47 protein-coding genes and 1 tRNA gene are annotated in these 57151 nt (G+C 67.7%); 4 read left to right on the plus strand and 44 right to left on the minus strand.

Annotation, left to right across the window (positions count from 1 at the left end; all coding sequences use genetic code 11):
* Positions 1-36: 36 nt before the first annotated feature.
* The 16 genes from WEA80_13125 to WEA80_13200 all read right to left on the minus strand — a co-directional run bounded on the left by WEA80_13125 (position 37) and on the right by WEA80_13200 (position 17836).
* Positions 37-591: a hypothetical protein gene (locus WEA80_13125; protein MEX1187522.1), complete on the minus strand. Its 555-nt coding sequence runs from the start codon at positions 589-591 to the stop codon at positions 37-39.
* A gap of 194 nt (positions 592-785) precedes the next feature.
* Positions 786-1655, minus strand: coding sequence for a hypothetical protein (locus WEA80_13130; protein ID MEX1187523.1), 870 nt, complete (start codon positions 1653-1655; stop codon positions 786-788).
* 69 nt (positions 1656-1724) lie between these two features.
* Positions 1725-2978 (minus strand): cell division protein FtsA, encoded by a 1254-nt coding sequence (gene ftsA, locus WEA80_13135; protein MEX1187524.1) that lies wholly within the window; start codon positions 2976-2978, stop codon positions 1725-1727.
* The gene (locus WEA80_13140; protein MEX1187525.1) at positions 2975-3676 is read right to left on the minus strand and encodes an FtsQ-type POTRA domain-containing protein; all 702 of its coding nucleotides are present in this window, start codon (positions 3674-3676) and stop codon (positions 2975-2977) included. Before WEA80_13140 ends, ftsA begins: the two co-directional genes overlap by 4 nt.
* On the minus strand, positions 3673-5052 hold the full coding sequence (gene murC / locus WEA80_13145) for a UDP-N-acetylmuramate--L-alanine ligase (protein MEX1187526.1): 1380 nt from the start codon (positions 5050-5052) through the stop codon (positions 3673-3675). Before murC ends, WEA80_13140 begins: the two co-directional genes overlap by 4 nt.
* Positions 5049-6143: a UDP-N-acetylglucosamine--N-acetylmuramyl-(pentapeptide) pyrophosphoryl-undecaprenol N-acetylglucosamine transferase gene (locus WEA80_13150; protein MEX1187527.1), complete on the minus strand. Its 1095-nt coding sequence runs from the start codon at positions 6141-6143 to the stop codon at positions 5049-5051. The genes murC and WEA80_13150 overlap by 4 nt, the downstream gene beginning before the upstream one ends.
* Positions 6140-7312, minus strand: a complete 1173-nt coding sequence (locus WEA80_13155; GenBank protein ID MEX1187528.1) for a putative peptidoglycan glycosyltransferase FtsW — start codon at positions 7310-7312, stop codon at positions 6140-6142. Before WEA80_13155 ends, WEA80_13150 begins: the two co-directional genes overlap by 4 nt.
* Positions 7309-8694, minus strand: a complete 1386-nt coding sequence (gene murD, locus WEA80_13160; protein MEX1187529.1) for a UDP-N-acetylmuramoyl-L-alanine--D-glutamate ligase — start codon at positions 8692-8694, stop codon at positions 7309-7311. The genes WEA80_13155 and murD overlap by 4 nt, the downstream gene beginning before the upstream one ends.
* Positions 8691-9833 carry a phospho-N-acetylmuramoyl-pentapeptide-transferase gene (gene mraY / locus WEA80_13165; GenBank protein ID MEX1187530.1) on the minus strand — a complete coding sequence of 381 codons (1143 nt, stop codon included), beginning with the start codon at positions 9831-9833 and terminating at the stop codon, positions 8691-8693. Before mraY ends, murD begins: the two co-directional genes overlap by 4 nt.
* A complete protein-coding gene (murF, locus tag WEA80_13170; protein MEX1187531.1) occupies positions 9827-11179 on the minus strand; it encodes a UDP-N-acetylmuramoyl-tripeptide--D-alanyl-D-alanine ligase in 1353 nt (450 codons plus the stop codon). The genes mraY and murF overlap by 7 nt, the downstream gene beginning before the upstream one ends.
* On the minus strand, positions 11176-12636 hold the full coding sequence (locus WEA80_13175; GenBank protein ID MEX1187532.1) for a UDP-N-acetylmuramoyl-L-alanyl-D-glutamate--2,6-diaminopimelate ligase: 1461 nt from the start codon (positions 12634-12636) through the stop codon (positions 11176-11178). The genes murF and WEA80_13175 overlap by 4 nt, the downstream gene beginning before the upstream one ends.
* Positions 12633-14597, minus strand: a complete 1965-nt coding sequence (locus WEA80_13180; protein ID MEX1187533.1) for a penicillin-binding transpeptidase domain-containing protein — start codon at positions 14595-14597, stop codon at positions 12633-12635. Before WEA80_13180 ends, WEA80_13175 begins: the two co-directional genes overlap by 4 nt.
* Before the next feature lie 13 nt (positions 14598-14610).
* Positions 14611-14922 (minus strand): hypothetical protein, encoded by a 312-nt coding sequence (locus WEA80_13185; protein MEX1187534.1) that lies wholly within the window; start codon positions 14920-14922, stop codon positions 14611-14613.
* Positions 14904-15872, minus strand: a complete 969-nt coding sequence (gene rsmH / locus WEA80_13190) for a 16S rRNA (cytosine(1402)-N(4))-methyltransferase RsmH (GenBank protein MEX1187535.1) — start codon at positions 15870-15872, stop codon at positions 14904-14906. Before rsmH ends, WEA80_13185 begins: the two co-directional genes overlap by 19 nt.
* A 93-nt stretch (positions 15873-15965) precedes the next feature.
* Positions 15966-17675 carry a hypothetical protein gene (locus tag WEA80_13195; GenBank protein ID MEX1187536.1) on the minus strand — a complete coding sequence of 570 codons (1710 nt, stop codon included), beginning with the start codon at positions 17673-17675 and terminating at the stop codon, positions 15966-15968.
* Between the two features lie 87 nt (positions 17676-17762).
* Positions 17763-17836 (minus strand) — tRNA-Val (locus WEA80_13200).
* Between the two features lie 225 nt (positions 17837-18061).
* Between WEA80_13200 and WEA80_13205 the strand changes: the two genes are divergently transcribed.
* Positions 18062-19060 (plus strand): hypothetical protein, encoded by a 999-nt coding sequence (locus WEA80_13205; protein ID MEX1187537.1) that lies wholly within the window; start codon positions 18062-18064, stop codon positions 19058-19060.
* A gap of 58 nt (positions 19061-19118) precedes the next feature.
* Here the strand turns inward: WEA80_13205 and WEA80_13210 are convergent, their stop codons facing one another.
* From WEA80_13210 to WEA80_13255, 10 genes are all read right to left on the minus strand, one after another.
* The gene (locus tag WEA80_13210; GenBank protein ID MEX1187538.1) at positions 19119-19310 is read right to left on the minus strand and encodes a hypothetical protein; all 192 of its coding nucleotides are present in this window, start codon (positions 19308-19310) and stop codon (positions 19119-19121) included.
* Between the two features lie 71 nt (positions 19311-19381).
* Positions 19382-20692, minus strand: coding sequence for a DUF4388 domain-containing protein (locus WEA80_13215; GenBank protein ID MEX1187539.1), 1311 nt, complete (start codon positions 20690-20692; stop codon positions 19382-19384).
* Complete coding sequence (locus tag WEA80_13220) at positions 20693-20911, minus strand: hypothetical protein (protein MEX1187540.1); 219 nt, start codon at positions 20909-20911, stop codon at positions 20693-20695.
* Positions 20908-21513, minus strand: a complete 606-nt coding sequence (locus tag WEA80_13225) for a GTPase domain-containing protein (GenBank protein MEX1187541.1) — start codon at positions 21511-21513, stop codon at positions 20908-20910. The genes WEA80_13220 and WEA80_13225 overlap by 4 nt, the downstream gene beginning before the upstream one ends.
* 93 nt (positions 21514-21606) lie before the next feature.
* Positions 21607-22563 (minus strand): RluA family pseudouridine synthase, encoded by a 957-nt coding sequence (locus tag WEA80_13230; GenBank protein MEX1187542.1) that lies wholly within the window; start codon positions 22561-22563, stop codon positions 21607-21609.
* A 23-nt stretch (positions 22564-22586) separates the two neighbouring features.
* A complete protein-coding gene (gene lspA / locus WEA80_13235) occupies positions 22587-23120 on the minus strand; it encodes a signal peptidase II (GenBank protein MEX1187543.1) in 534 nt (177 codons plus the stop codon).
* Positions 23101-23529, minus strand: coding sequence for a TraR/DksA C4-type zinc finger protein (locus WEA80_13240; protein ID MEX1187544.1), 429 nt, complete (start codon positions 23527-23529; stop codon positions 23101-23103). Before WEA80_13240 ends, lspA begins: the two co-directional genes overlap by 20 nt.
* Positions 23530-23532: 3 nt before the next feature.
* Entirely contained in the window at positions 23533-26814 is a 3282-nt protein-coding gene (gene ileS, locus WEA80_13245) for an isoleucine--tRNA ligase (GenBank protein ID MEX1187545.1), read from the minus strand.
* Positions 26811-27317: a DivIVA domain-containing protein gene (locus tag WEA80_13250; protein ID MEX1187546.1), complete on the minus strand. Its 507-nt coding sequence runs from the start codon at positions 27315-27317 to the stop codon at positions 26811-26813. Before WEA80_13250 ends, ileS begins: the two co-directional genes overlap by 4 nt.
* On the minus strand, positions 27314-28066 hold the full coding sequence (locus tag WEA80_13255) for a YggS family pyridoxal phosphate-dependent enzyme (GenBank protein ID MEX1187547.1): 753 nt from the start codon (positions 28064-28066) through the stop codon (positions 27314-27316). The genes WEA80_13250 and WEA80_13255 overlap by 4 nt, the downstream gene beginning before the upstream one ends.
* Before the next feature lie 135 nt (positions 28067-28201).
* On the opposite strand from WEA80_13255, the gene WEA80_13260 reads away from it, so the two are divergent.
* Together WEA80_13260 and ahcY are read left to right on the plus strand one after the other, a co-directional pair.
* Positions 28202-29230, plus strand: a complete 1029-nt coding sequence (locus tag WEA80_13260; GenBank protein MEX1187548.1) for a metalloregulator ArsR/SmtB family transcription factor — start codon at positions 28202-28204, stop codon at positions 29228-29230.
* 163 nt (positions 29231-29393) lie between these two features.
* Positions 29394-30827, plus strand: a complete 1434-nt coding sequence (gene ahcY, locus WEA80_13265) for an adenosylhomocysteinase (protein MEX1187549.1) — start codon at positions 29394-29396, stop codon at positions 30825-30827.
* 96 nt (positions 30828-30923) lie between these two features.
* On the opposite strand, the gene WEA80_13270 is transcribed toward ahcY, so the two are convergent.
* The 9 genes from WEA80_13270 to ugpC form a co-directional block, all read right to left on the minus strand.
* On the minus strand, positions 30924-32270 hold the full coding sequence (locus WEA80_13270) for a carboxypeptidase-like regulatory domain-containing protein (protein ID MEX1187550.1): 1347 nt from the start codon (positions 32268-32270) through the stop codon (positions 30924-30926).
* A 55-nt stretch (positions 32271-32325) separates the two neighbouring features.
* Complete coding sequence (locus WEA80_13275; GenBank protein ID MEX1187551.1) at positions 32326-33687, minus strand: carboxypeptidase regulatory-like domain-containing protein; 1362 nt, start codon at positions 33685-33687, stop codon at positions 32326-32328.
* A gap of 73 nt (positions 33688-33760) precedes the next feature.
* On the minus strand, positions 33761-35146 hold the full coding sequence (locus WEA80_13280; GenBank protein MEX1187552.1) for a carboxypeptidase regulatory-like domain-containing protein: 1386 nt from the start codon (positions 35144-35146) through the stop codon (positions 33761-33763).
* A complete protein-coding gene (locus WEA80_13285; protein ID MEX1187553.1) occupies positions 35147-36775 on the minus strand; it encodes a DUF2723 domain-containing protein in 1629 nt (542 codons plus the stop codon).
* A 57-nt stretch (positions 36776-36832) separates the two neighbouring features.
* Positions 36833-37738, minus strand: a complete 906-nt coding sequence (gene folP / locus WEA80_13290) for a dihydropteroate synthase (protein ID MEX1187554.1) — start codon at positions 37736-37738, stop codon at positions 36833-36835.
* On the minus strand, positions 37735-39723 hold the full coding sequence (gene ftsH, locus WEA80_13295) for an ATP-dependent zinc metalloprotease FtsH (GenBank protein MEX1187555.1): 1989 nt from the start codon (positions 39721-39723) through the stop codon (positions 37735-37737). Before ftsH ends, folP begins: the two co-directional genes overlap by 4 nt.
* Before the next feature lie 106 nt (positions 39724-39829).
* Positions 39830-40384 (minus strand): hypoxanthine phosphoribosyltransferase, encoded by a 555-nt coding sequence (gene hpt, locus WEA80_13300; protein ID MEX1187556.1) that lies wholly within the window; start codon positions 40382-40384, stop codon positions 39830-39832.
* Entirely contained in the window at positions 40381-41307 is a 927-nt protein-coding gene (gene tilS / locus WEA80_13305; GenBank protein ID MEX1187557.1) for a tRNA lysidine(34) synthetase TilS, read from the minus strand. The genes hpt and tilS overlap by 4 nt, the downstream gene beginning before the upstream one ends.
* A gap of 42 nt (positions 41308-41349) precedes the next feature.
* Positions 41350-42474 carry a sn-glycerol-3-phosphate ABC transporter ATP-binding protein UgpC gene (gene ugpC / locus WEA80_13310; protein ID MEX1187558.1) on the minus strand — a complete coding sequence of 375 codons (1125 nt, stop codon included), beginning with the start codon at positions 42472-42474 and terminating at the stop codon, positions 41350-41352.
* A gap of 41 nt (positions 42475-42515) precedes the next feature.
* Between ugpC and WEA80_13315 the strand changes: the two genes are divergently transcribed.
* Positions 42516-43877 (plus strand): GH1 family beta-glucosidase, encoded by a 1362-nt coding sequence (locus tag WEA80_13315; GenBank protein ID MEX1187559.1) that lies wholly within the window; start codon positions 42516-42518, stop codon positions 43875-43877.
* 14 nt (positions 43878-43891) lie between these two features.
* On the opposite strand, the gene WEA80_13320 is transcribed toward WEA80_13315, so the two are convergent.
* The 9 genes from WEA80_13320 to WEA80_13360 all read right to left on the minus strand — a co-directional run bounded on the left by WEA80_13320 (position 43892) and on the right by WEA80_13360 (position 57025).
* The gene (locus WEA80_13320) at positions 43892-47086 is read right to left on the minus strand and encodes a discoidin domain-containing protein (GenBank protein MEX1187560.1); all 3195 of its coding nucleotides are present in this window, start codon (positions 47084-47086) and stop codon (positions 43892-43894) included.
* On the minus strand, positions 47083-47916 hold the full coding sequence (locus WEA80_13325; protein ID MEX1187561.1) for a carbohydrate ABC transporter permease: 834 nt from the start codon (positions 47914-47916) through the stop codon (positions 47083-47085). Before WEA80_13325 ends, WEA80_13320 begins: the two co-directional genes overlap by 4 nt.
* A complete protein-coding gene (locus tag WEA80_13330; protein ID MEX1187562.1) occupies positions 47913-48833 on the minus strand; it encodes a sugar ABC transporter permease in 921 nt (306 codons plus the stop codon). The genes WEA80_13325 and WEA80_13330 overlap by 4 nt, the downstream gene beginning before the upstream one ends.
* Positions 48830-50113, minus strand: a complete 1284-nt coding sequence (locus WEA80_13335) for a sugar ABC transporter substrate-binding protein (protein MEX1187563.1) — start codon at positions 50111-50113, stop codon at positions 48830-48832. Before WEA80_13335 ends, WEA80_13330 begins: the two co-directional genes overlap by 4 nt.
* A complete protein-coding gene (locus WEA80_13340; protein MEX1187564.1) occupies positions 50095-51609 on the minus strand; it encodes a glucoamylase family protein in 1515 nt (504 codons plus the stop codon). Before WEA80_13340 ends, WEA80_13335 begins: the two co-directional genes overlap by 19 nt.
* Positions 51610-51785: 176 nt before the next feature.
* Complete coding sequence (locus tag WEA80_13345) at positions 51786-54740, minus strand: carboxypeptidase regulatory-like domain-containing protein (GenBank protein MEX1187565.1); 2955 nt, start codon at positions 54738-54740, stop codon at positions 51786-51788.
* Between the two features lie 73 nt (positions 54741-54813).
* Positions 54814-55845 (minus strand): LacI family DNA-binding transcriptional regulator, encoded by a 1032-nt coding sequence (locus WEA80_13350; protein ID MEX1187566.1) that lies wholly within the window; start codon positions 55843-55845, stop codon positions 54814-54816.
* 189 nt (positions 55846-56034) lie between these two features.
* A complete protein-coding gene (locus WEA80_13355) occupies positions 56035-56829 on the minus strand; it encodes a DUF4097 family beta strand repeat-containing protein (protein ID MEX1187567.1) in 795 nt (264 codons plus the stop codon).
* A gap of 13 nt (positions 56830-56842) precedes the next feature.
* The gene (locus tag WEA80_13360) at positions 56843-57025 is read right to left on the minus strand and encodes a hypothetical protein (GenBank protein ID MEX1187568.1); all 183 of its coding nucleotides are present in this window, start codon (positions 57023-57025) and stop codon (positions 56843-56845) included.
* Positions 57026-57151 lie beyond the last annotated feature (126 nt).

The following is a 57151-nucleotide window of genomic DNA, read 5'->3' on the forward strand; positions in this document are numbered from 1 at the left end:
CGCGGCATCGAGGACTGTCAACTTATTCCTGGACCTCTAAATTGGGCTACCGTCAGCTTGACGCTCCGCCTCTGTCATTCTAAGTTCGCACTTCTCAGCCGCGCGATCCACAATCGTTCCAGCGATTAAATCGAGGCCGCGCCCTGCGTCGATTGCCGCCAACATTGGCTCACGCTTCGGCGATCTCACTACGCTCTGCCAGTCACGAGCGTCCGGGGCCAAGGATAGGACGACTTTCCGCCACAACTTGTCCCCGAACCTCGCCTCTTCTCGCGCAATACCGTCGCGCAGCGGTAGCAGACCTTCCCGGAATCGTTGAGTTGTCCCGGGTCGCGGGTCGTCGACGATCGCGCCGATGATGGTCGAGATACCTTCAGGACGTATTTCTTCCCCACTGATGCGTCGACCAAACAACTGATGGACGATCTGCGCATCGGCCAGCTGCATGAATTCAATATTCGAGCTCGAACCATCCCACCTGCTGCAATGTTGGCCGAGCCGTCGCGTTGCGTGAAGGCAAGCCATGAAGCTTTCATCCGCAGGGTCGGCGAGATGCGAGAGAAGCTCAATGGCAGCGACGTAGCTCGCCATCGGTAGGACGGAGTGCTGCCGCTCATCTAGCCGCAACCGCTCGAAACTGTCACCACCAACCGCGCGGTAAGCATTTGTGTCGAATACGACGGCTAGTCTAGGCAAATGCTTTTGAGATAGACCTGGCGCCTGGTAGCGTCGCTGATGCTACCGCGTCCTGACGCAATCAAACTGCTGCTCGTTACAACTCAACGTCAGGTCACTGATCCCTGAAACTTCATTGCGCTGACCGAAGGCGTCGATGGTGTAATGGCGATGTTTCTGCGTCGGTAAATGACTCCTGAGCGAATCTCATCGGCCGGCATCGATAGCCGATCTAAAGACACCGCGATGACAAAACGCGAGTCCGCAAGTTCGACTCCTCCGAGGATCCCAGCGGCATAGAGCGCTGCTTGAGCCTCCCCAGCGGAGAGCTTGTCCTGAAGCTCCGACGGCTTCCGAACGAGCTTCCATTCCGTTAGCACCAACCCCTCGGCGGCAGATAACGAGTCCTCCGATACTGGTTCGCCGTAGACTAGGTCGGTACGTTCACCGGCTGCAGATGTCTTGAACGCCCAGATGCCATGAAGAAGAAGGTGAACTGCTCCCAATCGCTCACACGCCACCTCGCCAGCGTCGTAAGCCGCGCGCCAGCGCTCCTGAGCAAACAGATCCGCTACGAGTGTTCGCTGCAGATGTGCGATAGCCCTCTCTGTCAGCCGAAGAAGCGCCGCGCTGCGATCGGTTAACTGAAAGCGCAGCTCACTCCTGAATCCACTGAGCGCGGTTACGCATGCCACCATGTGGCCGAAATTATCAAGCTGCGCGCTTTCGATCATGTTCGCATTATCGCTTAGAAATCGATCGATGGCGTTGGCCGCGTTGGTCGGCAGCGATTTGCTGTGAGAGGAGCGAAAGTTTCTGAGTGCGCCAACGATTGAATGAAACGCAGGTCGAAAGACCTTTTTCCTGACGCCGTATGGGTCCTCGGAGCTGACCTTGAGGGAATGGAGATATAAGTCGAGGGACTGCTCAACTCCCTCGATACGGTCGTGGAGTGCTAACCAATCGGTGCGCCAGTCCACAGCGTTTACTTTGTTGGGCTCATAGTCGACCTTACGGCGGCGGAATCCCGACTCCCGCCGAGCAAACCGCTAGAAGAAATCCTGGAACCAGGTCTTGAACCGCCCCGCCACCCGCTCCAGCCCCGCCCCGCCGATCTGCCGGCGCTTGATCATCCCGACGTTCCCACCCGCCGCCTTGTTCCCGCCGTAAATCGCGAGACCGACAACCGTCGCAAACCGCGGCGCCTCCACCGAATCGCTCAACCCGCCGATGTTCTCGCTCGGCACGCCCACGCGCACACCCATCCCGAACACGTCCGCGGCAAGCTCGGCAATTCCAGCAACAGCCGCCGCGCCGCCGGTCATCACCAGCCCGCCGCTCAAACGATTTGCGTACCCGGCGTCGGTGATCTCCTGCTGCACGAGATTGAAGATCTCGTCCATCCGCTGATGGATGATGTGCGACAGCAGCTCCCGCGGTATCTGCCTGTCACCCTGCGCCACAGTGCTCGGCAACGAGATCACGTCCGACGGATCCACCAGCGGCTCGTACGCGCAGCCGTGCCGCTCCTTCAGCTTCTCCGCGTCCGCCTGCGTCACGCCCAGCCCGTGCACGATGTCGCTGGTGACGCTGTTCCCGCCGTAGTTGATGGTCGCGAGATGCCGGATCTTCCCTTCGTGGAAGATCGCGATGTCGGTCGTGCCGGCGCCCAGCTCCACGAGCGACACGCCCAGCTCCCGCTCGTCCTCGGTCAGCACGGCGAGCGCGCTCGCCAGCGGCTCGAGCACCAGCTCGCGCACGCGATACCCGGCCCGCTCCACCGACCGCCGCAGGTTCATCGCCGGCGAGCTGCCGATGGTCACCAGGTACATCTCGGTCTCCAGCCGCGTGCCGATCATCCCGACGGGATCGCGGATCCCCTGATTCTTGTCGACCGTGTACTCCTGCGGGATCGCGTGCAGCAGCTCGCGGTCCTGCGGGATGGGCTGCGCGCGCGCGACTTCGTTGGCGCGGTCCACGTCGGCCCTGGTGATCTCGTCGCCGTTCACCGCGACGATCCCCTTGCTGGTCATGGCCCGGACGTGCTCGCCGGCGATCCCGGCATACACCGAATCCACCTGCGCGCCGGCCATCCGCTCGGCGTCCTGCATGGCCTTCTTGATGGAGCGCGTGGTCTCCTCGATGTCGGAGACGATCCCGCGGCGAAGACCGGTGGTCCGCGCCTGACCGACGCCGAGAATCTTGATCGTCGAGCGGCGGCTCTCCCCCACCGCCTCGCCGATGATGGCGGTCGTCTTGGCGGATCCTATGTCGAGACCGGCGACTATGCGCTCGAGATTCATTGAATTCTTGCGATTACCTGGTCGCGATAGCGAAGGTCGAGCTCGGCGATCGGAAGTCCGCGCCGCGCGAGATCAAATTCTACGGGAAAGATATCGGTCAGTCCATCGGCGGACACCCCTAGCGGAGCGCGCACCCTGAATCCATCGACCCCGAGGACCAGATCGCCCGCGCGGTCCCGCGCCGCCTCACTGATGCGGGCGAAGAAGGCCGGCTGCTCCCGCCGGACGCGGTCCAGCGCCGAGAGCAGTCGAGGATCCGGCGTGAAAATCACCGGCAGCTCCAATCCGGCGCGCGCGGGATCGATCGGCAAGGCCCCGCCGCTTCCCGCGTAGGGACGAAGCCCGCGCCCGTCGGACAGCAGCGCCACGGGCAGATTCTCGATGACGGTCACCACGAGCGTTCCGGGAAGCCGGCGCGTCATGGACACGTCGCGGACCTGCGGATGACCCAGCACTCTCCGGCGAAGAATCGAGAGATCCTGCCAGACGGACTGGAGCGTGTCCAACCGGAGGCGGGCGACGACGACGTCCTCCGAGAGGTAGCGGAGCCCGCGCACGTCCACGGCGCGCACCCGGAAGAACGAAAGACCGGCGATGAGCTGGCTGGTGGCCCGCGCGGTCAGCATGATGAACACCACGAGCAGCACGAAGCCGATGATCTTCCACCCCGGGCGCCGCAGCCGCTCGCGAACGCTCACTCGCCGGCGCTCAGAAGATCCAGCAGCTCGCGCGCGGTCAGCGTGACGTCGCCCGCGCCGACCGTGATCACCACGTCGCCGGGACGCACGGCCGACGCGAGAGCGCCGGCGAGCGAAGTACGCGCGCCCTCCCATGCGGGAGCGCGTCCATTCTCCCGCAGCGGCTCCGCAATGAGCGCGGACGTCACACCCGCTATCGGCTGCTCGCGCGAGGAATAAATGTCCGCGAGGAAGAGCACGTCCGCGCCCGCCAGCGCGTCGGCGAACTGCGGCGCGAAATCACGCGTGCGGGTAAAGAGATGCGGCTGGAACGCGACCACCAGCCGCGCGCCCGGAAAGGACGCGCGCGCCGCCTGGAGCGTGGCGCGGATCTCGGTGGGATGGTGCGCGTAATCGTCCACGACCGTGACGCCGCGCGCTTCCCCCACGCGCTGGAACCGCCGGTCGGCGCCGACGCACTTGGCCAGCCCCGGGCGCATCTGCTCCAAGTTCGCGCCGAGCACCAGTCCGCTCCCGATCGCGGCAAGCGCGTTCAGGACGTTGTGCCGCCCGGGCATGCACAGCTCGACCTCGCCGAGCGGCTCGCCGTCGTACATCACGTAGAAGACGGACCCGGCCGGACTCTCGCGCAGGTCCATCGCAACGAGCCGCGCGTGCGGCGATTCGATCCCGTACCGCACGACCTCGGCCGTCGCCGGCAGCGGAATGGACGACGCGCCTTCGTCGTCGGCGCACACCACGATCGCCCGCGCCCTGCAGGCGAACTGCCCGAACGCGGTACGTATGTCGTCGAGGCCGGAGTACGTGTCGAGATGATCGGCCTCCATGTTCGTGACGACGGCGACCGTGGGCCGAAGCGCGAGGAACGAGCGGTCGAACTCGTCGGCTTCCACGACGAACAGGCGGTCGTCGCCGCTGAGGATGTTCCCTCCCCAGTCGGACACGCGCGCGCCCGCTATTCCGGTCGGCTCCAGGCCCGCGGACGTGAGCGCCTCGGTCGCGAGCACGGTGGTGGACGTCTTGCCGTGCGTGCCGGCGATGGCCACGACGTCGCTGCCGTCCACGGCTTCGGCCAGCGCTTCGGCGCGTCGCACCACGGGGATGCCCAGCTCCTTCGCGCGGAGCAGCTCGGGATGGTCCTTTCTCACGGCCGACGTCACCACCACGGCGCGCGCCCTGGCGACGTGGGCGGGATCGTGCCCGGCCTCGACCGTCATCCCGCCCGCTTGCAGTCGCGCCGCGCCGGCGGCGTCGGAATCGCACCCGGTGATCGCGATGCCGCGCATGACGAACAGCTCCGCGAGCGCGGACATGCCCGCGCCGGCGATCCCCATGAAATGGATGGGACGTGGATCAGTGGTATCGCGCAGCGTCACTCGAGCTCCATCAATTCCAAAATCCTCCCCGCGATCTCGTCGGCCGCGTGCGGTCTGGCACGGGCGAGCACGCTGTCCGACATCCGCTCGATCCGCCCCGGTGATTCGAACACCGCGCGCACTTCCGCGTCGAGCCGCTCCGGAGTGAGATCGCGCTGGACGATCACGGTCGCCGCGCCCGCCGACTCGAGCGCTCGGGCATTGGTCGTCTGGTGGTCGGCGGCCGCGGTCGGTAGCGGCACCAGGATCATCGGGATCCCCCACGCCGCCAGCTCCGCGGTGGACATCGCGCCCGCGCGCGCGAGCGCGACGTCAGCCGCCGCGTACGCGGATTCCATGGGCGCGATGTAATCCCGCACGCGCACGCGCTCGCTCTCGAGCGGCGCGTACCTGTCGAACGAGCCGCGACCCGTCGCCCAGATCACGTGCACGCCATCGGGGACGCCCGCGCGAACCCACGCGGCGACGACCTCGTTGACGGCGAGAGCGCCCTGGCTGCCGCCGAACACGAGCAGGATGCGCGCGTTCCCCGGAAACCCCCATGCCTGCTTCGCCACGTCGCGCGCGGGGCGGATCCCCGGCGGCGGCTGAATGGGGTTTCCGCTTTCGAGCACGATGGCGTCCGCGCGCGGCTTCAGATGCTTGCGCGCCTCGGGAAAGCCGAGGTGGATCTGCCGCGCGAAGCGGCTGAACACGCGCGTCGCGATCCCGGGGTAGCTGTTCTGCTCCTGCAGCACCAGCGGAATCCCGCGCGCCGCGCCGTACGCGAGCGCGATGACGGAGGCGTAACCGCCCGTCCCGACGATCACGCGCGGCCGGTCTTCGCGCGCGAGCCGCCCGATGGCCAGCCACGCTTTCACGCCGCCGACCACGGTGCGCCAGCTCTTCCAGACCTGCGAGCGATACAGCGGGTGCAGGTCCAGCAGGACGAACGGAAACCCGGTCTTCGGCAGCACCTCTCTCTCTACGCCGCGCCGCGCGCCGATGAAGAACGGCCGAACTGCCGGATTCGCCGCGACCAGCGCACGCGCGATCGCGAGCCCCGGATAGAGATGACCGCCGGTGCCGCCGCCTGCTACGAAGACCCTCAAGCCGGAACCGGCGCGAGCGGGTCGGTCGCGGCCGCTCCGATCACGCGCTCGTGCGTGCTCGCGATGTTCACCAGAATCCCGGTCATGAGCATGGTCATTACGAGGTTCGACCGGCCGTACGAGATGAACGGCAGCGTCAGCCCGGTCGTCGGCAGCATGCCGATGGCGACGCCGATGTGCAGGTACGCGGTGATGATGACGGTAGCCGTGATGCCGACCGCCAAGAGCTTCTGGAACTGCGTCCGCGCCAGCCGCGCGATCCGGAAGCCGAGAATCCCGTACAGCATGAACGCAACGATCACGACCAGCAGGCCCACGAAGCCCCACTCCTCGCCGATGTTCCCCGCGATGAAGTCGTCGTAGGCGTACGGCAGAAAGCCGTACTGCTGCCGCCCTTCGCCGAACCCGACGCCGAGCGCGCCGCCGGACCCCACCGCGATGAGCGACTGCGTCTGCTGATATCCAGTTTCGGCGAGCCCCGATCCGGGATCGAAGAAGGACACCATCCTGAGCAGCACGTAGCTCAGCCGCTCGATCTGCTGCCACGCGAGCGGGATGACGAGTATGAGCAAGGCGACGAAATGCCCGATGCGCACGCCGCCGGCGAACAGCACGATTCCCATGATGAGCGTGTACATCAGCGCGACCGAGAGATCGGGCTCGAGCGCGACCAGCAGGTTGAGCGCGGCGAGCACGACGAGAAACGGCAGCAGCCCCTTCGTGAGGCGGCGCATCCTGTCGCCCTTCTTCACGAGCAGCATCGCGGTCCACACGATCACCGCGAGCTTGCCCAGCTCCGACGGCTGAAAAGACCCGCCCACCAGGAAGCGGCGCGAGCCGTTGATCCGCGGCGCGATCGACTCGGTGCCGGGAAGGATCACTATCGTCAGCAGAATCAGCGACAGCGCCAGCAGCGGCCACGCCCAGCCGTACCACCGCTCCGCGTCCACCTTGGCGGCGATCGCGAACACGACGAGCCCGGCGACGACTCCGGTCAGCTGCCGCAGGAGGAAGAACGCGTGGCCGCGGCCCATCTGATCCGCGGTGATCGAGCTGGCGCTGTACACCGTCGCGAGACCGATGGTGAGCAGCACCCACATCAGCACGACGAGCACGCGGCCGTCGACGCCGATGCGCCAGCGATAAGTGGTGTCCACTGCTTCGCTCATCCGCTCCCCGCCAACGCGAGCTGCCGGAACCGGTCGCCACGCTCCTCGAAGCTCGAGAACATGTCGTAGCTCGAGCACGCGGGCGAGAGCAGCACCGCGTCGCCCGGCTGCGCCGTTTCCCGCGCCTCGGCGACGACATCCTCGAATGAATCGCTTGACGCGCGCACATCGGTCACGCCCGCCAGCTCGCCGGCGATCAGGGGCGCCGCCTCCCCGTACGCGATCACGCGCTTCACCGTGCGGCGGATCTCAGCGGCCAGCGGCGCGTACGGCTCGCCCTTGTGCCGGCCCCCGAGCAGCAGGACGGTCGGGCGCTCCATCGCCTGCAGCGCCACCAGCGCGGCGCCCACGTTCGTCGCCTTCGAATCGTTGATCCATTGCACCCCGCGGAACTCTCCCAGCAGCTCGAGACGATGACTCAGCGGCTGGAAGTTACGCAACGCCCGGGCGATCCGTTCGCGTGGGCCGGGTCCGGCGAAGGATGCGTCCGCGACGGTCACCGCCAGCGCAGCCGCGAGCGCGTTGGCGACGTTGTGCTTCCCGAGCAGCGGCAGATCGCCGCGCGGCATTAGCTCTTCGCCCCCGAGACGCAGCACGCCGGCATCGGCATCGAGCCACGCGTCGGCGCGCTTCGACAGCGAGAAGCGAGCGTGCCGGCCCGCCACGCCCGCCGTCATCCGCGCGCTGTCGGCATCGTCGGCGTTGCTCACCCACACCGAGCCGGCGCGCGCGTTGCGAAAGAGCAGCTCCTTGTCCGCGTAGTACTCGGAGACGCCCGCGTACCGGTCGAGATGGTCGGGCGAGAGGTTGGTGAGCACGCCGACCGCCGGCGAGAGCGACGGCGTGTCGTGCAGCTGAAACGACGACAGCTCGAGCGCGACCCAGTCGGGAGCGTCAGTCGGCAGCGCGACCTCGGACAGCGCCCGCCCGATGTTGCCGGCGACGGCGGCGCTGGTCCCGAGCCCGGCCAGCATCGCGCCGATCATCGCCGTCGTCGTGGACTTCCCGTTCGTGCCGGTGACCGCGATGACGCGGGACCGGTCGAGCGCGCGCAGCGCGACTTCGATCTCGCTGAGGATCGGGACACCGCGCTCTCGCGCCGCGGCGAGCGGAGGGGCCGAAGGCGGGATTCCCGGGCTCGCCACCACCGCTGCCGCGCGTCCCACGCGGTCCAGATCGTGACCGCCGGACTCGGCGGCGATCCCCGCCGCGGACAATTCAGTCGCTGCGCGGGCGGCGCCGGCGTCGGACGAGGCATCGGACGCGTACACCTTGTGCCCATGCTTCCCGAGCAGCAACGCAACGGCGCGTCCGCTGCGGGCGAGGCCGAGCACCGCGATCTCCCCATCCGTCGGGATCCCGGCGATCGGGTCCCCGCTCACTGCACCTTGAGCGTGCTCAGGGCGAGGAACGCGAAGAGAATTCCGAGGATCCAGAAGCGCACCACCACCTGGTTCTCGGTCCACCCCCGCTCCTCGAAGTGATGGTGCAGCGGCGCTCGCCGCAGCACCCTGTGACTACTGGCGTATTCGAGCCCGTACCGGCGCTTCCGGTACTTGAAGACGTACCGCTGCACGATCACCGACAGCATCTCCAGCACGAACACGCCGCCGATGATGAGGAGCACGAACTCGGACTTGAGCAGGATCGCGATGGCGCCGAGCGCGCCGCCGAGCGCGAGCGAGCCGGTGTCGCCCATGAACACCTGCGCCGGATTCGTGTTGAACCAGAGGAAGCCGATACACGCCCCCATCACCGCCGCGCAGAAGATCGTCAGCTCTCCAGCGCCGCGGAGATAGAAGATGTGCAGGTACGCGCTCGTGTCGATCCGGCCGATCACGTACGCGAACAGCGCGAACGTCGCCGCCGCGATCGCCGTCAGCCCCGCGGCGAGCCCGTCCAATCCGTCCGTGATGTTCACCGCGTTCGTCGTTCCCGTGAGAACGAAAGTGACGAACGCGACGTACAGCCAGCCGAGCGCCTGCGTCGCGGGGACGATGAGCATGTACTTGTAGAACGGGAGCGTCGTGGAAGCACCCGGCAACGTGGAGATCGGAAACTTCCAGATGAAATAGCCGATCACGAAGCCAAGGACGATCTGTCCGAGCAGCTTCTGCGCCTCCACCATCCCCTTGTTCTCGCGCCCTTCCCGTTTCTGCTTCAGCTTGAGGTAGTCGTCCAGGAAGCCGATGATGCCCATCCAGGTCATCGCGCCGAGCGCAATCAGCACGTAGCGGCTGTTGAGCTTCATCCAGAGGAGCGTCGGCACCATGGTGGCAACGAGGATGATCAGGCCGCCCATCGTCGGCGTCTGGCTCTTGCTGCTGTGCGCGGCCGGCGTTCCCTCGCGCACGACCTGGTGGAGCTTCATGTGCGAGAGCCGCCGCAGGATCCAGGGACCGACGATGAACGCTGTGATGAGCGCGGTCATCGCGGCGCCGGCGGCGCGAAAGCTGATGTAGTTGAAGATCCGCAGGAACCCGTATTCGCTCGAGAGCGGGTACAGCAGCCAGTTCAGCATTTCTCCGCCCACGCAGTGAGATAGGGTAGCAGGCGCTCGAGCCGGACACCGCGCGAGGCCTTCAATAATATGAGCGCATCAGGCCGGAGCAGCGGCTCGAGCCGCGGCCAGAGCGCTTCGACGTCGTCGGCCGTCACGACGCGGGCACTGCCCGGCGGGAGCCCTTCCAGCGCCGGCGCGAACTCTCCGATGCCGGCGACGACGTCCGCGCCGGAATCGACCGCCAGCCGGGCGATCTCCGCGTGGCACCGCGCCGATCCCGCCCCGAGCTCGCGCATCGTGCCGAGCACGACCACGCGCTGCCGCGAGCCGTCCGCCGCGCGAACCAGGTCGATGGCGGCCCGCGCCGATCCGGGATTGGAGTTGTACGCGTCGTTGATCACCGTCGCCTTGCCGAGCTGCTCCCACGCGGTGCGCATCTTCGGCTGCGGCATCGCCGCGATCCCGCGCGCGGCGTCTTCCATCGTGATGCCGCACGATCGCGCCGCGGCGAGCGCGAGCATGGCGTTGCGCAGGTTGTGCGCCCCGCGGAGCGGCGAGCGCACGGTCACGCCGTCGACGTCTATCTCGCCCAATCCGTCGGGCGCGAGCCGCCAGGCGCGGGCGCGAAAATCGCCTTCGTCGAGCCCGGCGCTCACCACCGAGCGCGCGCGGGCGCGCGCCGCATCCACGACCTCCGGCTGCGACGCCGGCGCGATGCCGACCTCCGCGCCGTCGTAGCACGCGGCTTCCTCGCGCAGCACGCCGGCGAGATCTCCCAGCCCCTCGAGGTGCTCCTCCGCGACGCTCGTGACCATGGCGATGTCGGGCCGCGCGATGTCACGGAGAATCGCGACCTCGCCCGGCAGGCTGGTACCGAGCTCGACGACGGCGATATCGGAATCGCGCGGAATCGAGAGCAGCGTGAGCGGCACCCCGATCCTGTTGTTCAGATTTCCCGTGGTCGCGTGCACCGCGAGTCGCGAGCCCAGCGCCGCGCGCAGCAGATCCTTCGTGCTGGTCTTCCCGTTGCTCCCGGCGACCGCGATGAGAGGCTTGCCCCATGCTTTCCTCCAGAACGCGGCCAGCCGGCCGAGCGCGACCAGCGTGTCCGGGACCTGATACACGGGCACTCCGAGCGCCGCGCCGCGCGGCAGGCGCGACACCACGACCGCGACCGCGCCGCGCTCCACCGCCGCGGCGAGGTGATCGTGCCCGTCGAACGTCTCGCCCTTCAGCGCGACGAAGATGTCGCCGTGCGAGAGGGTGCGCGTGTCCGTCGACACGGCGCGCACGGGCGACTGCCCGCCCGGGCCCGTGCCCAGCGCGGCGACGACGCGATCCAGGGTCCAGAACGCGACCGTCATCGGCTGGGCGCGAGGATCTCGCTCACGATCTCCTTCTCGTCGAACGGATAGCGCGTGGCGCCGCGGACCTGGTAAGTCTCGTGGCCCTTGCCGGCGATCACCACGACGTCGCGCGGGTCGGCGAGCTCGATGGCGCGCTCGATGGCGGCCCGCCTGTCCTCGATTCGCTCGTACCCACCCGCGGTCATGCCGGCGACGATGTCGTCGATGATCTTCTCCGGATCTTCAGTTCGAGGATTGTCGCTGGTGACTATGGCGACGTCCGCCTGCGCGGACGCTATCGCCCCCATGAGCGGCCGCTTCCCCCTGTCGCGGTCGCCGCCGCACCCGAAGACGACGAGCAACCGCCCCGCGCACATCGGCTTCAGCGCCTTGAGCAAACGCTCCAGAGCATCCGGCGTGTGCGCGTAGTCACGAATAATAGCCGGGTCTCTGGCGAGTATCTCGAGCCGCCCGGGCACCTGCGGCGCGGCCGACAGCCGCGCCGCCACGAGCCGCAACGGCATGCCGAGCTGCACCGCGGCGGCCGCGGCGGCCGCCGCGTTCTCGACGTTGAACTCGCCGACGAGCGGCAGCTCCACCCGGTGCGAGACGCCTTCGCAGGTGAGATCGAACTCGGCGCCGGCGAGGGAATGCCGGATCACGGGAAAGACGCGCAGGTCGCCGCGCCGGCCGAAGCTGAACACCCTCGGCGCCGGCGGCAGCGCTTCCCACGCCGCCTCGTCCGCGTTGACCACCGCAACTCCGCCTGGCGCGATGTAAGAGATCAGCTTCGCCTTCGCGACGAAGTAGCTCTCCATCGTGCCGTGATAATCGAGATGGTCGCGCGTGAGGTTGGTGAACACCGCCGCTTCGAACTGCAGCCCGGCAACCCGGCGCTGATCGAGGCTGTGGGACGAGACTTCCATCGCCACGGTGCGCACGCCCGCATCGGCCAGCGCGCGCAGCACCCGCTGCAGCTCCACGGGGCCGGGCGTGGTCAGTCCCGCGCCGCCGGGGCTCGGCTCGCCGGCGGCGCCGAGCAGCACGCCCAGAGTGCCGACCGACGCGGCCGGCGCGGACTCCTCGTCGAGCAGCGCGCGCAGCAGCGCGGCCGTCGTCGTCTTCCCGTTCGTGCCGGTGACCGCGACGAGGCGAAGCTCGCGCGCGGGATGGCCGTACGCGACCGCGGCCGCGACGGCCGCCGCGGCGCGCGAATCGTTGACGACGAGCGACGGAAGCGTTGTCCGGGCCTCGTCCTCCACGATCGCGGCCACGGCGCCCGCGGACAGCGCCGCCGGGAGAAAATCATGGCCGTCGCCGGCGGTCCCGCGAACAGCGACGAAAATCGAGCCGCGAGTGACCGCGCGGCTGTCCTCCGTGATCGCGGCAGCCCGCGCCGGCAGAGTGCCGGTGGTCTTCGTGAGCAGCCCGGCGTCGCGCAACGCGTCGGCGATGGCGCCGAGCCGGATCGTCATCGCTGGTGCGTGAGCGTCACGACGCTGCCATGCGCGACGAGCGCCCCCGGGCCCGGATACGACTGCAGCGCCGAGCCGGGCACGAGACGCACGTGCAGGCCCGCGTGATGCAGCGCGCCGATCGCGCCGCGGAGCGTCATGCCCGACACGTCCGGCACCACGCGCTGCGCTTTCCCGTCCTGCTCGCGCTGGGGGGGAGCGTGCGGCAGCCGCACGATCACGCGGCGCGCGGGCGTCTCCTCCAGCGCCGGCCGGGCTGACGGGATCCGCACGACACGCTTGGCCCCTGGCGCGCTGTCCGCGGCCGCCGCCGCGCGCGCGACCCGCGGCGGCGCGTCCGGAAGGCGCGCGGAGACGAGCGCGCCGCGGTCGAGCGCGGCGTCGCGCGCCGCGAGAGCGGCCTGCAGCACGACGCGGCTCACCGGTGCGGCTGCCTCGCCGCCGTAAATCGCTCCCTTCGGGTTGTCGAGCTTCACGACGACCACGTACTGCGGCTGGTCGCCCGGGAAGAGGCCGACGAACGACGCCGTGTAGCTCCCCGGCACGTATCCCCTGCGGCCCTCGGTCCGTCTGGCCGTGCCACTCTTGCCGCCGACGAGGAAGTTCGCGAGGTCCGCTTTCGTCGCCGTTCCGCTGTCCACCACCGCGACCAGCATGCGCTGCATCGTGGCGGCGGTGGACGGAGAGAACACCCGCCGCAGCACGCGCCGCTTGCGCGCGTACAGCACGCGATCCCCGGCGCGCACCTCGCGCACTATCTGCGGCTCGAGCAGCTCGCCGCCGTTCGCGATCGCGGCGTACGCCGTGGCGAGCTGCAGCGGCGTCACCGCAATCTCGTAGCCCATGGCCAGCGAGGCCGCCGACGTCCTCGACCACCGCCGCGGCTCGCGCAGCGTGCCCGATGCTTCGGCCGGCAGCGCGACGCCGGTAGGCGCGCCGAAGCCGAGGTCGCGCATGAGCTCGTACTTGTCGCGCGGCGTGAGCCGATCGGCGAAGCGGACGATTCCGATGTTGCTGGAGAAGCGGATCACGTCGGCGAGAGACAGCGACGGCGCCTTGTGGATGTCGCGGATGACGCGCCCCTCGAGCTGCATCGTGCCGTTGAACGTCTCGATCATCTCGTCCGGTGACGCGAGGCCCCGCTCGAGCAGCGCCGCCGCGATGAACGGCTTCAGGGTGGAGCCCGGCTCGAACGGCTCGGTGATCGCCGTGTTGGCGAACGCGGACGGGTCCGCGCGATTGCTCGCGAGCGCGAGCACCTCGCCGCTGTGCGGATTCAGCACGACGATGTCGCCGCCGCTCGCGTCCAGGCTGTCAACGGCGTGCGCCAGAGCGCGCTCGGCGATGTCCTGCAGGTCGCGGCTGATCGTCAGCGCGACCGTGGCGCCGGCCGCGGAGCCGCCCGACGGATTCGGGATCGCGCGGCCGCTGCGGTCGCGCGCCAGGCGCGAGGTGGAGCTGTCGCCGCGGAGCAGCGTATCCATCGCCAGCTCGATGCCGTCGAGCGCGCCACCGGCCGGGTCCGTGCGTCCGACCAGCTTCCGGATGCCCGCGTAATTCGAGTACACGCGGTCCAGCACCACCGTGGAGTGCACGCCGCGCATCGGTATGAGGGCCGCCACCCGCTCCGGCGGAAACGCGCCGGGGAGCTGAACCCACTTGCGCGTCGTGTCGACGGCGCGAGTCACCCATTCCCGGGGCACGCCGGCCCGCGTGAGCAGCCGCGCGGTCGCTGCTCTGTCCCGCAGCTCACGCGGCGCGATGCTGAGGCGCCGCAGCTCCCGCGTCTCGACCAGCACGTTGCCGGCGGCGTCGAGAATCGCGCCGCGTGTCGCTGGGCGCGACGCGGACACGAAGTGCTGCCGCTCGGCCCGCGCCGCCCACTCGTCGTGCTCGAGCAGCTGCACCTGCGCCGCCCGCGCCACGAGCGCCAGCGCGAAGAGCAGGAGCGCCGTGTGCACGACGCCTGTCCGGCTAGGGAGCCGTATCGCCAACCGACCTCCGCTCGAGAATTATCATCTGATCGTCCGAGGGTACCCGCATGCCGAGCCGTTGCTCCGCGATCGGCACCAGCTTCTCCCTGCTCGACGCCGCGCGGATGTCGCGCGCCAGCCGGGCCCGGTCGCCCTCGAGCTGCAGCCGCGCCTGTCCCAGCTCGCGCAGCTCGCGCGCGCTGGCGATCCCGACGCTGCGCCGCCAGATCACCAGCGACGCGAGCAGCACGAACGCGACGAGCACCAGCGCGACCATGGACCGGCCGCGCAACGCTACGCGGCTTTTCGCCATCCCCGCAACCGGGCGCTCCGCGCGCGCGGATTGCGCGCACTCTCCGCCGCGGACGGCACGATCGCCCGCTTCGTCACCGCTTTCCCGACTGCCCGGCCGCCGCATTCACAACGGGGCAGCAGCGGCGGACAGGTGCACGCCTGGCTCCACTCCCGCATCGCGTGCTTGACGATGCGGTCCTCGCCGGAGTGATAGGCGATGACCGCGAGCACGCCGCCGGGGCTCAGCCGGTCGCGCAGGTCCGGCAGCGCCCGCTCGAGACCCGGGAGCTCGTCGTTCACGGCGATGCGCACCGCCTGGAACAGGCGCGCGAACTCCGGCGCCCCGCTCCGCGGGCCGAGCACCGCGCGAATCGCGCCCACGAAGTCGTCGCTGATCGCGAACGGACGCGTCGTGCGCCGCCGCGTGATCTCGCGCGCGAGCCGGAACGCGCGCGGCTCGTCGCCGTACTCGCGGAAGATCCACGCGAGCTCCCGCTCGTCCAGCGTGTTGAGCAGCGTCGCGGCGTCGGTGACCGCGTCGGCCCCCATCCGCATGTCCAGCGGCGCGCCGTCGCGGAACGAGAAGCCGCGCGACGCCACGTCGATCTGGTGCGACGAGACTCCGAGGTCGAGCAGGATGCCGTCGAAGCGCAGGTCGCGGATCTCGGGACGCGAGGATATCGACGCATAGTTGCCGACGTAGGCCTTGAAGCTCGCCCCCCGCTCGAGCCCGCGGAGGCGCTCGCACGCCGCTTCCACCGCGGCCGGATCGCGGTCGAGCCCCACTACGCTGGCGCCCGACTCGAGGAGAGCCGCGCTGTGTCCCCCGCCGCCCAGCGTGCAGTCGAGGACGAGCCTCGCGCCCGCGAGCGTCTCGAGCACTTCGTCCACCAGCACCGGAGCGTGGTAGGCGGAATCCCAGCGGCCATCAGGCGGGCGGACTTCGGCGGCAGGCGCTGTCGGGGACATCCTCGGGCGGGAGGTGAATCGCTGCGTCAATATAGCAACAGCCCGCCGTCGCTGGGCGACGGCGGGCTGAAGGTCATGCGTGCTGCCGCGGTGTTACCGGCAGAACTGCCTGATCATCTGTGATATCGGCGAGTCGAACTGCGGAATTGCCTCCAGCAGCTGCGCGGTCGGCTCGGGGAATTCTTCCCGGCCCGCGGGCACGTTCGCCCTCGCGGTTGCCAGCGACGACTGAGCCAGGCGGGCAAGCTCGCAGCTCCTGGTCTGCGACGCCTCCGTGGTGGCGGACTGCGCTATGGAGAACGCCGACGCTCCGAGAAGGAACTGCGCCGCGTTGCTCTGCTGCAGCCGGTTGGACAGCTCCAGAAAGCGCACCGCCCGCTGGAAATCAGCGCGGTTGCGGGACGCGTTCCCCGCCCGGTACGCGTTGTTGCCCTGTTGCAGCGCGAGCTGCGCCACCATGGGCGCGGCCGCGCTGGGAGCGCGCAGCAGCACCGAATAGACGCTGTCGGGTTGATTCGCGTCGCTGTAGATCGTGGCGAGAATCACGTACGGCTCCGCGGCGTTCGGGTCCGCGGACAGCGCGCGCCGGGCGGCCTGCACCGCTCCCGCCGTGTTCCCCGACTTGCGCTGCGCCTCGGCGAACGCAACCCAGAGAGTCGCGTCCGTCGGGAACTTCGCGGTGCCGGTGGTCAGCAATTCCACCGCTTCGGCGTTGCGGCTGAGCCCGCTGAGCGCCCCCGCCAGACGAGCGTAGAAGTTCGCCGTCGCCTGCGAGGTGTCCGCGACTATCAGGTCCCGGCCCACCGGGATGGCCGCCTCGAAATCGCGCGCGGCGAGCAGGACCAGCCACGCCGTGCGCAGCATGGACGGATCACCCGCGCTGCGGCTGAGCGCCTCCTTTATGATCGGGGCGGCGAGCGCGGCGCGACCGCTGGCTGCGAGCTCGTTCACGACCTGCTGCTGCAGCGTGAGGTCCGTCGGCGCGGCCGCGAGGAGACTGGTAAGGGTCTCGACGTACTTGTCCTCGTTCCCGGCGGCCTTGTAGCCCAGCGCCGCCAGACGCAGCGCCGTGATGTTCCGCTGATCCGTCGCCAGTACCTGCTCGACCAGCTGGAGCGTGGTCGCCGAGACCACCGACGCGCTGTCCTTCGGCGTGTCGCGGGTCACGTACGCGTTGGCGAGACAGACGCGCACCATGTTGGCATCGGGATGCTGGCGCAGGCCGGTGTTCGCGTACTGAATGGCTTCCTCGACGTTCCCGGCGCGGAGCGCGTTGTAGCAGCGCTCCTCGTGCTCGATCTGCCGGCGCGCCTGCAGGTACGAGCGGGAGATGGCTTGGGCCGCCTGGTCGAGCCGTCCGGCCTCGGCCGGCGGAAGCGCCTGCGCCACGGTGTTATCGCGGGCCAGCACCAGCCGCGCGTCAACCCTGTATCCGGCGGGCGTGCGCGTCACGGTGCCGTCGACGTAGTCCTTCGCGCGAATGAGACTCGCGAGGGCCTTGGCGTCGTTGGGGCTGAGCGCTTCGGTCGTGGAATAGCCCGACGCGCGGAGCGTATTCTCGATGTCCGCCTTCGGGATCACCGTCAGGTCGCGCGCATTCGCGTCACGACCGAGCCGGGCGCGCAGCGCTTCGGCGAACTGCATGCCGACGCCGGGCTCCGAGGCGTGGAACGTGGCGACCATGACGCGCGGCGGCGGCGCTGCATCGCGACGCTGCGCCTGAACGGGCATCGCGGCCAGAACCATCGCAGCTATCGTCAGCGCGGCTCCAGCAGCGTTCGAGAGACCAGGACGTGCCTTCAATGTTTTAACCTCCGATACGGTGAACATCTGTACCCGCGCCCGCCGGCTAGAGTTCCAGCCGGCCACCCGGAAATACAGCTCCGGGAATGGGCGAAGAGGGACTCGAACCCCCGACATCCTGCGTGTAAGGCAGGCGCTCTAACCAACTGAGCTATTCGCCCGGATCCTCCGCGCGCGCGCCGAGGAGCGGGAAAGCTTGCCGGGTGTGAAGCTCATTGCAAGCGGTGCGCCGATACTGCGATTTTCAGCGGGCAGGCTGCGGGGCGCGTATATAAAGTGACAAGAGGCCACAGAGAACCGATAAGAGGCGAGCTTCCAGCAGGTAGCTACCAGCTTCCAGCTGCCGACAATGTTGACTTACCTCGCCACCTTAACTGCGCCTACCGATGAATAGACCCGGACTGCTGCTCACGTTCGCACTCGCTCCCATCTTCGCCAGCCAGGCCCCCGCGCAGGCGCCGGTCACCCTCACGATCACCGAGTGGGAGGTCCCGTGGGCCAACACGCGGCCGCGCGATCCGTACGTCGCGCCCGACGGCAACGTCTGGTTCGTGGGGCAGACCGGCCACTATGTCGCGCGGTTCGACCCGCGAACCGGTGAGTTCAAGCGCGTCGCGCTCGACGACGGCGCCGGCCCGCACAATCTGATCGTGGACCGGTCCGGCACCATCTGGTACGCGGGGAACCGGCAGGCTCACATCGGCAAGGTGAATCCGGCGAGCGGCGCCATTCAGAAGTTCGCGATGGCGGAAGCGGGGCTGCGCGATCCCCATACGCTGGTGTTCGACAAGGCGGGGAATATCTGGTTCACCGCCCAGGGCGGGGGCCACATCGGACGGCTCAATATGCGCTCGGGCGAAGTACGCATGGCGACCGTCCCGACCGAGCGCGCGCGGCCGTACGGGATCGTGATCGACGCGCGCGGCCGCCCGTGGTTCAACGAGATGGGCTCGAACAAGATCGGGGTAGTTGATCCGGCCACGCTCGCGGTTCGCGAGTACACCCTCCCGAACGAGCGCAGCCGCACGCGGCGCATCGCCGCCACCACCGACGGCGGCATCTGGTACGTGGATTACACGCGCGGCTTCATCGGCCGGCTCGATCCGCGATCGGGGAACGTGGAGGAATACGCGGCTCCGTCGGCGGCGACGTCATTGCCCTATGCCCTCACGGTGGACGACCAGGACCGGCTCTGGTTCGTCGAGACCGGCGTCCGCCCGAATCAGTTCGTGGGCTTCGACACGAAGAGCCGCCGGTTCATCGGGACGACTCCGATCAAGAGCGGCGGCGGCGCGGTGCGGCACATGGTGTATCACGCGCCGACGAGGTCGATCTGGTTCGGGACGGATGCGGGGACGATTGGCCGCGCCGTCGTCCCGGAGTGATGCTGGTGACTAGTGACTAGTGACTGCTGTTCACGCAGTTACTGGTCACTGGACACAGTTACTTTAGAATCGCGATGGGGACCAGCACCAGATAGCCAATCACCAGTAGGATGGGCGCTATCGTCTCGCCACCGCGCCATAGATCCGCGAAGCCGAGCAAAATCGCCACGGCGGCAAGCCCCCACCACAGAGTCCGACTTCCGGGGAGGCGGGCTACGCCGGAGGTGGTCGAGATCTCGGGTTTGTTCATGGGCGTAAGGTAGCAGGAAGGAGAAGAAGTGAGGAGCAGTGACTAGTCACTAGTCACTAGTCACCTGCGCGCTAGCGCAGCGCAGACTGCCGCCCCCGCCGATACGCCGCCTGGGCCTCCGCGTGCATCCCGGTGTGCAGCAGGACGTCGCCGAGGTTGGCGTGCAGCTGCGGCAGGCTCGCATTGGCGGCGATTCCCTGCTCCGCCGCGACGCGCGCCTCGTCGTACCGGCCGCGCCGGGTCAGCACCACGGCGAGGTTGTTGTACAGCGCGGCGCCGTACGGATGCGCCTCGATGGCATCTCGCAGTATCCGCTCCGCGCGCAGCAGGTCGCCCTCGAGCGCGGCGGCCAGCGCCGAGTGGTGGTACCACACCGCCGGCGGCTTGGTCCCGCCCCACAGCTGGCGCGCGGCCTCGAGCTCGGAGTTGGCCAGCTTCGCGTTGCGCGCCTGGATCGCCAGCGCGCCGGACCAGGTGAGGATGACCGGCTCGCGCCGCTCCGTGCGCGCGAGAATCTCGTCGCACACGCGTCTGGCCTTGTCCATCTGCCCCAGCTTCGCGAGCGAGTACGACAGGTTGTGCAGCGGGGAGACCGCCTCCGGCGCGTACACGGTGGCCCGCTGAAATGCCGACGCCGCCGTTGCCCAGTCCTGGCGCGAGATGGATATGAGCCCGATGTAGAACGCCGCCGGCGCGTCGTCTTCCTTGAGCTCGAGCACGCGGGTGAACTCGGTGATCGCCTCGTCGTACATCACGGCACGGAAGAACGCCATGCCGAGGTTGCGGTGCTCGTCCAGGTCGGGACCATCCGCCGGCTTCGGCATCGCTCCGGACCGTCCGACCTCGACCACGAAGCCGGCCGTGATGAGACCGTACAGCCCCTTCCCCACCACGAATTCGCCCAGCCCCGATTCCTCGATCAGCGCGTTGACGTCGCGGTGGCCGTCGATGAGCGGCAGCAGTGCCTGCTGATCGGCCGTCAGCTCCAGCTTGGTCCGGAGCAGCTCCTGCCGCTCGAGCGCGAACACCAGGTCGAAGCTGTGGACCTTCTTCTCGACCACGGCCCATTCGTCCACCCGCCGCGCGCCCTCGAGCAGCACGGACTGCGGATCGATCGACGAGACCGGCACGCCCTCAGGAGGCGGGGTCGCGGGCGCGAAGTTGAACGCGCCGTCGTCCCAGGTGAACATGAGGTACACCGCTTCTTCCGCGGACAGATGGCGGTGCTCGATCTCGGCGTAGGCGATCCGTCCGCCGTCGAAGTAGATCCGGCCTACCTGATCCCCACGGTCGATGGTGAGCAGACCCATGTTGTTGCCCATCGAGAGCAGCTGCAGCACGTCGGGCAAGCTCGCCTCGCGCAGGCTGCCTCGAATCGCCATCTAGCGCAGCTCCTCGATCACGTAAGCGCTCCGCTCGGGCCATTCGACGATCGTCTTCGTCTCGTCGAAGAACACCGGGTCCGCCTGCGACGCCGTCTTGGGGTTCAGCGCCTGCACGCGCTCGGCGACCGCTCCGGCCAGCTCGGAGAGAAACGAGTCGAACTCGCCGCGCGTGGAGCCGTTGCCCCCGCCTCCCGCCGCGCCCCGTTTCGACTTCACTTCGCGCCCCCGTTGGTGGAATCGAGCCGCTGGAAGACGAGCTGCGAGATCGCGCGCAGCGACTCGAACACGCCCGTACCGCGGATCGCGTCGGCGGGGAATGAGGGCACGCCGCGGAAATTGAGAATGTCGTCCAGGTCGTCCACAGGCATTATCTCGGTCGCCGGCAGATCGCGCTTGTTGTACTGCATCACGATCGGGAGGTTGCGCGCGTCCACGTCGTGCGCCGCGAGGTTGGCGTGCAGGTCCTGCAGGCTCTCGATGTTGTCCTCGAGCTGCTTGGTCTGGCTGTCGGCCACGAACACTACGCCGTCCGCGCCCTGGAGGACGAGCCGCCGGGTGGCCTCGTAAAAAACCTGGCCCGGCACGGTGTACAGCTGCAGGCGGGTGGAGAAATCGGCGATCTTGCCCAGGTCCACGGGGAGGAAATCGAAGAAGAGCGTGCGATCGGCCTCCGTGGCGAGCGACATCATCTTCCCCTTTCTGTCCTCGGGAAGCTCGCTGTACACGTGCAGCAGATTGCTCGTCTTCCCCGACCGGCCCGGGCCGCAATACACGATCTTGCAAGTGATTTCGCGCGCCGTGTAGTTAACGATGGGCATCCGGCATCCCTCGCAGGCAGGAGCTGGCGCGACGGGGGTCGCGACCGCGGCAAGTTGCTGCCCTAAGAATACAACTTGGAACGCCGCGCGGCCTCATTCTATTTCCGCATAAAACCCCAGCTCGGCCAGCGGATCGGCCAGCTGGAGCAGTGAGGCATCCTCGGCGACGGCCGCCAGCGACCGGTGGAGCTCCGGGGGGAGCGGAGAGCGAAGGTCCAGGGTCGCGCCCGTCTCGGGGTGCGCGAAGCGAAGCCACGCGGCGTGCAGGAAGTGGCGCTTCGGCGGGAGGGCGGCCAGCTTGCGGCCGCCGCCTCCCCCGTACACGTCGTCGCCCATCACCGGCTTGCCGATGGACGCGAGGTGCACGCGGATCTGATGCGTGCGGCCCGTGTGCAGCTGCGCCCGCAGGAGGTCGCCGGAATTGTACCGCGCCAGTCGGACGAAATCCGTGCGCGCAACGCGGCCCGTGGACACGATCGCCATGCGCTTGCGGTCGTTGGGATCGCGCGCGATCGGACGGTCTATGGTCAGCCGGTCCTTGTCGAGATGGCCCCACACCATCGCGGCGTAGCGCCGCGTCACCCGCCGGTCGGCGATGGCCGCGCCGAGCAGCCGCTGGGCCCGCTCCGTCTTCGCGACCAGCAGCAGTCCGGACGTCTCCTTGTCCAGCCGGTGCACGATTCCCGCGCGGTCCGGCACGCCGTCGATATCCCGCCCTTCGCGGCCGAGGAGGGCGTTGACCAGCGTTCCGCTCCAGTTGCCCGGCGCGGGATGCACCACCATTCCGGCGGGCTTGTCCACGACGAGCAGCGACTCGTCCTCGTGGACCACCGTCAGATCGATCTTCTCGGGGAGAATCTCGCGCGTCTCGGGCGGCGGGATCACGACGTCCACGCGCTCGCCCGCGACCGGCCGGTAGCTCGCCTTCTCGAGGCGGCCCGCGACCGTCACGTGGCCGTTGGCTATCAGCGTGGCTGCCGCCGTCCGTGAGAGATCGAGCCGCCGCGCGACGAGGAGATCTAGCCGCGCTTCGGAGCCGGCCTCAGCCACGAACGTGTGGCGCGTCTCCAGAGTTATATCTCGTTCGGCTTGCTGCTGAGCTGCGAGGGGGCGATCGCTTCCGCCTTCTCTTCTCCCCAGAGAACCCACGCCAGCATGAACGCGCCCGTGCTCACGGCCATGTCCGCGACGTTGAACGTCCACCACCGCAGATCCGGGCCGAGCCCGATGTCGATGAAGTCCACCACGCCCAGCTGCGAGCGGAGCCTGTCTATCAGGTTGCCGATCGCGCCCGCGCACACCAGGGCGAGCGCGAGGGTCCGGGGCCAGTCGTCCGCGCGGGTGGTGCGGTACAGCCGCGAGAGGATGTACAGCGCCCCGATCGTGAGGATCGTGAAGATCCAGCGCGAGTAATCCCCCAGATGCAGCCCGAAAGCCGCTCCCGGATTGTACACCAGCGTGAATCGCAGATACTCGCCGATCACCTGCCGCGGAATCCGCTGCGGGACGAGCGCGTACACGGCGATGGCCTTCGTGACGATGTCGACCAGCACCACACCGACGACGACCGACCAGAACAGCGGCGCGTTACGCCGGTCGCTTTCCATCTTCTTCCCGCTGCTTGCACTCGATGCAGAAGCGCGCGTGCGGCAGCGCGTCGAGGCGATCGTAGCCGATGTCGTTGCCGCAGTTGTGGCACTTCCCGAACGTCTCCGGCGAGCGGTACAGCCGGCGGAGGGCCTCGTCGATGTGCCAGAGGAACCGTCCCTCCTGGCTCGCGAAGAGGAACGCCTTCTCGCGCTCCATGGCGTCCGTGCCCTGGTCCGCCATGTGGAATGAATAGGAGCTGAGGTCGCCGTCGGCGCCCTGCTCGGTCGAGCCGAAAGTCTCGTCGTAATGCCCCAGCTCGCGCAGCACGCGCTTGCGCTCCTCGAGCAGCCGCTTCTCGAAGTGGCCGAGCATCTTCTTGGTCATCGACTTGGGCTTCTTCTCGCCGCTGCTAGCTGCAGGTGCCATGCTTCATCCTACCCTCTTCAAGGCGACATGGGCGGCGACCCCGTCGAGGTCCACCGCCTGTGCCGCGTTCCGTGAGGCGCTCCCGCCGGTTGCAAGCTCGCGCGCCAGTACTTCCTCGGCGATCCACTCGCGATGGGCCTCCACCGCGCCCTCCAGCACCGGATCCCCCCACACTACGACCGAAATCCGATCGCTAACCGCGAACCCCGCTTCCTTTCGCAATCGCTGTACCCTGCTGACGAGCTCGCGTGCCAATCCTTCGGCGCGCAGCTCGGGCGTCACCGTCGCGTCGATCGCGGCGAAATACGCCCCTTCCTCCTTTACCACCATCTCGCCGGAGGCCCGCCGGATGATGGTCAGATCATCCGGGTCCAGCCCGTGCGATTCCTCACCCACCGAAATAAACAACGGCGAGCCGCGCTCGAAGCTCCGGAGCGCGTCGCCGCCAAGTTGAGTCACTGCCTGCGCCGCGGCCGGCGTGTTCTTTCCGAATTTCTTCCCCAGCGAGCGGAAGTTCGGCTTCGCCTCGAGCCGCACCAACGTATCGGCCGACGACACGAACTCCACCGCCTTCACGTTGAGCTCGGACTCCAGCAGCGGAACCAGCGGGCGCACCGCTTCCGTGGCCGCGTCCGGCACAACGCACACCATCATCGAGAGCGGCTGCCGGACCCGTACGCCGGCCTCCTCTCTCGCGGCGCGGCCCAGGGTCGCGAGCTTCCGCAGCGACTCCATTCCGCGCTCCAGAAAGATATCGACTTCAGCGGGGTCGGAGCGTACGTAGGTGGACAAATGCACCGAGCCGCCGGTGAGCTCGCGATGGATCCAGTCGGAGACGAAGGGCGCGAACGGGGCGAGCAGCCGGCAGCTCACGGCGAGCACCTCGTGCAGCGTCGCGAACGCGGCGCGGTTGTCCGGCCGCTCAACGTCGTAGAACCGGTGCCGGTTGAGCCGCACGTACCAGTTGGAGACGTCGTCCACGAAGAACTCCATCAGCCCGCGGAGCGCGAGCATCGACTCGTACCGCTCCAATAGCGCATCGGTCTCGCGCTCGACGGTCGCGAGGCGGGAGAGCACCCAGCGGTCGATCAGCGGCCTGTCGGCGGGCGCGGGATCGTCGCCGCCCGGCTCCCAGCCGAAGTTCGCGTACAGCGCGAAGATTCCCGAGTACACGTTCTTCAGCGTGATCAGGAACCGGCCCGCGCTCTCGCGGATCGCCGCCTCGTCGAAGTTCCGCGGCATCCAGACCTGGCTCGCCGAGATGAGCGAGATCCGGAGCGCATCGGCGCCGTGCACAGGGAGCAGCGCGTCGGGGTCGACGATGTTGCCGAGGCGCTTCGACATCTTCTCGCCCTTCGCGTCGAGCAGCACGCCGTTGACCACGACCGCCCGATACGGCGCCGTGTTCACGCCCTCGTTCGCGACCGCCTCGTGCTCGAGGAGGTTGTTCGGCAGCGCGTCGCCGAGCCCCGTCGCGATCGCCAGCAGCGAGTAGAACCAGCCGCGCGTCTGGTCCTGTCCCTCGGCGATGAAATCCGCCGGGTAGTAGCGCGCGACCATGTCGCGATTCTCGAACGGGTAGTGCCACTGCGCGAACGGCATCGACCCCGAATCGAACCACGCGTCCACCACCTCCGGCACGCGCGTCATCGTGCCCTCGCACCGCGCGCACTTCCACGTGTACGTGTCTATGTACGGCTTGTGCGGATCGAAGTCCGCCGGCAGCTCCCTGCCCCAGCGCCGCGCCAGCTCGGCGTAGCCGCCGATCGCCTCGACGTGCTCCGGATCGGCGTCGCACACCCACAGCGGCAGCGGCGTGCCCCAGTACCGGTCGCGCGAGATCGCCCAGTCGATGTTGTTCACCAGCCACTCGCCGAACCGCCCTTCGCCGATCTCCGGCGGATGCCAGTCCACGCGCGCGTTGCGCGTGAGCATGGCGTCCTTGTACGAGCTGGTGCGGATGAACCAGGACGTGCGCGCGTAATACAGCAGCGGCGTGTCGCACCGCCAGCAGTGTGGGTAGGAGTGCTCCAGCTTCCCCGCCTTCCACAGCACGCCGCGCGCGCGCAGCTCCTCGACGATCTTCGCGTCCGCGTCCTTGACGAACATGTTGCCCACAACCGGGACGTCCGCGGCGAACTCGCCGCGCCCCGTCACCGGCTGGAGGAAGGCGAGCCCGTGCCGCCGTCCGGCCGCGTAGTCGTCGGCGCCGAACGCCGGCGCCATGTGCACGATGCCGCTCCCGTCCTCCGCGCTCACGAACGACTCGACCACGATCAGCTCGTGCTCGCCGCCGCCCTCGTCGAACGGCACCCAGTCGAGCGGCCGGCGGTAGCGCCTGCCGGCGAGCGAGGCGCCGCCGAGCGTCGCCACGCTCTCCCACCTGTCGCGGTAATCCTCTCCCAGCACGGCGGCGGCGCGCGCCTCCGCCAGGATGATCGTCTCGTTGGTCTTGCCGCCGCGCTTCCGCAGCTCCACGTACTCGATCGAGGGGCTCACCGCCAGCGCTACGTTCGACACCAGCGTCCACGGCGTCGTCGTCCACACCAGCAGGCGGCGCCGCGGCGCGCCGGCCGCGGCTGCGTCGTCGACGAGATCGAGCGCGACGTACACGCTGGGATCGCTGACGTCCTTGTAGCCCTGCGCCACCTCGTGGCTCGACAACGACGTGCCGCAGCGCGGGCAGTACGGCAGGATCTTGTGGCCGAGGTACAGCAGCTTGCGCTCGTGCAGCGTCTTCAGCGCCCACCAGACGCTCTCGATGTAATCGTTGGTATAGCTCGCGTAGGCGTCATCGTAATCCAGCCAGTACGCGATCCGCTCGCTCATGCGCTGCCAGTCCTCGCGATACCGGAACACGCTCTCGCGGCACAGCTGGTTGAACTTCTCCACGCCGATGCGCTCGATGTCCTGCTTGCCGCTGATGCCGAGCTGCTTCTCTACCTCGATCTCCACCGGCAGGCCGTGCGTGTCCCAGCCCGCCTTGCGCGCGACGTGAAAGCCGCGCATGGCGCGGTGGCGGCAGAACAGGTCCTTCATCGTCCGGGCGAACACGTGATGGATCCCCGGGCGGCCGTTCGCGGTGGGCGGTCCCTCGAAGAAGACGAACTCCGGCCGTCCCTCGCTCGCGGCGAGAGTCCGCTGGAACAGCTTCTCCTCCGCCCAGCGCGCGAGCAGCTCGCGCTCGAGGTCGTCGGGCGCGAGGTCGGCCGGAAGCTGGCGGTACCGCAATGCCGGACCGCGTCCGACCGGAGCCGGACGCTCGTCAGCGCCTGCCTGGCTCACTCTTGGGCTGTGCCGGTGTTGCGGGAAGCGGACCCGTGCGCGGGCGAGTCGGCCGCGTCGATCTCCGACATCTGCCGCGCGATCAACCCGCGCATCTGCGAGATGAACGCGCGCTGCGACCTGGTGAGCGCTTCCATCTCGCCCTCGAGCTTCTTCAGCTCGGCCCTGCCCCCTTCGAGGAGCTTGTCCGCGTCCTGCTGCGCCTCGCGCACGATGAGCTGCGCCTCGCGCTCGGCCTGCTCGCGCATCTCCGCGCGCAGCTGCTGCGCCGACACGAGCGCGTCGTTCAAAGCCTTGTCGCGCTCGCGGAAAGAGCGGAGCTGCTCGTGAAAGCTTCTCGCCTTGGCGTCGAGGTCCTGGTTGATGCGGGCGAGCCGCTCCATCTCTTCGGCGACCTGGTCGCGGAACTGATCGACCCGCGCGGGATCGTAGCCGCGGAACGCGCGGCCGAAATCGTAGCGACGTACGTCGAGCGGCGTCAGATGGAAGCTTTCGTCGATCATCGTGTCTCCCGTGCTCCGAACAGAATGGTGCCGAGGCGCACCAAGGTAGCGCCTTCCTCGACCGCGATCTCGTAATCCTGCGACATCCCCATCGAAATCTCGCCGGCCGGATGACCGGCCGCCGACAAAACGTCCCTCGCCGCGCGGGCGCGGGCGAACGACGCGCGCAGCTCCGGCTCGCCCGCGCCGAGCGCCGCCATCGTCATCGATCCCGTGACGCGCAGTCCGGCCATCGACTTCAAGCGCTCCGCGACGCGCGGCACTTCGTCCGTCCCGAAGCCGCCCTTCGACGCCTCGCCCGACGCGTTCACCTGCACCAGCACGTCGAACGTCCGACCGGCCCGCAACGCTTCGCGATCCAGCGCTTCGGCGAGACGCTCGCTGTCGACCGAATGTATCAGCGCGAAGCGTCCGGCCTCGCGCACCTTGTTGCGCTGCAAATGCCCAATCAGATGCCAGCGGACCGCGACGTCGACTTCGCTCATTTTCGCGATCGCTTCCTGCACGCGGTTCTCCCCGACGTCGCCGATGCCCGCGCGTACCGCCGCGGCCACCGCTTCCGGCCCGTGCGTCTTCGTCACGGCGACGATCCGAACGTCCTGCCCCCGGCCGCCGCGCGAGCGCGCCTCGTCTATGCGCTGCCGGATCTCGGCGAGCGCCGCCGGCAGCGCGGCGTAGCCGGATTCCGCGCCCCCGCCGGCCGCGCGCGGGCCGCCCGCCCTGGCCTGTGACGAGCCGGAAAGTGGCATAGCACATCAAGTTAAGTGGTCCTGGGCCGCCCGTACAGTTGAATCTTTCGACAGTTCGGCGCCCTGTTGTGGAAAACCGTTTCGATGGGTTGACCCCGAGAGCGCGAGCATGTAATCTTCCATCCGGATATACGGATGATATCAGATTTCGCGATTCTCGACTGCATGACTGCGCTGGCCGACTCCACCCGGAGCCGGCTGTTGCTCGTCCTCGAGCGGCACGAATGCACCGTGACGGAGCTGTGCACCGTGCTGCAGCTCCCGCAATCCACCGTCAGCCGGCACTTGAAGGTGCTGGCCGACGAAGGGCTGGTTGGATCGCGGCAGGAAGGAACCAGCCGGTACTACCGGATGTCGCGCGACCGCGTGGATCCGGGCGCGCAGCGGCTCTGGCGGATCGTGCGCGAGCAGATCTCGGAGAGCGCGGCGGCCGATCAGGACGCGCACCGGCTCGACTCCGTGCTGCTTCGCCGGCGCGAGCGGAGCCACGAGTTCTTTTCCGGCGCCGCCGCCGAATGGGACCGCCTTCGCACCGAGCTGTTCGGCCGCCGCTCCGACCTCGTTGGACTGATGGGGTTGGTGGACGACCGCTGGACCGTGGGCGATCTCGGCTGCGGCACCGGCCAGCTCACCGAAGCCATCGCGCCGTTCGTCGAGCGCGTGGTCGCGATCGATTCGTCGGAGGCGATGCTCGGCTCAGCGAAAAAGCGGCTGGCGGGAGTGCGCAACGTGCACCTCCGCCGCGGCGAGCTGGAGAATCTTCCGGTGGCCGACGACTCGCTCGACGCCGCGCTGCTCTTCCTCGTGCTGCACTACCTGCCCGAGCCGGCGCTGGCGATCGCGGAGGCCGCGCGCGTCGTGCGCCCCGGCGGACGCATCCTCGTGGTGGACATGATGCCGCACGACCACGCGGAATACCGCCAGACCATGGGCCACGTGTGGCAGGGCTTCAGCGAGGACACTGTGACAGAGTGGTTCACCGCCGAGCAGCTCGAGGGCGCGCGCTATCACGCGCTGCCCGCCGACGCCGAGGCGAAGGGCCCCGCGCTGTTCTCCGCGTCCGCGCGCGTGCCGGAAGCCGCTCCGCTCGCGGGCTACGCCGCCCGCATGACGGTCGCCGCGGCGGACGGCGATGCCGCGATACCGTTTCCGAAGACGGCGTGAGGGAGCTATTGGCTGTTGGCTATTGGCTGTTAGCCAAAAGCTCCCGCAGTTCCACCTGGTCGTTCCGCTTCAAGCCAACAGCCAACAGCTAATAGCCAATAGCAGTTTCAACTTTCCACCAGGATATTTGACCGTGACAGCTCTAGCAGAACCTACGACCTCCGTGAATTTCAAAGTCCGCGACCTCTCCCTCGCCGAATTCGGCCGCAAGGAGATCCGCCTCGCCGAGCAGGAGATGCCCGGCCTGATGTCCATCCGCGAGGAGTTCGCCGCCGCGCAGCCGCTCGCGGGCGCGCGCATCATGGGCTCGCTGCACATGACCGTGCAGACCGCCGTCCTCATCGAGACGCTCTCGGCGCTCGGCGCCGACGTGCGCTGGGTGTCGTGCAACATCTTCTCGACGCAGGATCACGCGGCCGCCGCGGCCGTCGTCGGGCCCGACGGCACGCCCGACGATCCGCGGGGGATTCCCGTGTTCGCCTGGAAGGGCGAGACGCTCGAGGAGTACTGGTGGTGCACCGAGCAGGCGCTGATGTGGCCCGACGGCGCCGGCCCGAACCTGATCCTGGACGACGGCGGCGACGCCACGCTGCTCGTGCACAGGGGCAACGAGTTCGAGCTCGCCGGCAAAGTGCCGGAGTTCGATCCGAAGAACGATCCGGAAGAGTACGGCGTCATCCTGGATCTCATCCGCGACCAGATCGCGAAGAATCCCGGCCGCTGGACACGCACCGCCGAGGGGATCCGCGGCGCGTCCGAGGAGACGACCACCGGCGTGCACCGGCTCTACCAGATGATGGAAGCGGGCACGCTTCTCTTCCCCGCGATCAACGTCAACGACTCGGTGACGAAGAGCAAGTTCGACAACATCTACGGCTGCCGCCACTCGGTGATCGACGGGCTCAACCGCGCGAGCGACGTTATGATCAGCGGCAAGATCGCGGTCGTGTTCGGCTACGGCGAGGTCGGCAAGGGCTGCGCGCAGGCGCTGCGCGGCCAGGGCGCGCGCGTCGTCATCACGGAGATCGATCCGATCTGCGCGCTGCAGGCGGCGATGGAAGGCTACCAGGTCACGACCGTCGAGGATGTGCTCTCGACCGCGGACATCTTCATCACGGCCACGGGCAACAAGGACGTGATCACGGTGGACGACATGTCGAAGATGAAGGACAAGGCGATCGTGGCGAACATCGGCCACTTCGACAACGAGATCGACATGGCGGGCCTCAAGAACTTCAAGGGGATCAAGCGGATCAACATCAAGCCGCAGTACGACGAGTGGGTGTTCCCCGACGGCCACAGCGTGATGATTCTGGCGGAAGGCCGCCTGATGAACCTCGGCTGCGCGACGGGACACCCGAGCTTCGTGATGTCGGCGAGCTTCACCAACCAGGTAATGGCGCAGATGGAGCTGCACGCCAACGCGGACAAGTACGAGAAGAAGGTGTACACGCTGCCGAAGGCGCTGGACGAGAAGGTGGCGCGGCTGCATTTGGACAAGCTCGGCGTGAAGCTGACGCAGATGACGCCAGCGCAGGCGGCGTATCTGGGAGTGCCGATGACCGGCCCGTACAAGCCGGAGCATTACCGCTATTAACAACGTGACTAGTGACTCGTGACTAGTGACTAGTAACTGCAAAAAAGCCCCGCCACAGCTCGGCGGGGCTTTTTGCTTAGGCGATGGCGCCGGCTCCTAGCGTATGCCGAGCTTCCACTTCGACCAGATGACGACGACGCGGCAGTTATTGAAGTTGTCTCTGAACTCGGCGGGCGCGAAAGCCTGCGAGTAAACCTCGATCGCGGCGACTTCGTCCGGCGACATGAATTCATCGACGTTGCCGCGCCACCGCATCCCGTCCACCCAATAGGAAGTGCAAGCCCGTCCGAACGCCCCGCGCCGCGGCGGCGGGAAATGGCGGAGAAAGTCGGATACGTTAAAGGCGTATCGCTTCGCGAGATCGACCGGAGAAAGATATCGGCCCAGTCCCGATCGCTGGCGAGCCGTGAAGCCCACACGCTCCAGCCCAAGACTTCGCCTCGCCTCGATAAAGACCGCCTCGAGCACCGGCACATAGGTGTCGAGCCGCACAACTACTTCGCGCGGGGCTCGCCGCGTGAGATGCACGACCAGCTCCGCGGGCAGATAGCCAAGACGACGCACCACCAGCATCTGCGAGCCGAACACCAGGCCGCTCAGCGCGAACCTGCCCGTGGAGTCCGTGACCGCGGCGCCGGAGCCGAGCCGAACGTGTGCCCCTGCAAGGGGGAGCCCGGCCGAATCCACAACCAGCCCCTGCAAAGAAGCGCCCGGTGCGGAGCCTGCGGCGCCGGCGGCCGCCCCTGGCGCTACTGCGGCGACTTGAGCGGAATCGGAAGTCGGCAGAAAGAGGGCGACGACGACGAGCATCGCTGCCTCATAGCCGACTGGAATCCTCCCCGTGTTGTCGCGGCCTCGCTCCGCGGAGATGTCCGCGGTGAGCTCATTCGGCAGGCCGCAAAACTTGTAGCGCCCGGCAGCGTCGGTGAGCACAGCATGTTGACGCGGCTCCTCGCGGATACCGAATTCGCGGCCGACTGAGAGCTCCGTCCACGACAGCCGGACGTTGACGCCGGTGAGCGCATCGTCGGTGTCCGCCGAGAGGACCATGCCCATTATCGCTCCCTGATCCGGGGCGGACGAACCGCATTTCGCCCGCACCATCGTCAGCCCCGAAGGGATACCGAGCACCAGCGACACGACCGAATCCGCTCCGAACACGAGCGGCTCGGTGCGAACGCGGACACCAAGCGTATCAAGCAGCTCGTGGAAAAGCTCGACAGAATGCGATCCGGCCGGCACGCTGTCAATGCGAAATCGTCCGAGAGAATCGGTAACGCCCATGCGCGCCGTGCCGATCACTCGCAATCCCGCGCCGCGGAGGACGCCCCCGCGCAGGCTGTCGACGGCTATCCCGTGCAGCACCGCATGCCCGTCCTGCTGAACGTTCTGCGCGGCGACGGGCAATGCCACCACGAAGAGCAACACGCACAAGGCTTTCATCAGGCTCCAGTCAACCACAGCCGTGGCGTTTCCAACGCGTGCCGCCGGTCGCCACCTACCGCACGCCGAGCTTCCATTTCGTCCAGATGACAACCACGCGGCAGGTGCCTTCGAAGCTCTGGAACTGAGGAGGCACGGCGGCGCCGTCGTACACCTCGATGGCAGCCACCTCCTGCGGCGTCATGAAGTCGTCGGGGGTGGCCTCGCGCCAGCGGCTCCCGTCCACCCAGTAGTGCGTGCACGCGCCGCTGAATCCGGTCTCGCGCGGCGGGGGCAGATGGCGCAGAAAATCCGACACTTCGATGGCAAGGCGCTTGTTGAGATCGTCCTGAGTCATGAACCGGCCGAGTCCCATGCGCTGCCTTTCCGTGAAGCCGGCCCGCTCCAGCGCCGCGCTCCGGCGCGCCTGCACCAGCACCGCCTCGAGCACGGGCACGAAGGCACCGAGCCGCACGGTCACCTCGCGCGGCTCGCGGCGGGTGAGATTGAGGATTATCTCGGCCGGCTCGAACCCGAGCTTGCGCGCGACGAGAGCCTGCGTTCCCGACGGCTGTCCGCTCAGCACGAATGCGCCGGCCGAGTCGGTGACGGCGGCATCGGGGCGTGTGGCGAGCGCGACGCGCGCGCCGGGGAGCGGGTCTCCCGCGCCATCGACGACCACTCCCCTCACCTCCGCGCCGCCCGTCGCGGTCGTCCCGGCCTGCGCGCCGGCCGCGCCCGCGTCGGACGTCCCCAGGTACAGCGTCGCCATTCCCAACCCGGGCGCGCCGTACGTGATGGGAAGCGTGATCGTGCTGTCGCTACCGCTCGCGGCATGGATGTTCGCGGAAAGCTCGGTCGGCAGCCCGCACAGCTTGTACCGGCCGCTCTCGTCGGTCGTCGCCACGCGCTGATGCGGCTCATTCCGCATCCCGACCCGCTCGCCCACGGTCACTTCGATCCACCAGAGGCGGACCTCGGCCCCGGCGACCGGCTCCTCGCTGTCGGCGTTCAATACCAGCCCGATCAACGCGCCCGAGCCGGCGGCGGACCCGGAGCACTTCGCCCGCATGACGGTGCGCGCCGACGGAATGGCGAGCGCCAGCGACACGGTTGAATCCGCCGCGAACGCCATGGGCGGCGTGAGCACTCTCACGCCGATGGTGTCCAGCGCCGGGTGAAACAGCTCGATTTGATGCTCGCCCGCGGGAATGCTGTCGATGCGAAAACGCCCCACCGAGTCGGTAACGGCGAATCGCATCGTGCCGCCGACAGTCACGGACGCGCCGTTGGCGAAGCCGCCGTGAAGGCTGTCCTGGACCGTTCCTTCCAGTATCGCGAATGCCGCCGGACGCGGCTCCTGCGCGGCCGCCGGCGCGCCGAGCGCCGCGAACGATGCGAGCGATGCGAGCGATGCGAGCGCAAGGATGAGCTTCATCGGGAAATCATCTCACGACGAGTGAATGTGCGGCAGAGGATCCCGAAGGGCACCCCTCCGCCCGGACGCGCCGTTACAGCCGCAGCTTCCACCTGGTCCACACGGCTACGGTAGCGCAGCGATCGTACGTCTGGAACTCGATGGGGGTGAAGCTCCGCGTGTAAACCTCGATCGCTTCCACTTCATCCGGCATGACGAACTCGTCCAACGGCGTCGTCATACCGCCGCCGCTGCCGGACGAGCCGCCGCGCCACTCGACTCCGTCGACCCAGTATTTCGTGCAGGTCCCGCCGAATCCGTCGCCGGGGCGCCGAAGCGCGGGAATGCTCTCCAGCAAATTCCCCAGCCGGTACGCGTTCCGATTCAGGATGTAATCCCGCTCGATGAAGTGGCCGGTGCCCCGCGCCTTCCGCGAGTTGAAGCCGATGCGGTCCAGCGCTGCCTCGCGCCGCGCGCCGATGACTACTGCCGCGAGCACGGGCACGTACTGCTGCAGCACCACGTCGATCTCGTTCTTCCTCAAAGGCGTGAGGTTCACCGCCAGCTCGACTGGCATGTACCCCAGGCGCCGCACGACGAGCGCGCGCGTTCCGGTGGGCTGCCCGGTAAGAGTGAAGGAACCGGTGGAATCCGTCGTCGCCGCGCTCGTGGCGCCCGTAATGGAGACGTGCGCGTTGTCGATCGGCTTGCCCTCGCCATCCACCACCGTTCCGGAGAGCGTCGCGGTGCTGCTCGCGCCGGGGCGCGGAACCGTGTCGCCCGCCGCCGCTACGGCGCCGCCGCCCGGCAGCAGGAACGTCGCCAGACCCAGCAGAGCGTCACCGAACACGATCTGCACTTTGCCGGTGCTGTCGGCGCCGTGCTGGACAAAGGCTTCGGCGGTCAGTTCGGCCGGAAGCCCGCAGATCCTGTAGTAGCCACGCGCGTCCGACTGCGTCTGCCTGCGGCGGGGTTCGCTGCGAACACCGGTGGTCTCGCTGATCGTGATGTCGCTCCAGTTCAGCGTGACCTGCGCTCCGGCGACCGGTTGCTCGGTCGCGGCGTCGATGATCTGGCCGAAGAGAGCGCGATCGTCCTCCCCGCGCGGAGCTCCGCACTTCGCCGTCACGATCGCAAGCTGGGAGGGGATGGCCAGAATCAGCTCCACCGTATCGCCGGCGACGAACCGCATGGGCGGAGAGACGACTCCGAGCGACAGCGTGTCGAGCAGCGGATCGAACAGCGCGACCTGATATTCACCCGGCGGAATGCTGTCGATGCGGAACCGGCCGAGCGAATCGGTGAACGTCATCTTCGACGGACCGAGCACGCCCACCGTCGCGCCGCGCAGGAAGCCGCCGCGGACGCTGTCGACCGCGACGCCCTGCAACACAGCATATCCCGCCGGCGCGGGATTTTGCGCGACGAGCTCGGCGCACGGGATCAGGGAGAACGCAACAACGGCGATTCGACGCAGCATCTATTGATTGTGATTGATCTCAGCTTCAGGTGAGGAGGACGTCAGACAGCTCGCGGGCAATGTACGGGCGGCCGCACCCGGCGCCACCATGATCGGGCGTCCGCGCTCGTGCGCCGACGAGCACACTTCCGCCAACGTGGCGCTCAGTCCGCGCCAGGTGTCGGCGTCCGCGGAATCGACCAGCGAGTGCCGGCGTGCCAGCTCGCGCCGGTACCAGGCGGTTCCCAGCAGCGGCACCGTGACAACGGTGACGTCGCCGCGGACTTTCTCGACCTCCTGTGCGTACCAGAGCGGATACGTGTCGTTGTCGCCGGCGGCGAGCAGCACCCCGGATGGAGGCACGCGGCCGAGGAGCTCGCGCGCGGTGTCACGCGCGGCGGTCGCGTGCGCGGCGGCGCGCCGATCGACGGCCTTCCAGTTCAGGGCAACGGGCGAAGCCACGACAGCGATACCCGCGAGCTGCAGGATGGTTCTCGCGGACGGACTCGCCAGCCGCGCTCCCAGGACGCGCACCGCCCGCACCGCCCCGAAGCCGGCCCACAGGCCCCACACCACGAACGACGTCGCGAAGAAATAGTCGCGCTCCCGCGCCTCGCGGGGCGCGCCGGCCGGAAGCAGTCCTTCTCCGAACGATGGGCCGGCCTTGAGGTTGAGGTACAGGATCACTCCCAGCGACGCGGTCGCGAACAGCAGCAGGAGCGCGCCCCAGCCGCGCCGGTCGAGGTTGCGGTGAGCCCGGCTCCCATACAACCCGAGTGCGACGAAGACAGCCGTGACGGACGTCCGCGCGAGCGAGGGGGGCGGTGACGGCTGCAGGCCGAGCGCGAATTGCCAGTCGGCGTACTCGAACCAGTTGCCTATCTGGAGATAGAGCGGCGCCTGGCGCGGCCAGAAGCCCGGATCGGTGTACTGCTCGCGTCCCAGTACGTCGATCAGCGCGGCCCACGTCGCGGGGTTTCCCTGGTTGACCGGGGGATCGTGCTGCGCGCGCACCAGTAGATATAGCACGGCCGATATGCCCAACGCGCCCACGAACGCGATCTGCGTGATGCGCGCGCCTGTGAGCCGCGGGCGCGCCGGCGCGATCAGCAGTACCGCGGCGGGCGCCGCGACCAGCGCGGCGAGGTGCAGCGAGTACGACAACCCGACGACGTACCCGCACAGTAGAATCCACGGCCACGGCGAGCGCGCATCGCTCGAGCCGGCTCGATCCGCGCTCCACAGGATGAGCGCGGCGCCGAGCAGCGCGAGCGCGTACACCTCGGCCTCGGTCGCGTTGCGCCACACGCTCGACGTGGCGCCCGCGCATATGGCGGCCGCGACCGCGGCGACGTTGTCCCGCGTCCAGCGCGCGAGCATGGAGCCGAGAATCCCCACCGCCGCGGCGGTCGCGACCGCGGAGAGAAGGTTTATCCGAACCGCATAGTCGAGCGGCCAGGTGAGCATCGCCCACACGTTCGCCGCGATCACGTACAGCGCCGTGCCCGGGGGATGCGGGATGCCGAGCGAGTGCACGGCGGCGATCAGCTCGCCGGAGTCCCACCAGGTTACGGAGGGGGCGAGGGTGGCGGAGTAGATGGTTATAAGCACGGCAAAAACGGACCAGCCGACTGTGCGAGTGCGCGGCATCAGATAAGTGCGCTGCGTGCTGCTGCACTACGCTGCGTGCTGCGCAGTTCCAACTGATCACTGATCACTGATCACTGAGCACTGAGCACTGAGCACTCCCCACGCCGCGTCCAGCGCCTGCCGGTGCATCCGTACGTCGTGCACCCGAAACACCCGCGCTCCCCTCATCAGCGCCACGATCGCGACGCCCACGCTCCCGGCATCCCTCTCCGCCGCGACAGCGACCCCGGTCAGCTCGCCTATCATCCGCTTGCGCGACAACCCCACCATCACCGGGAATCCGAGCTCGCAGACGCGGTCAAGCTCCCGCAGCACCGCCAGCGAATGCGCGGACGTCTTCGAAAATCCGAATCCTGGATCTACTACGATGCTCGACCGGTCGACCCCCGCCGCGACAGCGCGCTCCACGCCGTCGGCGAGCTCCCTAACAATGTCACCGACGATGTCATCCCCGTACCGCGCCACCGCGTACGACGCCATCTCGGCCACGCTCCCCCGTGAGTGCATCAGCACCACGCCGCACTCCGCGCGCGCGCACACTCCCGGCATCGCGCCGTCCAGGCGGAATCCGGAGACGTCGTTCACGATCACGGCGCCGGCATCCAACGCGCGCTGCGCTACCCCGGCCTTCACCGTATCGATGGATATCAGCGCGTCCGGCTTCGCGGCGAGCACTCCCTCGATCACCGGAATTACGCGCCGCAGCTCTTCCTCGAGACTCACCGGCGCCGCGCCCGGCCGCGTCGATTCGCCCCCGACGTCCACGACGTCCGCGCCCTGCTCGATCAGCTCGAGCCCGCGAGCGACCGCCCGATCGGGGGAAAAAGAAACACCCCCGTCGCTGAAGCTGTCGGGGGTGACGTTCACGATCCCCAGGAGGACCGGCTTTTCGATTTCGATTGTTCTCCCGCCGACTGTCCAGCGAGAACGCGTGCTGGCGCCGGCCGCGGCCGACGAGGTCACGCCGGTGCCGGCTCCGGTCCAGCCAGAAGCGGCTTCTTGGCGGTCTTCGCCTGCGTCGCGACCGCCGCTATCACGGCCGGCGGCTGCACCGGCGGCTCCGGCGCGCGCGGCGGCAGCTGCTCGCCCCGGGCCAGCGCCAGCACCTCGTCGCCAGTCAGCGTCTCGCGCTCCAGCAGCGAGCCCGCGACCGAATGCAGCAGGTCGAGGTTCGCGCTGAGCGTGTCCAGCGCGCGCGTGTACGCTTCGCGGATCACCCTCTCCACCTCGGAATCCACCAGCTGCGACGTGCGCTCCGACACCTCGCGCCGGTGCCCCAGCTCGCGGCCGAGGAAGACTTCCTGCTCGTTGTCGCCCACGAGGATCGGCCCGATCTTGTCGGACAGTCCCCACTGCGACACGTACCTGCGCGCGATTGCGGTGGCCTGCTGGATGTCGCTCGCGGCGCCTGTGGTGACCCGGTCGCGGCCGAACACCAGCTCCTCTGCTGTGCGTCCGCCGTACGCCATCGCGAGCCGCGCCTCGATCTGCCTGCGGGTCACCGACACGCGGTCGTCCTCCGGCAGCGTGAACGCGAGACCGAGCGCCCGCCCGCGCGGAACGATCGTGACCTTGTGCAGCGGATCGTTGCCCTCAACCTTGATCGCGCAGATGGCGTGACCGGCCTCGTGGTACGCCGTCAAGCGCTTCTCCTCGTCCTTCATCACCATCGACTTCCGCTCGGCGCCGAGCATCACCTTGTCCTTGGCGTCCTCGAAGTCGACCATGTACACCTTGTCGTGGTTCCGCCGCGCCGCGAGCAGCGCCGCTTCGTTCACCAGATTCGCGAGGTCGGCGCCCGCCATCCCCGGCGTGCCGCGCGCGAGCGTCGTGATGTCCACGTCTTCCGCGACCGGCTTGTTGCGGACGTGCACCTTGAGAATCCCCTCGCGGCCGCGCAGGTCGGGAGCGTCCACGATGATCTGCCTGTCGAAGCGGCCCGGGCGCAGCAGCGCCGGATCGAGAACGTCGGGCCGGTTGGTAGCCGCAACCAGGATTACGCCCTCGTTCGATTCGAAGCCGTCCATCTCGACGAGCAGCTGATTCAGCGTCTGCTCGCGCTCATCGTGCCCGCCGCCAAGACCAGCGCCCCGGTGCCGGCCGACCGCGTCGATCTCGTCGATGAAGATGATGCACGGCGCGTGCGCCTTGCCCTGCTCGAACAGGTCGCGCACGCGGCTGGCGCCGACACCAACGAACATCTCGACGAAGTCCGAGCCAGACATGGAGAAAAACGGCCGCCCTGCTTCACCTGCGATGGCGCGGGCGAGCAGCGTCTTGCCCGTTCCCGGAGGGCCGACCAGGAGCGCACCCTTGGGCAGCCGTCCGCCGAGCTTGGTGAATTTCTGGGGATCCTTCAGAAACTCGATGATCTCCTCGAGCTCGACCTTGGCTTCTTCCACGCCTGCCACGTCGGCGAAGGTGACCTTGGGCGTGTCGCCCGTGAGCAGCTTGGCCTTCGACTTCCCGAACGAGAACGCCTTCGCGCCGCCGGCCTGCATCTGCCGGAAGAGGAAGATCCAGAACGCGACGATCAGGAGGATCGGGAGGTAGGCGAGCAGGTGCGCGCCGAACGACGCCCGGGCAGCCTGCGCCTGGATCTCGACGTTGTTCGCCCGCAGGCGCGCTACCTCGTCCTCGGACTGCTCCACCGGCAGTCGCACGTTGAACTTGGAGACCTCGCGGCGGTTGACGAGGACCTTCTTCTTGAAATCGCCCGTGATCGCGGCGCCGGCCTCAATGTTGACCTTGGCGACGTTGCCCGCCGTCAGCTCGCGGTCGTACTGCGTGTACGAGATCTCGGGCGCCTGCTCCGCGCCCTTCCCGGAAAACTGGATGAAGGCGACCGGGATCAGGATCACCAGGATCCAGAACGAGATCGTCTTGGAGACGCTGCCCCAGTTGGGGGGCTTTCTCGGCGGCTTGGGGACGGGCGGTTGTGGAGGCATATCTATAAAAGAAAGCTATTAGCTGTTGGCTCTTGGCTGTTAGTAAAACCGAAAAAAATCGCGTTAGTGCCGTTAGCTAACAGCCAATAGCCAATAGCCAACAGCGCTACTCCAGGCTCGCGATGTACGGCAGGTGGCGGAAATCCTCCGCATGGTCCAGGCCGTATCCCACGAGAAACTCCTTCGGCGCGTCGAATCCAACGAACCTCACGTCGTGCTTCATACCGTCGGCGATGCGCTTGTGCAGCAGAGCGCAGATCTCCAGCGATTTCGGATCGCGCTCCCTCATTATCTCCAGCATGCGGCCGAGCGTCCGGCCGGAATCCACGATGTCTTCGACGAGCAGGATGTGCTTCCCGGCCAGCTCCGTCTCCGGATCGTACAACAGCCGCACGTTCCCGCTCGAGACCATCGCGTCGCCATAGCTCGACGCCACGAGGAAGTCGACCTGCAGCGGCCGCGTGATCTTGCGCACCAGGTCGCTCAGGAAGATGAAGCTCCCCTTGAGCAGGCCGAGCACGAGCAGATCTCCATCCGGATACGCCGCGCTGATCTCCGCGCCGAGCTGCTCGACGCGCTCGGCTATCTCACCCTCGTCGAAAGCGATCCGGCGGACCGGCCTGCCAAGCAGCCGCGGGTCGGCGACCAGCGCGTCCTTCACGGGACCTTCCGTCGTAAGACGAAGTGCTCGCGAGTTCTCACGACTTCATTTCCCCCGGAAAGTTGGATGGAGCCGCCGGTAGCCCCCTCAATAGTAAACGCGGCTACCCGGCGGGTTCCGCGTCTGTCCATGGTCACGTCCGCGCGCGCCGCGATCTCCGGCCAGAGGATGGCGAGCTCCCGTTGATCATACGACCCCAGAACGCGCCGGGCAACGAACAGCGACCCGTCCGAGTGCCGTTCGATGCCGAACCCGTCCACCGCGGCGGCTACCGTCCGGCGCCAGTCCGCGGCGCGCCGCGCCAGGTCCAGCAGCTCGTCGGCGAACGACGGCCGAGCGGCGAGAACCGCGGGCAGCAGATCGAGCCGAACCCGGTTGCGCAGGTGGCGCCGCGAGAAATTGGACGGATCGTCCACGTACTCGAGCGAGTGCGCGCGCGCGTACGCCTCCAGCGCAGCTCTCCGCGTCCGCAGCAGCGGGCGCAGCACGTCGGTTCGCGCATATAGCCCCGCGAGGCCGCGCGGGCCGGCGTCACGCAGAATGCGGATGAACACGGTCTCGATCTGATCGTCCAGCGTGTGCGCGGTGGCGATCGCGGCGTCGTGGTCGCGCGCGACCTCGCGCAGAAAGCTCCAGCGCTGCTCCCGCCAGCCCGCTTCCGTTCGCGCTTTGACGTCCGCGCGTCCGGTGAAGCACTCGAGGCCCAGCTCCTTGCACCGCCGGCGCACCAGCCGCGCGGCGTCGGTCGCGGCGCGACCGGTGCCGTGGTCGAAGGTGGCGACGATCAGCCGGGACCGGGCGCCCCGCGCCGCGTGCAGCAGCGCCATTGAGTCGAGCCCCCCGGAAACGGCGAGCACGACGCGGTCGTGACTCGACAGCGCCCGCGAGACTTCGTCGCCAATTGTCGTGCTCGTCCGGGTCATGCGCGGCGTGGATGGTAGAGCATAACTCTACACGACCCGACTCTACTCGGGGTGGCTCGCCCCCGAAGTTATCCGCTTGCCCGAAGCCGGATCGAAGAAGTGCGCCTTCTCCATGTCGATCGCGAGCGTTATCGGAGAGCCTAGCGGCGGCATCGGCTGCGGCGACACGCGAGCTACGATGTCCTGCTCTCCGGCGCGCGCGTACACGAAGACCTCGTTACCGAGCGACTCGGCCAGGTCGAGCCGCGCTTCGATGGTGGCGCCGTTCCGCGCATCCGGCACGACCGACACGTCCTCCGGGCGGACGCCCATGATCACGGTCCCGCCGCTCACGGATCCCAGCCGGGAGGCGAGGTGACGCGGGAGCGCCGTCTGCCACGCCCCGCCTTCGGCGATGAAGCGCGGCTCGTCCCCGCCAGCGACCGTCCCGGTCGTGAAGTTCATCGCCGGATTTCCGATGAAGCCCGCGACGAAGCGGTTGTCGGGCCTCTCGTACAGATTCAGCGGCGTATCGATCTGCATCACGTGCCCCTTGTCCATCACGACGATCCGGTCTCCCAGCGTCATCGCCTCGACCTGATCGTGCGTAACGTAGATCATCGTGACCGCCAGCTCCTGATGGAGCCGCGCGATTTCACGCCGCATCGAGACGCGCATCTGCGCGTCGAGGTTCGACAGCGGCTCGTCGAACAGGAAGACCTTGGGCTGCCGCACGATCGCTCTGCCGAGCGCGACCCGCTGTCGCTGGCCGCCGGAAAGCTGGCGCGGTCGCCTGTCGAGATACTCCTCCAGACCCAGCGTCGCCGCCGCGGCGGAGACGCGCTCGTCGATCTCCGCGCGCGGCATGTTTCGCAGCTTCAGCGCGAAGCCCAGATTCTCCCGAACCGTCATGTGCGGGTAGAGCGCGTAGCTCTGGAACACCATCGCTATGTCCCGCAGCTTCGGCGGCACGTGATTCACCACGCGCCCGTCGATCTTCACGGTCCCGGCGCTGATGGACTCCAGTCCGGCGATCATCCGCAGCGTGGTGCTCTTGCCGCACCCCGACGGTCCGACCAGGACGACGAACTCGCCGTCGGCGACCTCGAGGTCCACGCCCGCGACCGCGACGTGCTCGCCACCATCGTGGTAGATTTTGCGCACACCTTCGAGCGTTACGCTCGCCATGATCCGCCCCTCGCGTGCATCGCGCCTCCGGCAATTCCTGAATGAGTGATTCCTACCGGTTCCCCGCTGGCTTCCTCTGGGGAGCGGCGACCTCCGCGTATCAGATCGAGGGATCGCCCACCGCCGACGGCGCGGGCCGCAGCATCTGGCACCGCTTCTCCCACACGCCCGGGAAAACTTGGCTCGATCAGACGGGCGACGTCGCCTGCGATCATTACCGGCGCTACGCGGAAGACGTCGCGCTGATGAAGGAGCTCGGACTCAACGCGTACCGGTTCAGCATCGCGTGGGGCCGCGTGTACCCCGCGGGTACCGGAGCCGTAAACCGGAAGGGCCTCGACTTCTACTCGCGCCTCGTGGACGAGCTGCTGCGCAGCGACGTCATGCCCAACGTCACGCTGTATCACTGGGATCTCCCCGAAGCGCTCGACGACCGCGGCGGCTGGCTCAATCCCGACATCGCCGGCTGGTTCGGCGACTACGCGGGGACGATGTTCGACGCGCTCGGCGACCGCGTGAAGATGTGGTCCACTCTCAACGAGCCGTGGGTCGTGACCGACGGCGGCTATCTCCACGGCGGGCTCGCGCCGGGCCACGCCAACCTGTTCGAGGCCCCGATCGCGACGCACAACCTGCTGCGCGCGCACGGCACCGCGGTGCAGCGGTTCCGCGCGAGCAGCGCGGCAAAGGACGGCAGGATCGGCATCGTCGTGAACCTGGAGCCGAAGCACCCAGCATCCGAGTCGCCCGAAGACGTGGCAGCGACGAAGCGCTCCGACGCGTACATGAACCGGCAATACCTGGATCCGGTATTTCGCGGGCGTTACCCGGCGGAGATGAAAGAGATCTTCGCCGAGGCCTGGCCCGACTGGCCCGATGCCGACATGCGGCTCATCCGGCAGCCGATCGACTTCCTGGGGGTCAACTACTACACGAGGAAGGTCGAACGTCATGCCTACGATCGTCTGCCGCTGCGCACGAAGCCCGTGCCGCAGGAACATGCCTGGACCACGCAGACCGACTGGGAAGTGTATCCTCGCGCGCTCACGCAACTGCTGCGCGGCGTGAAGGAGAGCTACGGCGACGTTCCGTTGTACATCTGCGAGAACGGCGCGGCGTTCGACGACCCGCCGCAGGCGATCGACGGCAAGGTCGAGGATCCGCAGCGGGTGGAGTACTACCGGCGGCATCTCCGCGCCGCGCACGATGCCATCCGCGGCGGAGTAGACCTCCGCGGCTACTTCGCCTGGTCGCTGCTGGACAACTACGAGTGGTCGGGCGGCTACTCCAAGCGGTTCGGGATCGTGCACGTGGACTACGAGACGCAGCGGCGCACGATCAAGTCGAGCGGACGGTACTACGCGTCCGTCATCGCCAGCAACGGAGAAATCCTCTCGGATTAGCGCGTACGCGGCGCTCATCTCCCGTACCTGAAAACGATCGTCGCCGGCAGGGCGCGCACGGTCACTTCGGAGCCGGTACCCGGCCTCAGCACTCCGTTGACCGCGACGGACGTGAACGACTGGTCCAGCGGCGACCGGACCACGATTCCGCCGGCGGGGATGCGCAATCCCGCGCGGAGACTCACCGTCACGGCGCCGCTGTCGCCGCGCATGTCATAGGTGATAGGTCCGTAGTGCGTCGAGAGACTGGCCACGCGTACACCGGGATGCTCCCTGACCCAATCCTCCTTCACGCCCGCGGCGACGACCAGCGAGCTGTCGCTCTCCCGCTCGAACGCGAACATGTCGAGGAAGCTCCGGATGTAGTCGCTCCCCACCCACGTGTGCGGCATGTCGCCGATGAATGCCGGCTTGTTCCTGTCGTTGAACACGACTTCCGCCCACATGTACCAGCCCGGCGGCCGCTGGTGGCGGAAGAAGAAGGAGAGCAGCTCGTGCGCCCGCTCCTTCTGGCCGAGCTGGACGAACGTGCCGACGGTGCGCAGCTCGTACGGCGTGTAGGCTTCCCACGGCTTCGCGCCGGTCGCGCGCTCGCGGGCCTCGGTGAAATACCTGTCGAACGTTCGCGCCAGGAGATCGGCGGGAAGCCTGTGCGCCTCGCCGCCCGGTGAGACACCTACAGTGGTTGACGTGGCGTCGAAATCGGCCAGCTCCGCGGAGCCCGGGATGAAGTCGATACCGTGCTTGCTCGTCACGAACCGGATCGACGCGTAAAAATCCTCGCGGAAGCGGTCGCGCAGGCGCTCGAACGCCGCGCTTTCCTCTCTGCCCAGCTCGCGCGCCATGAAGGCAGCGTCCTTGAATCCGCGCAGCGCGAAGAAGTCGTCCCAATAGCTGTGCATGGGTTTCGCGCTGTAGCCTTCGTGGCTGATGGACTCGGGCATCAGCCCGCAGAAGGCGCGGTTGTCGCCGGACCGGTATCGCTCCGTCATTCGCGACTGCCGCAGCGAATCCATGTACGACACCGCTTTCGCCACGTGCGGCCACATCCTGCCGAGGAGCGTGGTGTCACCCGTATGCCGGTAGTACTCGGCGACCAGGTAGATGAACTGGCCGTGACTGTCGTTCTCGGGGACGGGCGTAGCGCCCTGCTCGTCCACGCAGCACGGGATCTTGCCGTTGGGGTACTGCTGCGTGGCGTACCACTCCACGAACTCCTTCACGACGGGCGCGTGTCCCATGCGAAGCAGCGCGGTGGAAGTCAGCGAGCCGTCGCGGATCCAGGAGCGGGAGTACGAGCGGGAACCAGGCTGGATCGCGGGGCCGTCTCGGTTGATGAGGATGTACGCGAGGTTGGCGCGCAGCGTCCGCACGTGGGGTTGGCCGCTCGCCGGCAGATCTATTTGGACCCGGTCCAGCTTCTCGCGCCACACCTCGCGCGCGGCCCGCTCGCGGGCCGCGAACGATATCTCGCTCGGGTAACCGTGCGTCCCGGTGAGAGGTATCGCGATCTCGACCGAGTCGGCGACGGTGCCCGGCTCCATTGCGACGCCGTACACGATGTCGTATCGCATGGCGGCGGAGGCGAGACCGAACGGATCCACGACCTCCTTCGCCGACGGAATCTCTCCCGCATGCAGCCAGCTGATGATGCGCCCTTCGTCGAACGACACCGCCCCAAAATTATTCGGGAAAGTCACCGAGTGCACCGCGTTCCTGCCGTTGACGCTTATGTCGCGTCCGCGAATCTGCACGGAGTCGACTCTCGCGATCCCACCAACCTGACTCAGAAACTGCCACGGCGGATTCACCTGGAGCGGCCGAACCGCGAGAAACAGCATTACCATCTGGCCGTAGTCGGTGAGATCGGTTACGCGGTAGCGAACGTGCAGCGCCGACGAATCGGGCGGTCCGGTGGGGACCGCCGATATCAATAGCTCCAGGTCGCCCCGCCGCGTTTTTACTATCCATCTCACCTGCGGAAACGGCAGCGCCCCGGAGTCGGGGAGCACGGTGATCTCTGCGTCATGCCAGGTGAAGAGTTTGTCATCGGCGTAGAGAAAGGGCTCGATCGAGAAGCGTCCACGGCCCACCTCGATCATCCCTTCTTCGTTGATGAGCGCTTCTTCCTCGGCGCCGTCCACGCCTATCACGGTCCAATACGACTGCTCGCCCGAGAGATACCGGGGATAGCTTCCGCGCCGCGCGTCTTCCGCGATGACGCGCATGAGATCGTTCTTCGTCGGAGCCCATTCGAGCGGCTTCACGCTCAGCTCGCGGATTCCGTAGCCGCTCGCGCCCTCCGGCTCGTTGAGCACGATGCGGAGATGGCGCGCGTCGCTCTCCGGCACGTGGACGTAATCGCGCGGGTCGAGCGTGGAGGCGGGCACCGGCGACGTTCTGTTCACCGAATACAGCTTCTGCCAGGCAACTCCGTCCACGGATCCGAGAACGTCGTATGATCTCGCGCGGCGGCCGGGCGACCAATCGACCACCATGCCGCCAAACTCCCGGCGCTTGTGAAAGTCGATTTCTATCATTGCCGGAGCGGCCCCACTGTAGCGCCACGACGTCTCGGGATCGCCGTCCGTCGCCCGACCGATATCGAATCCGGGCGCTGAAGCGGTCGCGGTCACCCCGGGAACGAGCGTGTACGGAGCTTCGGGCTCCAGCGGCGCCAGCACGAGGTCGTCGATCCACACGCTGCCCTTCCCGCCCGAGCCGGCCGTGATCGCGAACTCGATCGCGAACACCCGGCGCAGCTCGCGATCCGACGTCGGCCCCCAGGCGAACGAGATGTGCCGCTTCTTGCGAATTATCGTGCGCCATTCGCGCGGGAACACGAAGCCCGGCGTGTTCGACCACCAGACGTTCTCCCCCGTCGAGTCGGCGAGCTTGAACTCGAGCGTGTTCACCGGCGCAGAGCCGCGGATCGCGAAGGAGAACTCGTAGTTGGCCGGCAGCGGCAGATTCACGGCCCGGCGGACCACCGCGTACCCGCCATGCCCGTGAAAGTCGAAGTCGAGCCGCATCGAGCGGCCGCGCACGCCCCTGTCCGGATGGATGGTGATCTCGACGCCGTCGGCGGGAATCGCGGTCCACTGGCTCACCGACTCGAACGCGTCGATGACGACCGGCGCCGGCTGCTGCGCGCCGCCGGCGGCCGCACACACGCACGCAAGCGCAGCCGCGACGAAGCGCGCGCTCATCCCTTCACGCTCCCGGCCATGATCCCCTGGATGTAGTACCGCTGCAGGAAGAGGAACACGGCCAGCACCGGCAGCACCGTGAGCACCGAGCCGGCCATCATCAGCTCGGTGTCCTGCACGTGCTCGCCCGAGAGGTTCGCCAGCGCCACCGGCAACGTGTAGTGCGACGCGTCGCTCAGCACGATCAGCGGCCACATGAAGTCGTTCCACGTCGCGAGAAAAGTCCAGATCGCGAGCGTCGCCAGAATCGGCAGGATCCCCGGCACCACTACCTTCCAGTAGATCGTCAGCTCGGACGCGCCGTCGATGCGCGCGGCGTCGAGCATGTCGTCCGGGATGGACAGCGCGTACTGCCGGATCAGAAAGATCCCGAAGATGCTCGCCATTCCCGGGATGATCACGCCCCAGTACGTGTTCACCAGACCCAGCTGCTTCATCAGCAGGAACAGCGGCAGCATCGCCACCTGCACCGGCAGCACGAGCCCCAGCGACAGCAGGCGGAACGTGCGGTCGCGCCCGCGGAAGCGCAGCTTGGCGAACGCGTAGCCGGCCATGGAATTGATCACGAGCGACGTCGCCGTGACGGTGAAAGCCAGGAACGCGCTGTTGAACAGATACCGCCCCAGATCCAGCCGCGTGAACAGCTGCTCGTAGTGCTCGAGCGTCACGCGGCTCGGAAGAAACCGCGGCGGGTACGCGGTCGCTTCGCCCGTCGGCATGAGCGACGCCGACAGCATCCACGCCATCGGCATGAGCGCGACGATCGCGCCGAGCACCAGCACGGTGTGCAGAACGATCGAGACGACCAGCTCCCGCCGCGGCCCCGTCACGCGCGCTCCCTCTGCAGCCGGAACTGGATCAGCGTGGCGATCAGAATCACCAGGAAGAGCACGAACGCGATGGCCGCCGCGTAGCCCATCCGCCACCAGCGGAAACCTTCCTCGTACATCAGCAGCACCACGCTGGTCGTCGCGCGCAGCGGTCCGCCCATGGTCATGACGTACGGCTCGGCGAACAGCTGGAAGTAGCCGATCATCGTCACCACGCCCACGAACAGCAGCGTGGGTCCGAGCAGCGGCAGCGTCACGTTGAAGAAGCGCCGCACCGGACCGGCGCCGTCGATCTCCGCGGCGTCGTACAGCTCGGACGGGATCGACTGCAGCCCGGCGATGAAGATCAGCATGTTGTAGCCGAAGTTCTTCCACACCGCCAGCAGGATGATCGCCGGCATCGCCCAACGCGGATCGCCCAGCCAGTCGATCGGCTCGACGCCAAGGTAGCCGAGCCCGTAGTTGAGCAGCCCGTAGCGCGTGTGGTACAGGTAGCGCCACACGATCGACACCGCGACGAGCGTGGTGACGAACGGAATGAAGTAGATCGTGCGGAAAACCGTCTTGAACCGCGTGAGCTTCGCGTTGAGCAGCAGGGCGGCAGCGAGCGAGAGCGCGATCGTCAGCGGCCCGCCTGCGAGCGCGAAATACAGGGTGTTGCGCAGCGCCTGCCAGAACTCCGGCGTCTGCAGGAGCCGGCCGTAGTTCCTGAGGCCCACGAACCTGGTCGCAGACGGGTCGGCGATCGCGTAGATGTCGAAGTCCGTGAGGCTGAGCAGCAGCGACGCGAGCACCGGCAGGAAGAAGAAGATGAAGATGAGGCTCAGCGCCGGCGCGAGAAACAGCCACGCCGCCCTGCCGGTTCCCGGCGGCAGCTGCGCGGCCGGCATTCTCGCCGGAATCGCGGGCGCGGTCATTCGGGCTTGCCGCTCCGCGCCAGGAGATAGCGCCGCTTCTCCAGCATCGCGTTGACGTCGCGGTCCAGCGCGGCCAGCGTCTGATCCACCGTCGCCGCGCCGCGCACCGCCCGCTCGCCCCGCTCGTAGATCGCCGTGGCGATCTCCTCCCACTCCGGCACCTGCGGCAGCGGCACCACGCGGTCGAGCTGATCGCGGAACGCGCGCGCGCGCACGTTGTTGGTGAGCAGCGTGTCCTGCCATGACGCCTTCCGTGGCGGCAGATCGCCCGTGAGCTTGTAGAACTCGAGCTGCGTGGCGGGGCGCGAGAGATACTCGATCAGCAGCCACGCTTCCCGCTTGTGCCGCGACCCCTCGAAGATGGCGAGGCTCGCGCCCGCGGCCATGGACGCGCCCGGACCGTCCTTGCCCGGCATCGGCGCGGTCGTCCACTTGTCCTGCACGCTGTCGGCGAGGCGGTTGCGGAACTCGCCGATGTACCACGGCCCGGAGATGTACATCGCGATGTTGCCGCGCTCGAACTCCTGGAAGAGGTTCGAGATCTGCGAGCTGCTCACGGGCGGCGCGAGACCTTCGCGGAAGAAGCTCAGGTAGAACTCGAACGCTTCCCGGAACCGCGGCTCCTGGAACGCGCCGAAGCGGCCGCCCTGCGACAGGATTGGCGAGCCGGTCTCGAGCGCGAACCCGACGAGCTGGGGCCACTCGTTGGTGGGCATCAGCATCGGATACTGCGACGGGCCCATCTGCGACTTGATCTTCCGCATGGCGGCCATCCATCCCGCCCACGTTTGCGGCAGGTCGCTGTAGCCCGCCCGCGCGAGGATGTCGGACCGGTAGTACACGAGCCGCGTGTCCACGTACCACGGGATGCCGTACGTCTTGCCGTCCACGACGTTGGTCCGCCAGATCCCGTCGAAGAAATCGCGCGGGTCGATTCCGTCCGACGCGGCGATCAGCTCGTCCAGCGGCGCGAGCGCGCCGAGCGCGACGAACTCCGGCAGCCAGGTATTGCCGAGCATCGCGATGTCGGGGGTGGCTTCGCCGACGAACGCGGTGAGCAGTTTCTCGTGCGCCGCGGTCCACGGGATCTGCTGCACTTCCACCCTGATTCCCGGGTGCTCGCGCTCGAACGCCGGCATCAACTCCGAGACTACCTCGCCCTCCCGCCCCATCGCCCACAGCCGCAGCGTCACCGCGTCGCTCGCCGGCGACTCCGCGCAGGCGCCGAGCGCGAGCGCCGCGCCGGCGATCGCCCGCGCGATCAGCGCGCGTGAATCCATTTTCGCGCCGGCTTCATGGTCAATCGGCCGCCGGATGTCGCCGGCGCTCGCGCAGCCGCATCGAGCCAGCCGCCGGTGAATCCTGCCTTCTTCAGCCCCGCGATGATGTACGGATTCCTTCGCATCGTCCGCCAGATCAGGTCCGACCGGTAGTTCTCGATCATGATGATGATGGGACCCTGGTCGATGCCGAGGTAATCGCCGTCGAACCAGCCGACGCCGGGCACTACTCGTCCATGCCGCAGCGGCAGATTCACGTCCAGCGTCGGATTGAACGAATCGAGAAACCCGTAGCTCGTGAACAGGTGCTCGCCGTACCTCTCGCGCATCGCGACCAGCGCGGGGATGGCGATCTCCGGCGCGAACGGCACCGAGCCGCCCGCCGCGGTCGGTCCGATGGTTCCGTCGTCCATGATCTCATTCGCCGCGGCTCCGCGCGCGCGATAGGTGAAGAACGACCGCTGCCGGCCGTCGAGAGTAATGGCAGTGTCGATCGGCCCGTCCACCGCGGTCAGCCCCCAGATCGTCGGGCCGTAATCTTCCCAGTCGTTGGGATTCGCGATCGCGTACGCGCGCTGCGCCAGCGTCGCGCGGCGGGAGTTCTCGAAGTAGTCGATCCCTTTTCCGCGCATGTACTCGTCCTGGACGCCGCGGAAGTCGATCCACATGTGCGAGTACTGGTGCCCGAACAGCGGCGGAAAGTTCACGTGCTCGTAACCATGGAACGAAGCCCACTTGTAGTTGGCCGTCCACGCGCTCCACGCCGCGGGATCGATCGGGTGCGTGGGCGACGCGAACGCCAGCACGTACACGATCATCGCCTCGTTGTACCCCTCCCAGTGGTAGTTGATGAACCCGCGCTCCGGCCGCCACCCCATGCTCACGACGGGCGGCTTGGTGATCGCCCACGACCAGTCCACGCGCCGGTACATCGAATCGGCGTACGCGCGGATCGCCACCTCGGCGGCATCCGGGCGATCGAAATACGACTGGCAGAAGAGCGCGCCCGCGAGCAGCAGCGCAGTGTCGATGGTGGACAGCTCGACGTCCCGGAAGCGGTGGCCCGTCTCCATGTCGAGAAAGTGATAGTAGAATCCGCGGTAGCCGGTCACACCGGCGCTGTCGGGCCCCTGCGGCGCGCGATACAGGTAGCGCAGCGTGGTGAGCGTTCGCTCGGCCGCCTGCGCGCGGGTCACGTATCCCCGCTCGACACCGACCGGGTAAGCTGTCAGCGCGAATCCGATCGCGGCTACGCTCGAGAAGCTCTTGGTCGGCCAGCGGTCCGGCGTGAGCCCCGTGCGGGCATCGGTGCGCTCCCAGAACCAGTCGAACGTGCGCCGCTGCAGCGTGTCGAGAAACGCCGTCTGCCTGGGGGTGATTGCCGCCGGCACGGTCGGCGTCGCCGGCAGGCGGTCGCCCGGCGGCCTCGGCGCCGCGCAAGCGAGCCCGAACAGGAGCGTGAGCAAAACCGCTGTGTTCAGTCGGGCGTGGCGCATTGGATTCTCATTGCTGGAGGATGCAGGAACAAGAACACGTTGGCCGGTGACGTAACGCTCCGCAACCACGCGGTATCGCGGCACCACCGGCGGAACGACACGGCGCTGGCCGCGAACTGCGCGACCAGCGCCGGTTTCGACCTATGCCCTGTGCAAGGGCACACGTTCGGGCTGGACTAGAAGTCCAGCTCTGCGCCCAATTGATACCTCCGCGCGTCCGTCACCACGCAACCCGGCGTGCCGAACTCCCCGGCAGCGCGATCCCCGGTCCGGTAACAGCCGAAGTTGTCGCGGTTGAACGCGTTGAACAGATCGACGGTGATCCCGAAATTGACCGGCGTGCGGCCGAACGTCGGGAAGTCCTTGCGGAACCGCATGTCGACGTTCCGATAGGGGAACGTTCCGGGAACGGTGAACCCGCCGCGCTCGTACGCGTTTCCGGTAGTGCCTTCACCGCAGAAGCGGCCCGGGCAGCCGACGTCCTGCTTGTACTTCCCGCCCAGCGTGGCGAGCCCGGAGAACTGAATGCCGAACAGATACGGCATGTCGGTGATCCAGTTGGCCACGATCCTATGCTTCTCGTCGTTCGACGGGTGCCGCGGAATGAAGCGGGCAGCCGGAAAAGCGAAGTCGTCGTTCAATCCGTCCACACCTTCCAGCTCGCGCGTGGAGTACGCGTACGCCAGACCCGCTCCCCATCCGAATGAGCTGAGGGAGGCGCGCCGATACGGGCGATCCAGCTGAACCTGGATAGCCTCGTACCACGTCTTCTTCTCGTTGCTGGAGTAAATGAAGTTGCTGAAGCCGTGCGGGGCGAGGTCGAAGCTGCTGCAGCACCGGCCATCGGCGTTGACGCCGAAGTTCGCCCAGTTCAGCACCATCTGATCTTCGCCGATCACGTTCGCGTACGTCAGCGACGCGGCGAAGTCGCCGAACAGCTGGCGCACCCCGACGTTCCACTGCTTGGACTTCGGCACCTTCGCCTCGTTGTCGATCAACCAGGCTTCCGGTCTGCCGGACGTCGCGACGAGCGCGTCGAGCACGTCCCGGTCCGCGGTGAGGTATGCATCGTCCCACGCCACCTGTCCCGGCCCCGGCGCAACGCCCCGCGGCGCGAACCGAACCGTGTAGAACGGGTGGTTGATCTTCATTTGCGGCTCGACCGCGTACAGGTCGAAGGGAATCCGGTCGTAGTACAAACCCCATCCGCCGAAGACCGTGGTTCTGCCGGCCTGATCGATCGCGTAGGAGAATCCGAGCCGCGGCTGGATCGCTCCCATGAACGGCTTGCTGTTGTCGCCGGTGCTGATGTACCGGTCCAGATCCAGCGGAGTGATGAGCTGGTCGTTGTACCGGGTCAGCGTGTCTGCGACCATCTGCGGCGTCACGTAGTCGTGGTCGAGCATGCGCGACTCGTAATCCCAGCGGACACCGAGATTGAGCGTGAGTCGCGGGATCGGGCTCCAGTCATCCTGCACGTAGAGGCCGACCTGCTTGTTGTCCGTCTTCAGGTCCGATTGGCCGGTGCCGTACTCCACCTCGAACGGCGTGGCGTAGTTGTACGTCTGGCCGCCGTCGACGTCCCGGTACCTGAACTCGGGCGTGCCCCTGTTGTCCTTGTAAATGTCGTACGTCACGAAGTCGATGCTCGCGCCGCCCTTCACGATGTGCTCGCCGAACATGCGGAAGCCCGAGTACGTGAGGTCGTCACGCAAACCGATCCTGCGCTGGAGAAAGTCCTGCGTGCTCAGGTTGCTGCCGATCCTGGCTTCTCCTCCGGGATAGAAGAAGGCGCGCTGGGGCAATCCGGGCGAATTCGGCTCCGGATGCCGGCGGAAGCTCGAATAGTCGACCTTGGCCTCGTTGAGCAGAGGGCCCCTGTAAAAATTGTACTTCACCTGGCCGATGCCGACGTTCTGGCCGAAGTCGACGGCTCCCTGGAACGCGGTCGCCCCTCCGAAATCCCGAATGTCCGACTCGTTCCGATTGCTGAAGCTCACTTCCGCGGTGGAATTGTCGTTGACCACGTAGTTCAGCTTCCCGAAGAGCAGCGTCTCGCGAAACGGTGAGATGAACTGGCCCTCGTACTGCGCCAGGTTGACGGTATCGAGCGCCGCGAACCCGGTCGGCCGGGCAGCGAAGCTGACGCGGTTCGCGCGGTCCTGATAGTTGCCCTCGTACGATCCGAAGAAGTGCAGCCGGTCGCGGATGATCGGTCCGCCGGCGCTGAGCGCGGCCAGCGTGCGCGAATAGTCCGGTCTGATGAAGTTCGGATCCGCTCGCTGGAAGGTGTCGCGCGCGATCATGCCTTTTGTCTGCCGGGCGTACATCGCGTTGCCGCTCCACTCGTTGGTGCCAGACTTCGTCGTCGCCGTGATGATGGCGCTGGACGACTTCTGATATTCCGCCTTGAAGTTCTGCGAGATGACGCGGTATTCCTGGATCGCGTTCCGCGGGAACGGGTTGCCGCGGCTGGCATCCTGCCCCGCGACGCCGCCGGCCGTGAGATCGTTCTTCAAGCTCGAGCCGTCGACGAACAGGTTCACGGAGCTCGCCGTCTGCCCGCCCGCGGAGAACGTCCGGAACTGGCCGTTGACGCGGTCCTCCGTGACGGTGATCCCCGGAGACAGCACGGCGAGGTCGAGGAAGTTGCGGCTCGCCGTCGGGAGCTTCTCGATCTGCGCCTCGGTCACGTTCGTGGCGACCTCGGACGTCCGCGTCTCGATGATGGGCGCCGCGGTCACGGAGACCGTTGCCAGCTGCGTAATGGCCGGATTGAGCGCGAAATCGCGGATGGTCGTGGCGCCGATCTGGACCACCACGGTCCGCGTCTTCGGCTCGCTGCCGATGCGGCGCACCGTCAATTCGTACGTCGCCGGCGGGAGGCCGACGAGCGTGTAGGAGCCGTCCGCGCGGCTCACTGTGCCGCGCTGCACTCCCGTCGCCGGGTTTCTGGCGATGATCTGCGCGTCCGCGACCGGTGTCGTGCCGTCTTCGGCCGTGATGACGCCACGGATCGTTCCCGTCGTCGTCTGCGCCTGCGCGGCGTGCGCGAATGCCGACAGCATTCCCGCGACCGCCAGTAGCGTGACGAGGAGGAACCGTGAAACGCTGAACCGGATCGTAGTCATTCTCAACTCCTGGGTTGTAGTCGATCGTGTGATGAACCGGGACGAGCCTTGCGGGACTGCTGGTCGTGCCATCTCAGGCGGGTAGTGCCGGCGGCGGCGGGCGCTCCGTCAGTGCGGCGCCGCTGGAACGGCGGATCACGATCTCCGTGGACACGCGCTCGCGCCGCCGCGCGTGATCGTTCTTGTGCTCCACGCCGTGCAGCAGCAGCTCCACCGCCCGCGCACCGAGCTCGTAGGTGGGAACCCGCACCGTGGACAGCGGCGGGTCCATGTACCGCGCGAGCGGTATGTCGTCGAACCCCGCGACGGCGACATCCTCCGGCACCCGCACGCCCGACTCGCGCAGCGCGCTCAGCGCGCCGATCGCCATCGAATCGTTGGCGGCGAAGATCGCCGTGGGCCGCGGCTCCACCTTCAGCAGCTCGAGCGCGGCCGCGTACCCGCCCGCCTCGGTGAACCCTCCCTCCGCCGCGAGCGAAGGGTCGGGCGTGATCCCGGCCGCCCGCAGCGCGAGCCGGTATCCCCGCATCCGCTCGGCGGCGTCGTAGTTCCGCGCCGCGCCCTTGATGATGGCGATGCGTGTGTGGCCGAGCCCGACCAGGTGGCCGACGATCGCCTTCGATCCGCCCTGATTGTCGATCGTGAGCAGATCCGCCCCGTCGCCGCGCGGCGCCGAGCAGAGGAGGACGATCGGCAACAGCGCGGGCACGTCAAGCGGCGCATCCGCGCCGAGGTCCGGCGACATGGCTACCACGCCATCCACCCGGCCGCGCATCGCGCGCATCGCCGTCTCGATGCCCTGCCTGTCGGCGTGCGCCCGGCTGATGAGCAGGTGAAAACCGTGGCGCTGGGCGGTGTCGTCCATGCCGCGGATCACTTCGGAGAAGAACTCGCCGTAGAGGTCGGGGAGAAGGACGCCGAGCGTCTGGGTCTTCCGGGTGATGAGGCTGCGCGCGCCGCCGTGCGGAACGTACCGGAGGCGGCCCGCGACTTCGCGAATCCGCTGGCCGGTCTGCTCGCTCACGGGGCCGCTCCCGTTGAGCACACGGGACACGGTGGCTACCGACACTCCGGCTTCACGGGCGACGTCCTTGATCGTGACCATTCTCCTCGGGAGAGGGTTCACAGCCCCCGGATCTACCTGGTACGAGGGCGAATGTAATCGTTTACACCGGAGCCGCCAGAGGAATTTTCCGGGCTCCGCTTTGCCCCTTTCCGCGGTGGGCCGGAGGTGCAAAAAAAACCGGGACCCCCGCCTGAGGGCCCCGGCTCCTTCCACAAGCGACGTGGCCTCTCAGGACCGCCTGAGCCGCACGCTGCCGTTCACGGTGCTGATCGAGATCGTCTCGCCACCACCGTTGATCGTCCCGCGCGCGTTCTTGGGACCCCAGCGGCCGGTGACCGTTATCGGAAACTCCGTGTTGATGCTGCCGTTCACGGTCGAGATGTCGAGATCCGCGGCAGTCTGGCCGGGAAGCGATATCTCCACCGAGCCGTTCACGGTCCGGAAGCGCATCGCCTCGCGCGTCGCGGTACCGATCTCGGCGCGCACCGAGCCGTTCACCGTCGTGGCCGACACGGGTCCGCCCGAAGTGGCAACGGTCACGCCGCCATTGACCGTGCTGGCCTTGATCTCACCGCTCACGCCGCCGACCTGCACCCCTCCGTTCACGGTGTTGGCGCTCACGTGAACGCCGCGCGGCACCTGGATCGTGAGGTCGGCGCGCGCATCATTGTCGTAGTTGCGCTGCCTGCGCGAATCGATCCCGTCTTCCTTACAGGTATCGATCTGGTGCCGCAGCACGCACACCGTCAGACCGGTCGCCGTCCGGACGAGCGCGAACGAGATGTCCTCCGGGTCTCCCCGTCGGCCCCATTTCTTCTCCGCGCGGATGTGAATCTGATCGTCCGGACTCAGCTCGTACTTCACCGCGCCGTTGATGGAATGTGCTCTGGCCCACTGTCCCGCCACGAGCGGCCCGCTCCACGTCCAGACTTCCTGGTCGCGGCCGAGTCCTGCCTGCGACTGCAGCGCCGCCGCCGGAGCGAGCAGAGCCAGAGCCAGTGCCGCAAAGATCATCTTCTTCATAAAGTTGCCCCCGTTATTCGCGGTTCTGCCCGCGGATGATGAGAATGCTGCCGCTGAACGTCTGCGCTTCGATTCGCGCGTTGCCGCTCCCGATTCGGCGCAGCGTGGGCGACGGAGTCGTGCTCAGCCGTGCCTGACTCTCAAGACAATACGGCCGGTTGTGCCCCGGGGTGTCATTCAGAGCCGCGTGCTGCAAAAAGTGACTAGTGACTTGTGACTAGTGACTAGTAACGGCGGAAGCTGGGAACGGAGGATTTGTTGTCGTTCACTAGTGGACTGTAACTGAAGTTCGTTTTGCAGCGATCCGATTCTTTGGATTGCT

It is taken from the genome of Gemmatimonadaceae bacterium (assembly GCA_040882285.1).
Classification (GTDB): domain Bacteria; phylum Gemmatimonadota; class Gemmatimonadetes; order Gemmatimonadales; family Gemmatimonadaceae; genus JACDCY01.

What these genes read in the sequence shown, in the direction of transcription:
- WEA80_13125 (MEX1187522.1), bottom strand. Translation starts at nt 591, where the DNA reads ATGGCGAGCTACGTCGCTGCCATTGAGCTTCTCTCGCATCTCGCCGAC.
- ftsA (MEX1187524.1), bottom strand. Translation starts at nt 2,978, where the DNA reads ATGAATCTCGAGCGCATAGTCGCCGGTCTCGACATAGGATCCGCCAAG.
- WEA80_13155 (MEX1187528.1), bottom strand. Translation starts at nt 7,312, where the DNA reads ATGAGCGAAGCAGTGGACACCACTTATCGCTGGCGCATCGGCGTCGAC.
- mraY (MEX1187530.1), bottom strand. Translation starts at nt 9,833, where the DNA reads ATGCTGAACTGGCTGCTGTACCCGCTCTCGAGCGAATACGGGTTCCTG.
- murF (MEX1187531.1), bottom strand. Translation starts at nt 11,179, where the DNA reads ATGACGGTCGCGTTCTGGACCCTGGATCGCGTCGTCGCCGCGCTGGGC.
- WEA80_13175 (MEX1187532.1), bottom strand. Translation starts at nt 12,636, where the DNA reads ATGACGATCCGGCTCGGCGCCATCGCCGACGCGTTGCGCGACGCCGGG.
- WEA80_13185 (MEX1187534.1), bottom strand. Translation starts at nt 14,922, where the DNA reads ATGGCGAAAAGCCGCGTAGCGTTGCGCGGCCGGTCCATGGTCGCGCTG.
- rsmH (MEX1187535.1), bottom strand. Translation starts at nt 15,872, where the DNA reads ATGTCCCCGACAGCGCCTGCCGCCGAAGTCCGCCCGCCTGATGGCCGC.
- WEA80_13205 (MEX1187537.1), top strand. Translation starts at nt 18,062, where the DNA reads ATGAATAGACCCGGACTGCTGCTCACGTTCGCACTCGCTCCCATCTTC.
- WEA80_13210 (MEX1187538.1), bottom strand. Translation starts at nt 19,310, where the DNA reads ATGAACAAACCCGAGATCTCGACCACCTCCGGCGTAGCCCGCCTCCCC.
- WEA80_13215 (MEX1187539.1), bottom strand. Translation starts at nt 20,692, where the DNA reads ATGGCGATTCGAGGCAGCCTGCGCGAGGCGAGCTTGCCCGACGTGCTG.
- WEA80_13225 (MEX1187541.1), bottom strand. Translation starts at nt 21,513, where the DNA reads ATGCCCATCGTTAACTACACGGCGCGCGAAATCACTTGCAAGATCGTG.
- lspA (MEX1187543.1), bottom strand. Translation starts at nt 23,120, where the DNA reads ATGGAAAGCGACCGGCGTAACGCGCCGCTGTTCTGGTCGGTCGTCGTC.
- WEA80_13240 (MEX1187544.1), bottom strand. Translation starts at nt 23,529, where the DNA reads ATGGCACCTGCAGCTAGCAGCGGCGAGAAGAAGCCCAAGTCGATGACC.
- WEA80_13250 (MEX1187546.1), bottom strand. Translation starts at nt 27,317, where the DNA reads ATGATCGACGAAAGCTTCCATCTGACGCCGCTCGACGTACGTCGCTAC.
- WEA80_13255 (MEX1187547.1), bottom strand. Translation starts at nt 28,066, where the DNA reads ATGCCACTTTCCGGCTCGTCACAGGCCAGGGCGGGCGGCCCGCGCGCG.
- WEA80_13260 (MEX1187548.1), top strand. Translation starts at nt 28,202, where the DNA reads ATGATATCAGATTTCGCGATTCTCGACTGCATGACTGCGCTGGCCGAC.
- WEA80_13270 (MEX1187550.1), bottom strand. Translation starts at nt 32,270, where the DNA reads ATGAAAGCCTTGTGCGTGTTGCTCTTCGTGGTGGCATTGCCCGTCGCC.
- WEA80_13275 (MEX1187551.1), bottom strand. Translation starts at nt 33,687, where the DNA reads ATGAAGCTCATCCTTGCGCTCGCATCGCTCGCATCGCTCGCATCGTTC.
- WEA80_13280 (MEX1187552.1), bottom strand. Translation starts at nt 35,146, where the DNA reads ATGCTGCGTCGAATCGCCGTTGTTGCGTTCTCCCTGATCCCGTGCGCC.
- WEA80_13285 (MEX1187553.1), bottom strand. Translation starts at nt 36,775, where the DNA reads ATGCCGCGCACTCGCACAGTCGGCTGGTCCGTTTTTGCCGTGCTTATA.
- ftsH (MEX1187555.1), bottom strand. Translation starts at nt 39,723, where the DNA reads ATGCCTCCACAACCGCCCGTCCCCAAGCCGCCGAGAAAGCCCCCCAAC.
- tilS (MEX1187557.1), bottom strand. Translation starts at nt 41,307, where the DNA reads ATGACCCGGACGAGCACGACAATTGGCGACGAAGTCTCGCGGGCGCTG.
- ugpC (MEX1187558.1), bottom strand. Translation starts at nt 42,474, where the DNA reads ATGGCGAGCGTAACGCTCGAAGGTGTGCGCAAAATCTACCACGATGGT.
- WEA80_13315 (MEX1187559.1), top strand. Translation starts at nt 42,516, where the DNA reads ATGAGTGATTCCTACCGGTTCCCCGCTGGCTTCCTCTGGGGAGCGGCG.
- WEA80_13320 (MEX1187560.1), bottom strand. Translation starts at nt 47,086, where the DNA reads ATGAGCGCGCGCTTCGTCGCGGCTGCGCTTGCGTGCGTGTGTGCGGCC.
- WEA80_13330 (MEX1187562.1), bottom strand. Translation starts at nt 48,833, where the DNA reads ATGACCGCGCCCGCGATTCCGGCGAGAATGCCGGCCGCGCAGCTGCCG.
- WEA80_13335 (MEX1187563.1), bottom strand. Translation starts at nt 50,113, where the DNA reads ATGGATTCACGCGCGCTGATCGCGCGGGCGATCGCCGGCGCGGCGCTC.
- WEA80_13340 (MEX1187564.1), bottom strand. Translation starts at nt 51,609, where the DNA reads ATGCGCCACGCCCGACTGAACACAGCGGTTTTGCTCACGCTCCTGTTC.
- WEA80_13345 (MEX1187565.1), bottom strand. Translation starts at nt 54,740, where the DNA reads ATGACTACGATCCGGTTCAGCGTTTCACGGTTCCTCCTCGTCACGCTA.
- WEA80_13350 (MEX1187566.1), bottom strand. Translation starts at nt 55,845, where the DNA reads ATGGTCACGATCAAGGACGTCGCCCGTGAAGCCGGAGTGTCGGTAGCC.
- WEA80_13355 (MEX1187567.1), bottom strand. Translation starts at nt 56,829, where the DNA reads ATGAAGAAGATGATCTTTGCGGCACTGGCTCTGGCTCTGCTCGCTCCG.